Source organism: Actinokineospora bangkokensis (assembly GCF_001940455.1).
Taxonomy (GTDB): domain Bacteria; phylum Actinomycetota; class Actinomycetes; order Mycobacteriales; family Pseudonocardiaceae; genus Actinokineospora; species Actinokineospora bangkokensis.
In genome coordinates this window covers 599,635-655,817 of record NZ_MKQR01000026.1, presented here as the reverse complement: position 1 = coordinate 655,817, position 56,183 = coordinate 599,635, and the positions used below count along the sequence as shown (strand labels likewise).

The window sequence follows — 56,183 nt, the reverse complement described above, 5'->3', positions numbered from 1 at the left end:
TCGGTGGTCGGTGCGCGGGTCATACTCGGGGTGTGGCCGAGGACCTCGTCGTGACGCGCGCGCTGGTGATCCCGGCGGGCGAGCTGCACGAGCGCTTCTCCCGCTCGTCGGGGCCCGGCGGGCAGGGCGTCAACACCGCCGACAGCCGCGTCGAGCTGTCGTTCGACGTGGCCGCGTCGCCGTCGATCCCCGAGCACCTGCGCGACCGGGTGCTGGCCAGGCTGCGGACGCGGCTGGTCGACGGCGTGCTCGTGGTGGCCGCCAGCGAGCACCGGGCGCAGCTGGCCAACCGCGCCGCCGCCCGCGACCGGCTGGCCAGGCTGCTGCGCGACGCCGCCGCCCCGCCGCCCAAGGCGCGGCGGGCGACCAAGCCGACGCGCGGGTCGCAGGAGCGCCGCATCTCGGCCAAGAAGCGCCGCGCGTCCACCAAGGCCAACCGGCGGGGCCCCTTCCCGGACTGAAGCCGCGCACGCGCGGTGGGTGTTCGACCACACCCGGGAACAGAACGGCGCCCGGTGTCGCTCCAGCAGGGTGGAACGGACACAACCTGTTCAGGAGGAGCGCGCGTGAGCCAGCTGTTCAGCCCCTACCGGATCCGGTCGGTCACCTTGCCGAACCGCGTCGTGGTCAGCCCCATGTGCCAGTACTCGGCGGTGGACGGCCTGCCCGACGACTGGCACCTCGTGCACCTCGGGTCGCGGGCGGTCGGCGGCGCCGGGTTGGTGATCGCGGAGGCCAGCGCGGTCGTCCCCGAGGGCCGGATCTCCCCGCAGGACGTGGGCATCTGGTCGCAGGCCCACGTCGAGGCGTGGCAGCCGATCACCCGGTTCATCAAGGCGCGGGGGTCGGTGCCCGGCATCCAGCTGGCGCACGCGGGCCGCAAGGCCTCCACCTACCGCCCGTGGGGCGAGGGCCGCGGCGGTGTGGCGGACGCGGACGGCGGGTGGACCCCCGTCGGCCCGACCGAGGACGCCTTCGTCGACTCCTACCGCACCCCCACCGCGCTCACCGAGGCCGAGATCGCGGACCTGGTGGCCAAGTTCGCCGAGGGCGCGCGGTTGGCGCTGGCCGCGGGCTTCGAGGTGGTCGAGGTGCACGCCGCCCACGGCTACCTGCTGCACGAGTTCCTGTCCCCGCTGTCCAACACCCGCACCGACGGCTACGGCGGGTCGTTCGAGGGGCGCGCCCGGTTCGCCGTCGAGGTCGTCCGGGCGGTGCGGGAGGCCGTGGGCGAGGAGGTGCCGGTGCTCGTCCGCGTCTCCGCGTCCGACTGGACCGAGGGCGGGCTCACCGTGGACGACAGCGTGGAGGTCGCCAGGGTGCTGCGGGACGCGGGCGCCGACCTCGTGGACGCCTCCAGCGGCGGCAACACCCCGAACGCGAAGATCGAGGTGGGCCCCGGCTACCAGGTGCCGTTCGCCGCGGCGATCCGCGCCAAGGCCGACGTCCCCACCGGCGCGGTCGGCATGATCACCGACCCGCACCAGGCCGAGGCGGTCCTCACCGACGGCAGCGCCGACCTGGTGCTGCTCGCCAGGGAGCTGCTGCGCGACCCGTACTGGCCGCTGCGCGCCGCCGCCGCGCTGGGCGACCCGGCGCCGGTGCCGCCGCAGTACGAGCGCGCCTTCTGACCCGGGACCTGACCCGGGACAGCGCGAGGGCCCGCACCCCGGTCGGGTGCGGGCCCTCGCCGCGTCCGGTCAGCGGGCGTCGACCTGGAAGCCCGGCAGGTCGGCGGTCGGGTCCAGCTGCTCGACCTCGCGGCGCGCGGCGCCGGACTTGGGCGGCTGGACGAACTTGTAGCCGACGTTGCGCACGGTGCCGATCATCTGCTCGTGCTCGGGGCCGAGCTTGGCGCGCAGCCGCCGCACGTGCACGTCCACCGTGCGGGTGCCGCCGAAGAAGTCGTAGCCCCAGACCTCCTGCAGCAGCTGCGCCCGGGTGAACACCCGGCCCGCGTGCTGGGCCAGGTACTTCAGCAGCTCGAACTCCTTGTACGTGAGGTCGAGCGGGCGCCCGCGCAGCCGGGCCATGTAGGTGGCCTCGTCGATGACCAGCTCGCCCAGGCGCAGCGCGCCATCGGCGGCGGCACCGGCCGGGCCGCGCGAGGTCAGCAGCCGCAGCCGGGCGTCGACCTCGGCCGGGCCCGCGGTGGGCAGCAGGATCTCGTCGATGCGCCAGTCGCTGTTGATCGCGACCAGGCCGCCCTCGTTGACCACCGCCAGCACCGGGCAGCTGTCGCCGCCGCTGGTGAGCAGGCGGCACAGGCTCTTGGCGGCGGCGAGGTCGGTGCGGGCGTCGACCACGACCGCGTCGCGCGAGCCCGCCTCCAGCAGGGCGGTGACCTCGGGGGCCTGGGTGCGCACGGTGTGCGGCAGCAGCATCAGCGACGGGAGGACCGAACCCGGCTCCGGGTCCGCGGTCAGCAGCAGCAGGTCGAGGCTCATGTGCGAGTCCGCCTCTCTTGCGGTGGTTCCGCGCCCGTCGGCGTCGAGGAGCGGGAGGTCGTTTTCGGGCTCCGGTGAGAATAGCCGCCGACCTGCTCAGATGTCGTGGTCGTGACACCCGCGTCACACGGGTGCACGCCCCGGACAGGCCGATTCGGCAGGTCAGGGGCATCGTGTTACGGCCGCGTTAATCGACCGGTTGACCTGGCTTTATCGACGCCGGGAACGATTCCGGGTCGCCTATTTGATCACTTTGTGAATCGTGTGTTACGCGTGTCCGGCGACCCCCGCGCGCCACCCCTGAACGAGCGGCCAGTGCTCCGCTCGGTGCAATGCGCGGTCCTCCGCCGGCAGGCGTCACCCGGAGTGGTCGTCCACGTACGGGTGAGCAGGTCACGCGGTGTGTCACCAGCCCGGTCAGGGGTGGCGGGAGGCGCCCGCGCCCCGCCCCGCCGCGTGACGGCGGTGGGGGACGGGGATCATGGGGGCGGGACTCGCACAACCCGACCGGGTGCTCGCGGGTCCTACAGGGGTACGTGCAAGAGGTACGTGCAGTGGTAGCAGCGGGTCGCCCGGGAGCCCGCGTCGACGACGAGGGTGGCGGGGATGACGAGCACGACGAACACCGGCAGGGCGCAGGCCGGCCCCCGGCGGGGCCGCTCCAAGGTGGTGCGCAGGCTGGTGATCAGCCTGGTCGTGCTGCTCGCGCTGCTGGTGGCCGCCGACTTCGGCGCCGCCGCGGTGTTCGAGCACGAGGTCTCGCAGCGGGCCAAGCAGCAGTTCGGCCTGGCCGACGACCCCTCGGTCAAGGTCGGCGGCTTCTCCTTCCTGGCCCAGGTCGCCGCGGGCGAGTACGACTCGGTGACCGTCGACGCCAAGGGCGTCCCGGTGCAGGACGTGCTGCGCGACGTCGACGTGCACGCCGACCTGCGCGGCATCACCGCCCCGCTGTCGGAGGTCGTCTCCGGCTCGCTCAAGCAGATCCCGGTGCGCGAGGTCGAGGGCCAGGTGCGGATCAAGGCCGCCGACGTCAACCGCGCCCTGCAGGCCAACCAGTCCAACAGCGCCATCGCCTCGATCACCAACCTGACCATCGAGCCCGCGGCCAAGTCCCTGGTGGCCACCGCGCCCGCCGACGGCTCGGAGACCGACCTCGACAGCGTGGAGACCGCCGACACCGAGGGCGCCACCGCGGGCGTGCGGCTCTGCGGCACCGTCGAGATCGCGGGCCAGAGCACCGAGCTGTGCGTGTTCTCGGTCATCTCCCTGGAGCAGGGGTCCATCGCCATCGACGCCAAGCGGCTGGAGCTGCGCAGCGCGGCGGGCACCACCCGGCTGCCCTCGGCCATCGAGGGCGTCATCCTGGAGGTGTTCTCGCGCAGCCTCCCGACTGGTGAACTCCCCTTCGACGTGACCCCGACCGCGGTTACCGTGCAGTCGGGGGTGCTGACGGTGAAGGGCAAGGCCAGCAACGTGGTGCTGGGCCAGGGCTGATCCCCGGGTCCGCCGCCCGGGTGCAGGGAGGTCGGACGTGGTCGGACTGCTCGTCGCGGTGGGCACGCTGCTGCTCGCCACCGCCATCGGGTTCGCGCTGCGCGCCCGCGACGGCAGGGTGAAGGAGAAGGCCGTGGACCAGGCCGTGCCCGAGGAGGTGCGCGCGCTGCTCGACCCCGACGCCGCGGTGACGCTCGTGCAGCTGTCCACCACCTTCTGCGCGCCCTGCCGCCAGGCGCGGGTGCTGCTCGCCGACCTCGCCGGGCGCACCGGCGGGCTCGCGCACACCGACCTCGACCTGACCTCGCAGCCGCGGCTGGCCGAGCGGTTGTCGGTGCTGCGCACCCCCACGACGCTCGCCGTCGATTCCCGCGGTGTGGAACTCCTGCGGGTCAGCGGCGTCCCCAAGCGGGCGGAGCTGCTCGCCGCCCTCGCCCCCCACCTGCCCGCCTGACACCCGCCACCAGCGGTTTCCCCGGCGGACCCGACCGCTCCACCCCTCCCAGCATGTGGACGGGTGCTCTCACCACGGGGGGTCGGCGCGTAAGCTCGCCCCCGTGACCAGCACCCTCACACGGCGCCGCGCGGTGGACTTCTGCCGCGTGGACAGCAGCCTGTGTCGGTGACCTGATCGGGCGGACGGCCGTGGGCGCGCGCCCACCGGCCCCGAGCTGCCGCCCGAGCACCGGACCCCACCCGTGCCCAGGTCAGGGAGGCCACGCCGCATGCCCGCACCCCCCGCTCGCCCCCAGGTGGACCCGCGCGGACCCCGGTTCGCCGCCTGGGTCACCACCGCCGTCCTCGTCGCCGTGCTCGCGACCGGCTGGTGGCCCCTGTTGGCCGCCCAGGCCGTCGTGTTCGCCCTCGGCGCCTTCGCCGGGCTGCGCTTCTCGCCGTACTCGGTGCTCTACCGGGTGCTCATCGCCCCGCGCCTGAAGCCCACCGACGAGCGCGAGGACACCGCCCCGCTGCGCTTCGCCCAGGGCGTCGGCTTCGGCTTCGCCGTCGTCGGCACCCTCGGCTACGCCTTCGCCGTCCCCGCCCTCGGCGTGGTCGCCACCGCGCTGGCGCTGGCCGCGGCCTTCCTCAACGCCGCGTTCGGGTTCTGCCTCGGCTGCGAGGCGTACCTGCTGCTCAACCGCCTGTCCATCACCAACAAGGAAGTGGGAACCGCCCGATGAGCCGCGAAGACGTGCTGGTCACTGCCGCCTGGGCCGAGGAGAACCTCCAGACCCCCGGCGTGGTGTTCGTCGAGGTCGACGAGGACGCCAGCGCCTACGACACCGGGCACATCCCCGGTGCGGTCAAGGTCGACTGGAAGCAGGACCTCCAGGACCCGGTCCGCCGCGACTTCATCGACCGCCAGGGCTTCGAGAAGCTGCTGTCGGCGCGCGGCATCGGCAACGACGACACCGTGATCCTCTACGGCGGCAACAACAACTGGTTCGCCGCCTACGCCTACTGGTACTTCAAGCTCTACGGCCACGACGCGGTGAAGCTGCTCGACGGCGGCCGCAAGAAGTGGGAGCTCGACGGCCGCCCGCTCGACGCCGAGGCCGTCTCCCGCCCGGAGACCTCCTACACGGCCAAGGAGCAGGACGCCTCGCTGCGCGCCTTCCGCCAGGAGGTCGTGGACGCGATCGGGAACAAGAACCTGGTCGACGTGCGCTCCCCCGACGAGTTCTCCGGCAAGCTGGCCGCCCCCGCGCACCTGCCGCAGGAGCAGGCGCAGGTCAAGGGCCACATCCCGGGCGCGCTGAACGTGCCGTGGTCCAAGGCGGCCAACGAGGACGGCACCTTCAAGTCCAACGAGGAGCTGCTGGAGCTGTACAAGGAGGCGGGCCTGGACGAGTCGAAGTCCACCATCGCCTACTGCCGCATCGGCGAGCGCTCCTCGCACACCTGGTTCGCCCTGCACGAGCTGCTGGGCCTGTCGGACGTGAAGAACTACGACGGCTCGTGGACCGAGTACGGCTCGCTGGTGGGCGTCCCGGTCGAGACCGGCGCCTGATCCCCCGCACCCCCGCCACCAACCCCTTGGAGAAGCCATGAGCAGCTGCGGCGCGCCCGAGCAGGGCAACGCCCTCCCCGCCGGGGTCGACCCGGGCAAGGAGGTCGTCCTCGACGGCAAGGTGACCAGCGGCGGCGCGCCCGTCGGCGGCGCCTTCGTCCGCCTGCTGGACGGCACCGGCGAGTTCACCGCCGAGGTCGTGTCCTCGGCCGAGGGCGACTTCCGCTTCTTCGCCGCCCCCGGTGAGTGGACGGTGCGCGCGCTGCACCGCTCCGGCAACGGCGAGGCGAAGGTCAGCGCGGCCGGACCGGGCCTGCACCAGGTGGCCGTCTCCGTCGGCTGACGGCGCGGACCGAGCACGAGGGCCCCGGGGTGGTGCACCCCGGGGCCCTCGCGCGCCCGCCAGTGAGGCGCGACACCGCCCACGACCCGCGCTCCCACCAGGGCTCGGGATAGACTCCCCCCGTGGAAATCTTCTTCACCGCACTGCTCGCCCTGATGGGCCTGCTGACCGTCTGGTTCGCGGTCTACGTCGTGTACCGCCTGTACGCCGACAACCGCTGACGGATGGCCGACGAGGACCAGGGCCCGGTCCCCGGCAGCGGGGACGCCGCGGTCGCGGCCGCCTTCGAGCGCGCCGAGCAGACCCGCCACCGCAACCTGCCGCAGTTCGACGACCTGCCGATCGCGGTCGACACGGCGAACCTGCGCGAGGGCCCCAACCTGCACGACGACCTGCTGTCGCTGCTGCCGCTGGTGGGGGTGTGGCGCGGTGAGGGCGAGGTCGTCTACCCCACGATCGACGGCCCGTTCAAGTTCGGCCAGCAGCTGAGCTTCGCCCACGACGGCAGGCCGTTCCTGGCCTACGAGTCGCGCACCTGGCTGCTCGACGACGACGGCGCGGTGATCCGCCCGGCCGCCCGCGAGGTGGGCTGGTGGCGCCCGGCGCCCGACGACACCGTCGAGGTGCTGCTCGCGCACTCCACCGGCATCACCGAGATCTTCCTCGGCGGCCCGCGCAACGCGACCTCCTGGGAGATCGACACCGACATCGTGACCCGCACCGCGACGGCCAAGGAGGTCAACGCGGCCAAGCGGCTCTACGGCCTGGTCAACGGCGGTGACCTGGCCTACGTGGAGGAGCGCGCGATGATGGGGCAGGAGATGCAGCCGCACACGTCGGCCTACCTGCGCCGCGTCGTCGGCTGAGGGGTGCGGCTGCTGCGCTGCGGCGCGGACGGCGTCCTGGTGGAGCTGGGCTCGCAGGCCGAGGTCGCCGCGGCAAGGGCCGCCCTGCTGACCCTGCCGGGCGTCGTGGACCTGGTTCCCGCCGCCCGAACCCTCCTGGTGGTGCTCACCCCTGGCGCGCCCGCCGCCACCCGCGTCCGTGAGGCGCTCGACGGCGTGGACCTCACCGCGGCGCCCGCGGTCGACGCCCGGTCGGTGGTGCTGCCGGTCGTCTACGACGGCCCGGACCTCGACCTGGTGGCCGACGCGGCGGGGATCTCCACCGACGAGGTGGTGCGCCTGCACTCCGGCGCCGCCTACACGGTGGCCTTCACCGGCTTCGCCCCCGGCTTCGGCTACCTCACCGGCCTGCCCGAGCCGCTGCGCCAACCCCGCCTGGACACCCCGAGGACGCGGGTGCCCGAGGGGTCGGTGGGCGTGGCGGGCGAGTTCACCGGCGTCTACCCGCGCCCGTCCCCCGGCGGGTGGCGGCTGCTTGGCAGGCTCGCCGACGGCGCCGACGCCCTGTTCGACCCCACCCGCACCCCCGCCGCGCTGCTCGCCCCCGGCGACGCCGTCCGCTTCGAGGTGGCCGGGTGACCCGGGCGCTGACGGTGCTGGCCACCGGCCCGCTGTCGCTGGTGCAGGACCTGGGCCGCCCCGGCAACGCCCACCTGGGCGTGCCGCCCTCGGGCGCGCTGGACGCGCCGTCGCTGGCGCTGGCCAACCGCCTCGCGGGCAACGACGAGTCCGCCGCGGGCATCGAGTCGGTGTTCGGCGGGCTGCGGCTGCGCGCCGGGTCGTCGTGCACGGTCGTCGTCACCGGCCCGAGCGCCCCGGTGCTGGTCAACGGCCGCGCCGCGGGGTCGCACACCCCCGTCCACCTGCGCGCGGGCGATGAGGTGGAGGTCGGCTCGCCGCTGGCGGGGCTGCGCACGTACCTGGCGGCGTCCGGGGGCATCGAGGTGCCCGCGCACCTGGGCTCCCGCTCCACCGACGTCCTCTCCGGCCTCGGCCCCGACCCCCTCGCCCCCGGTGACGTCCTGCCGCTGGGCACGCCGACCCGCCCGCCCCGGGGCGCGGACGCCGTGCCGCCGCCCAGCCCCCCGGACTCGCTGGCCGTCCCGGTGCTGCTGGGCCCGCGCGACGACTGGTTCGACGGCCCCGCCGCGCAGCTCGCGGCGGGGGCGTGGACGGTGTCGCCGGAGAGCAACCGCGTCGGCCTCCGCCTGGTGGGCACGCGGCTGACCAGGGCGGCGGCGTTCGCGGACCGGGAGCTGACGAGCGAGCCGGTGGTCACCGGCGCGGTCCAGGTCCCGGCGAGCGGCAGGCCCGTGGTGTTCCTGGCCGACCACCCCACCACCGGCGGCTACCCGGTGGTCGGGGTCGTCCCCGGGGACGCCCTGGCCGCCCTCGCCCAGGCCAGGCCGGGCACGCGCGTCCGCCTGCGCCCGGTCGGCTGACGCCGCTCGGGAGCCAAGCGCCTCGGGGATCGGGCACCTCGGGGGTCAGGCGCGCAGCGCGGACGGGATCAGGTCGTCGGGCAGCCGGACCTCGCCCACCGGCTCGCCGCCGCCGAGGATGGCGGTGTTGAGCGGGGGCGGGTCGATGCCCAGCGCCGCCAGGATGGCGGCCAGCAGCGGGGTGCGGGCGCGCGGGGCGCCGTCGTCGATCTTGAGCGCGAGCGTGGTGCCGGTGGGCAGGGCCATGATGTGCACGCCCTCCGCGCCGCCCTTGACCAGCAGGCCCGGGATGGCGGCCATCAGGTCGGTGTCGACCCGGCCGGTGCCCGCGACCAGGTGCGGGTGCGCGCGCATGGCGTCGGCCACCCGGCGCAGGTCGGTGCCGGGCGCGGCGGTGACCAGGCGCGAGATGGCCCCGGCCAGGTCGGTCAGGCTCAGCGCGAACAGCGGCGCCCCGCACCCGTCCACGCCCACCTCCGCGATGGGCGCCCCGGTCAGCTCCTCGACGACCTTGGCGATGACGACCTGGAGCGGGTGCGCGGGGTCGAGGTAGGAGGCGGTGTCCCAGCCCTGCTGCACGCAGGTGGCGAGCATGCCCGCGTGCTTGCCCGAGCAGTTCATGGTGACCCGCCGCTGCGCCTCGCCGCGGCTGTCCTCGTGCAGCGGCCAGTCCTGCGGGCAGCCCAGGTCGTCCTCGGTGAGGCCGTGCCGGGCCAGCAGGGCCAGCACCCGGTCGACGTGCACCGGCTCCCCGCTGTGCGAGGCGCACACCAGCGCCAGGTCGGCCTCGTCGTCGAGCTCCAGGCCCGCGCGCAGCATGCCCAGCGCCTGCATCGGCTTGTTGCTCGAGCGCGGGAACACCGGGGAGGTGACGTCGCCCAGCGCCAGCGCGGTGCGGCCCGCCGGGTCGAGCACGACCAGCGAACCGCGGTGCACCGACTCGGTGAAGCCGGAGCGCACCACCTCCACAAGCACCGGGTTGGGCTCGTCGACGGGCTCGCTCACCCCTGGCCCCGCTTCTGCCGCTCGGCCGCGAGCAGGTCGTCCACCGACGCGCTGCCCGCCCGGTAGCGGTTGCCGATCTGCTCGTTGAGCAGGTCCACCACCTGCTGCACCTCGCGGCGGCGCTGCGACACCGACGCCTCCTCCGCGCGGTAGGTGCGCAGCGCGAGGTCCAGCCGGTCGTCGGGCAGGGCGGAGACGTCGGAGAGGTCGGCGTCGGACACCAGCGCCTCGACGTGGCGGCGGTGCGCCTCGGCCCGCGAGGGCTCCAGCACCTGGTGGCGGCCCGACCCGGTGGCCGCGACCGCCTTGTCCGACAGGATGGTGGCCAGCTGCTCCACCACCGAGGCGCCCTCGCCGTCGTGCCTGCGCTTCTGCTCGGCCAGGACGATGTCGATCCGCCCGTGCAGCAGCCTGCGCAGGTAGGACAGGTCGGTCTCCTCCTGCGCGGCGTCGTCGCGGCGGGCGCGCACCTCGGCCAGGTCCAGCGCGTCGAGGTCGGCGACGTACCCCGGCGCCAGCACCCGGTCGATGCGCCTGCGCCCACCCGGGCGGACTTCGATCACGGGGGCTTCCTCCGGTCCGCGGTGCTGCACCGCCGCTGCCTCGACGGCAACATCATGGCGAGTGGGCGGCTCACACCGCCACCCCCAGTAGTACCCGTGCCTCGTCCGGCCCAATCGGGGGGCGCTGGGCGATCCTGGCCAGCCCGGCGGCGCGGGCCACCAGCTGCGCGTTGTCCTTGACCTTCTCGCCCCGGGCGTAGGAGGTCGTGTCCTCCATGCCCACCCGCACGTGCCCGCCCGCGGCCAGCGCCGAGAGCAGCACCGGCAGCGACGAGCGGCCGACGCCGGTGGCGGAGAAGGTGGCGCCCTCGGGCACCAGCCGCAGCGCCGCGGCCAGCGTCTCCAGGTCGCCGGGCATGCCGCCGGGCACGCCCATCACCAGGTCGAGGTGCACGTGCCCGCCCGCGGGCAGGCCGTGCTCGTCGAGCAGCCTGCGCAGCGCGGTGAGCTGGCCGAGGTCGAAGACCTCGTACTCGGGCACGATGCCGCGCTCCTGCATCCGCTTGTGCAGCTCGACGACGAACCCCCACCGGTTGAGGAAGACGTCGTCGCCGAAGTTGACCGTGCCCATGGTGCAGGAGGCGGAGTCGGGCAGGGCGTCGAGCACGCGCAGCCGGTCGGCCTCGGGGTCGGTGACCGCGCCGCCGGTGGACAGCTGCACCACCAGCCGGGTGTGCTCGCGCACGGCCGCCACGGCCTCGGTGAGCAGCCCCAGGTCCAGGGTGGGCCGGGCGTGCTCGTCGCGCACGTGGATGTGGATCATGGCGGCGCCGACCCGCTCGCAGTCCCGCGCGGTCCGCACGAGCTCCTCGGGGGTGACCGGCAGCGCCGGGACGGCGGACTTGCTCAGCTCTGCCCCGGTGGGCGCGACCGTGATCAACGTGCCGTGCGCGCCGGGGCGGGGGGTCGACGGTGACATGCGGGCGATCCTGGCACACCGCCGCCCGCCCGCCGCCCACCTCAGGCGTACTCGGACTCGTAGAGCGCCACCAGCTCCTCCGCCAACCCCGGGCGGTCCGGCAGCGGGCTGCCGTCCAGCTCGCGCACCCTGGTGAGCTTGCGGACGCTGGAGGCGAGGAACACCCCGTCGGCGGTGCGCAGGTCGGCGGCGGGAATGGGCTCCACCTTCGTCGCCCACCCGGCCCGCTCGGCCGCCCGGAACAGCGCGCCCTGGGTGGTGCCGGGCAGCACCCCGCTCGACGGCGGCGTGGTGCGCAGCGTCGTGCCGTCGACCACCACCACGCTCGCGGTGGGACCCTCCAGCACGGTGCCGTCGGTGGCGGTGAAGATGACCTCGTCGGCGCCGCGGGCCCTGGCGTGCCGGAACGCGGCCATGTTCACCGCGTAGGACAGGGTCTTGGCGCCCAGCAGCAGCCACGGCGCCGCGGCCACCACGGCCGGGTCGAACCCGCGCTCCAGGGTGATGGCGGTGACGCCGGTGCCGCGCACCCGCAGCTGGGCCTCGCTGATCGCCATGCCGAGCGCGTAGGCGGTGGGCGTGCCGTCGCCGAACTCCGGGCCGCGGGTGCAGACGAGCTTGAGCGCCATCTCGCCCGCGGCGGGCCACTCGTCCACCACGACCCGCACCACCCGCTCCCACGCCGCGCGGTCGGGCTCGGGCAGGTCGAGCATCGCCGCCGAGCGCGCGAACCGGTCCAGGTGGGCGTCGAGCTCGCGGGGCACCCCGTCGACGACGAGCACCGTCTCGAACACGCCGTCGCCGCGGGTGATGCCGAGGTCGTCCACCCGCACGTGCGGGGCGTCCGGGTCCAGCAGGGTCCCGTCGAGCAGGGCGAGCACGCGCATGCCGATCACCCTACTGGGCCGCGCCCCCCGCGGGCCCCGGCCGCCGGGCCCCCGTGGACCGGCCCGGCGGCTTAGGATGGGGGAGGTGGAGACCGCGCACCCGATCGCCCGTCGCCGCGCCGAGCTGCGCGAGGTCCTGCACGGCCGGGGGATGCGGATGACCCCGCAGCGCCAGCTCGTCCTCGACGCGCTGCTGGAGCTGGGGCACGCCACCCCCGAGCAGGTCTGCGCGCACGTGCAGCGCACCACGCCGACGGTCAACATCACCACCGTCTACCGCACGCTGGAGCTGCTGGAGAGCCTGTCGGTCGTCCGGCACACCCACCTGGGCCACGGCGCGCCGAAGTACTCCGTGCACGAGCACGAGCACGTCCACCTGGTCTGCCACCGGTGCGGCCGGGTCGACGAGGCCGACCTGGGGCTGATGTCCGACCTGTGCGGAACACTGCGCGAGCAGCACGGGTTCGCACTGGATGCCAGCCACCTCGCGCTGTCGGGGACGTGCGCGGACTGCCTCCGCGGCGCCCGGCGGCGCGGCGCCGACGAGGAGACCCCGTGAGCCGCTCGCCCGTCCTGGACACCCCCGGTGCCGTCCCCGCCCCGGAGGGCTCACCCGACGCGGCCGTGCCGTGGCACTTCGGCGACCCGTTCGCCGAGCAGCGCGCCGCCGCCCGCACTGTGGCGGTGGTCGACCGCTCGCACCGTGAGCTGATCGCCGTCCCCGGCGACGACCGGCTGAGCTGGCTGCACCTGGTGGTGTCCCAGCACGTCACCGGCCTGGCCGAGGGCTCCGGCACCGAGGCGCTGGTGCTCGACAGCCAGGGCCGGGTGGACGCGCACCTGCTGCTGGCCCACGTCGACGGCGTGGTGTGGCTGGACACCGAGGCGGGCGCGGAGACCGCGGGCGCCCGCCCGGGCCGGGTGCCGCTGCTGACCTACTTCGAGCAGATGGTGTTCTGGTCGAAGGTCGAGCCGCGCGACGCCACCGCCGAGCGGGCGGTGCTGTCGCTGGTCGGCCCGCGCACGCCGGAGCTGCTCGCGGAGCTGGGCCTGCCGGTGCCCGCGGGCCCGTACGCGGTGGCCGCGGGCAGCGACGTCATCGTGCGCCGGATGCCGTGGCCCGGCCACGACGCCGCGGACCTGCTGGTGCCGCGCGGTGCCCTGCTCGACTGGTGGCGGCGGATCACCGACGCGGGCGCCCGGCCGATGGGGTCGCTGGCCTTCGAGGCGCTGCGCGTGGAGTCCCGGCGCCCCCGCCTGGGCCTGGACACCGACGAGCGGGCCATCCCGCACGAGGTCGGCTGGGTGCACGTCGCCGCGCACGTGGCCAAGGGCTGCTACCGCGGCCAGGAGACGGTGTCGAAGGTCGAGAACGTGGGCCGCCCGCCGCGCAGGCTGCTCCTGCTGCACCTCGACGGGTCGGACACCACCCCCGAGCCCGGTGACGAGGTGCGCGCGGGCGAGCGGGTGGTGGGCAAGGTGGGTTCGGTGGTGCAGCACCACGAGCTCGGCCCGATCGCCCTCGCCCTGCTGAAGCGGTCCGTCGAGCCCGGCACCCCGCTGGTGGTGGGCGAGAGCACCGGCGCCTCCATCGACCCGGACTCCATCCCCGCCGAGACCCCGGCCCTTGGTCGGGCCGCAGCTCAAGGCCTGCGCGGCTAGGGGGCACCGCGGGGTGAGCTGACCGCTGGGGTGAGCTGACCGCTGCTCAGTTGAGCTGTTCGCGGCCTGCGAGGTCGCCCCAGAACTCGCGCAGCCGCTCGAAGCGGGGGCCGATCTCGCCGACGTCCTCGGACTCGATGGCGTCGAGGATGGCGTGCACGTCCTGGGCCGAGGAGTCCGACTCCAGCTCCTCGTCGGTGAGCAGCTGCACCAGCCCGCCGTAGTCCAGCTCCACGGCCGAGCCGTCGTCGAAGTTCTCCAGCCAGCGCAGCGTGTCGGCCAGGACCCTGGTGGGCCCGGTGTCGCCGAAGGCCTGCTCGGACAGCTCCCTGGCCCGCTCGGCGCGCTCCCGGGCGTCGGTGATCGCCACCCACCAGCGCACCTGGCGCCGCGGGTCGGTGCGCGGCGCGTGCACCACGTGCCGCCGGGCCGGGTCCACCAGGGCGAACCAGGGCAGCGGCACCGTCCAGGTCGTCGACACCACGTGCACCGCCCCGCGCGGCAGGTCCGCGAGCACGGCCGCGGCCTTGGCGCGCGCGGACTCCACCGAGCCGACCGCCGAGGCCGCGCGCAGCATCGGGTCGGCGGAGGTCAGGAAGCCCACGACCGCCGCGGCCGAGCGGGCGCGCAGGTCCAGCGGGCACACCAGCGGGCCGGGGCCGACCGGCGCCCCGGGCACCTCGGCGGGGTCGACGACCAGCACGTCGCGCACGGCGCTGGTGGAGGGCCTGCCGTCGGGCAGCTCCCCGGGGAGGGTGTCGGCGGGGGCGTACAGGTGTGACTTGAGCCACACTTCGCGCTCGCGCCTGCCGACGTCGGCGCGGTCCAGGCCGCCCGCGTCCGCGGTGGCGCGCAACCGCCCGGCCAGGGGTTCCGCGAAGGCCGACAGCGGTTCGTACACCCTGAGGTAGGCGACGAACGGTCTGGACACCCGGCCATGGTTCCACGCGCGGGGCCCGCCGCCCCGCCCGGGACCGGGGCGCGCGCGGTGTGTCGGGTCCGGCACACCGTGCCGCGTCGCACGGAACCCCTGCGACGCGGTACGGTACTTAGCAGGAATCAACTGTCGACATCTACGGGGCCGCCGTTCCCCCGGCCGCCCCGTCACCTGTGCGAGGGGGTCGAGCCATGGGGCGCGGCCGAGCTAAGGCCAAGCAGACGAAGGTGGCCCGGGAGCTCAAGTACAGCTCACACCACACGGACTTCGACGCCCTGCAGCGCGAGCTGGCGGGCCACAAGTCCGACGAGGGTCACGACAGTGACCCGTTCGACGACTCGTCCGAGGACGAGTACGACGACTACCGGCGATGAAGCGCGGGTCCGGTGCCCACCCGGTGCCGGATCCGACCCCGCATCCCCTCTCGTAGCCCTCCCGGTCCACCCCGCCGCGCCACCGCGGGGTAGGAACTCGGGCGGGCGCAGGTGCGCGAGCTCCTGACGTGCTGGGGCCACGCCACTGGAGGCAGCTGCCGCCCGTCCCCGCACCCGGGTGCCGTGCGGCAGCTCCCCCGCCGGTGCTCGACCCCAGGAGCGGACCGCCCGTCGGCCCGCCCCCAGCGCTACCCCGCCCCGCGCGCCCGCGTCCTCTCCGGACGGTCGCCGCGCCGGTACCCTCGCGGGCGTGACGACCCTGACCTGGGCAGCCGAGGCACCCGAGACCACCCTCCCGCTGCTGCGCGCCGTCGCGGCCGCCGACGGCAGGCCCGAGCTGGGCGACGACCTGCCGGGTGGGTTCCGCGGCGGCGAGCACCTCACCGCCGACCTCGACGGCACCCCGGTCGCCTACGCGCACCTCGACACCGCGGGCGACGCGTTCGGGCGCCAGGTCGTCGAGCTGTTCGTCCACCCCGACCACCGCCGCCGCGGCATCGGCACCGCCATCGCCAGGGCCGTCCTCGACCGCGCCGCCCCGGGGGCGCGCTTCTGGTCGCACGGCGACCACCCCGGCGCCGCCGCCATCGCCGCCGGGCTCGGGCTGGCGAAGGTGCGCGAGCTGCTGGTCATGCGGCGGGCGCTCGGCGCGGGCGACCTCCCCGAGCCCGCCTGGCCCGAGGGCGTCACCGCGCGGACCTTCGAGCCCGGCCGCGACGAGGACGCCGTCATCGCCGTCAACAAGGCCGCCTTCGACTGGCACCCCGAGCAGGGTGCACTCACCGTGACCGACCTCGTGGCCACGGAGGGTGAGCCCTGGTTCGACCCGGCGGGCTTCTTCCTCGCCGTCGACGCCCGCGACCGGGTGCTCGGGTTCCACTGGACGAAGGTGCACCCCGACGGCGAGGGCGAGGTGTACGTGGTGGGGGTCGACCCGGCGGCGCAGGGCGGGGGTCTCGGCAAGGCGCTCACCCTGGTCGGGCTGCACCACCTGGAGGCCGCGGGGCGGCCGTCGGTGCTGCTGTACGTCGAGTCCGACAACCACCCGGCGGTGGCCGTCTACACCCGGTTGGGGTTCGCCCGTTCGGCCGCAGACGTGCAGTGGGCCTAGCGCTTAACGACGGGCGGCCGAGTCGTCACCGAACGCGCACGCGCGGGTCACGGGACGGCCTCGATCGCGCACCGGAGGCGGTATCCGCGGCCTTGTTCACTCTGCGTTCACCTCCTCTGAGGAACCCGTCCACCGACACTGCTTAGCGTCGCGGCGAGACGGCGGGCAGGGAGTCGCGCCGCGGGATGTGAACACCTCTGTCTGGAGGAAATGTGAAGACCAAGCGGACCGCGTCGGTCCTCGGGTTCGTGGCCGCCGGTGCCCTCGTGCTCACCGCGTGCGGCAGCGACAACAACACGGCCACCGGTTCTGGCAACACCGGTGCCCCGGCGCCCACCGCTACCGCCGCTGTCGAGTGCGGCGGCAAGAAGGCCCTGACCGCGGAGGGCTCCAGCGCGCAGAAGGGCGCAATGGAGACCTTCATCGCCGCGTACGGGCAGAAGTGCTCCGGGCAGCAGCTCTCCTACAACCCCACCGGCTCCGGTGCGGGCGTGAAGCAGTTCAACGCGGGCATCGTCGACTTCGGCGGCTCGGACTCGGCGCTGAACAAGGACAAGGGCGAGGTCGACGCGGCGGCCAAGCGCTGCCAGGGCAACCCGGCCTGGAACCTGCCGCTGGTGTTCGGCCCGGTCGCCATCGCCTACAAGCTCGACGGCGCCCCGGCGCTGACCCTGACCCCGGAGCTGACCGCCAAGATCTTCTCCGGCCAGGTCACCAAGTGGAACGACGCCGCGATCGCCTCGGCCAACTCCGGCGCCACCCTGCCGGACAAGGCCATCACCGTGGTCTACCGCGGCGACGAGTCGGGCACCACCGACAACTTCCAGAAGTACCTCAAGGCCTCCTCGAAGGGCGCCTGGACCAAGGACGCGGGCAAGAAGTTCAACGGCGGCGTCGGCCAGGGCGCCCAGGGCTCGGCGGGCGTCGCCGACGCCATCTCCGCCGGTGACGGCGCGATCGGCTACGTCGAGTGGTCCTACGCCCAGGACAAGAAGCTGTCCACCGCCAAGATCGACTCGGGCTCCGGCGCGGTCGAGCTGAGCGCCGAGTCGGCCGCCAAGGCCATCGCCTCGGCCAAGGTCAAGGGCCAGGGCAACGACCTCGTCCTCGACCTCGACGCCCTCTACGCGTCCAACACCGCGGGCGCCTACCCGCTGGTGCTGGCCACCTACGAGATCGTCTGCTCGAAGGGCTACGACGCCGACACCGCCAAGGCCGTCAAGGCGTTCCTGACGGTCGCGGCCACCGACGGCCAGGCCTCGCTGGCGGACGCGGGCTACGTCCCGCTGCCCAACGAGTTCCAGTCGAAGCTGCTGACCGCCATCGGCGCGATCGCCTGACGCGAGCACCAGGCAGACACTGAGCGCAGCACGCGAATGAGCGACTACGCCAAGGTCGGACGCCCCGCGACCCGGGAGACCGGGTCGCGGGGCTCGGCTGACACCGCACCGGAGACCACCATGCCCCCTGCACCACCGGACCAGGGCGCGCCCCCGGCCCAGCGGAAGGTCGTCACCCGCCCGGGTGACCGGATCTTCAAGGCGCTGACCGTCGGCTCCGGCGCCCTGATCGTCGTGATGATCGCCCTGATCGGCGTCTTCCTGCTGATCCAGGCGATCCCCTCGCTGGTGGACAACCAGGCCAACTTCCTGTTCAGCCGGGAGTGGAACGCCGACCCGGCCGCGCTGGCCTTCGGCGTGCTCGACCTGCTGCTGGTGACGGTGTTCAGCTCGATCTTCGCGCTGATCATCGCGATGCCGATCTCGCTGGGCATCGCGCTGTTCCTCACCCAGTACGCCCCCCGCCCGCTGGCCAGGCCGTTCGCCTACCTGGTGGACCTGCTGGCCGCGGTGCCCTCGATCATCTTCGGCCTCTGGGGCCTCTACGAGCTCGCCCCGGCCCTGGCGCCGGTCAGCGAGTTCCTCAACAGCGCCCTGGGCTGGCTGCCGATCTTCGCCACCGGGTCGTCGAACCTGGCCATCGGCCAGACCATCTTCACCGCGGGCATCGTCCTGGCGGTGATGCTGCTGCCGATCATCACCGCGATCTCCCGCGAGGTCTTCGAGCGCACCCCGCGCATGCAGGTCGAGGGCGCGCTGGCGCTCGGGGCCACCAAGTGGGAGGTCGTGCGCACCACGGTGCTGCCCTTCGGCCGCGCCGGGTACATCAGCGCCTCGATGCTGGGCCTGGGCCGCGCGCTCGGCGAGACCATCGCGGTCCTGATCATCCTGGCCTCGACCAACGACGCCTTCGGCTTCAGCCTCTTCGACGGCGGCGACACGATCGCCTCGAAGATCGCCCGCGCCGCCGCGGAGTTCAACGACCCGCGCGGGGCGGGCGCCTACATCGCCGCGGGCCTGGTGCTGTTCGTGCTGACCTTCCTGGTCAACGCCGCCGCCCGGTCCATCGTCGCAGGCCGCAAGGAGTACGAGTGAGCACCGCAGTCGACCTGGACCGCCCGGCCATGGGGCCGACGTTCCAGCAGATCTCCGGCGGCCGCCGGTTCCGCGACCGGCTGGCCTCCACCCTGGTGTGGGTGGCCTTCGCGGTCGCGGTCATCCCGCTGGTCTGGGTGCTGATCACGGTCCTGGCCCGCGGCGCCGAGCACGTGTTCAGCTCGACCTGGTGGACCAACTCCCTGGCCGGGCTGACCTCGCGCCAGTTCGGCGGCGGGGTCTACCACGCGATCATCGGCACCCTGCTGCAGGGCCTGGTGTGCGCGGTGATCGCCGTGCCGATCGCGATCCTGGTGGCCATCTACCTGGTCGAGTACGGCAAGGGCAAGCGGCTGGCCTCGGCGGTGACCTTCACCGTCGACATCCTCTCCGGCGTGCCCTCGATCGTGGCCGCGCTGTTCATCTACGCCCTGTGGGTGACCACCCTGGGCCTGCCGCGCAGCGCCTTCGCGGTGTCGCTGGCCCTGGTGCTGCTGATGATCCCGGTCGTGGTGCGCACCACCGAGGAGCTGCTCAAGATCGTCCCGGACGAGCTGCGCGAGGCCGCCTACGCCCTGGGCATCCCCAAGTGGAAGACGATCGTCAAGATCGTCGTGCCGACCGCGCTGTCGGGCATCATCACCGGCATCTCGCTGGCCATCGCCCGCGTCATGGGCGAGACCGCCCCGGTGCTGATCCTGGTGGGCTACACCACCTACATCAACTTCGACCCGTTCGACGGCAACATGGCCTCGCTGCCGCTGCTGATGTCCTCCGAGCGGCTCACCCCCACCGCCGCGGGCGAGGCCAGGGTCTGGGGTGCGGCGGTCACCCTGATCCTCATCATCACCCTGTTCAACCTGCTCGGATCGCTGATCTCCAAGCTGACCTCCCTGAAGGCGAAGTAGAGGACCATGGCCAAGCGCATCGACGTCGAGAACCTGAACCTCTACTACGGCAAGTTCCACGCCGTCGACGAGGTCTCGCTGGCCGTGCCGCCGCACAGCGTCACCGCCTTCATCGGCCCGTCCGGCTGCGGCAAGTCCACCGTGCTGCGCTCCCTCAACCGCATGCACGAGGTCATCCCCGGCGCCCGCGCCGAGGGCCAGGTCCTGCTCGACGGCGAGGACATCTACGCCGGCACCGTCGACCCGGTCTCGGTCCGCCGCACCATCGGCATGGTCTTCCAGCGCCCCAACCCCTTCCCCACCATGTCCATCCGCGACAACGTGGTGGCGGGCCTCAAGCTCGCGGGCGAGAAGCGCCGCGCCGTCCTCGACGAGGTCGCCGAGCAGGCCCTGCGCGGCGCCAACCTCTGGGCCGAGGTCAAGGACCGCCTCACCCGCCCCGGCGGCGGCCTCTCCGGCGGCCAGCAGCAGCGCCTCTGCATCGCCCGCGCCATCGCCGTGCGCCCCGACGTCCTGCTCATGGACGAGCCCTGCTCGGCCCTCGACCCCATCTCCACCCTGGCCATCGAGGACCTCATCGGCGAGCTCAAGAAGGACTACACGATCGTCATCGTCACCCACAACATGCAGCAGGCCGCCCGCGTCAGCGACCAGACCGCCTTCTTCAACCTCGCGGGCGTCGGCCAACCCGGCAAGCTCATCGAGATCGACGAGACCGAGAAGATCTTCTCCAACCCCGGCCAGAAGGCCACCGAGGACTACATCTCCGGCCGCTTCGGCTGATCCCACCCCCGCACCACCCCTCGGGCCCCCGCCCCCCAGCGGGGGCCCGAGGCCGTCTCGCCATCCTGGTACGTTCCCCCACGTGAACCGGGGGAGATTCACGCGCTCGAAGCCCAGCGGCTCAACGCGCGCACTGCTGCTGTCCGCCACCACCGCCCTGGCCGCGTGCTCCACCGGCATCCCCGGTGAGCCCCTGGCTCGGCCCACCCAGGTCTCCACCTCGACCTCCGCCCCAGCCACCCCGCTGGCCACCGTCCAACCCTGCGACCTCCTGCCAGACACCGCCCGTGCTGGCGAGCAACGCCAACCGGCTCGCCTGATGAAAGCAGCTTGAACACCGTGAACCGCGTTGCCGTGCTGTCGCCGTTCCTCGGCGCGCTCCTGTTGGGGTCCGTGGCTTGCTCCTCCGGCACGGACGGCCGTGCTTTTCCCAGCGAGGACACCGCCACTGCTACGACGCGTACCCCAGCATTCGAGCTGGACGAGACCACCGTGCCCTCGTCGAGAGGCTCCCTGGCCTCGATCGACCCGTGCGAGTTGGTGCCGGAGTCCGGCAAGGGTGAGCTCGGGTTGACCGGGTTCGGTGAGGCCGAGAAGGCGCCGAGCTCTTGGGGCTGCAGCTGGCAGGTCAAAGGGAGCACCATCGCCTCGAGCTACACCATCGCTGTCATCGTGTACCCGAAGGTTGGGTTGGACGACGTCGTCGGACAGGACAAGCAGGAGACGACGGTGGGTTCGCACAAGGCGGTCCGCTCCCTCCGCTCCGGCGGTGGTGGGTGCTCCTACGCCATGGAGGTGGCGGAGAAGTCGCGGGTCGAGGTGCTGGCGGTCGGAGGGGACGGGGGCCAGCTGTGCGGACCTGCTCTCCAGTTGGCCATGGCCATCGAGCCGCAGGTGCCCTGAGCGGGTGGCTCAACCGGTCGTCCGGAACAGGAGCATCCGCCGCATAGCCGACCAGACCAAAGCGACCCAGCTCGCCTGACCGAAAGCGGTAGACCAGACCGTGAAGCGCTTGATCGTGCTCGTCTCGGCCTTCTGCGCCCTCTTGGTGGGTGCCGCGGCTTGCTCATCGGAGACGCAGGGCAGCGCGCTGCCGGGGCGTTCGACCGCCATCGCGGAACCGACGTCGGTTGGGCAGACCACCGGGGCGCCGTCCACCAGTGACGGGTCGGGTGGGGGGACCAGCGACCTGCAGGCATGTGACCTGCTCCCGGCCAGCGCTCGCTCTGAGCTGGGCATCAGCGACGGTGGCGACGACCGGCAGATCGGCCAGGCCCGTGCCTGCTACTACCGGGTGCGCACGGACAGCCTCGCAACCAGCTATGCCCTCGTCGTCGCGATCCTCGACAAGCAGGGGCTCGCTGACATCGTCGCCCGCGGCGAGAAGGTCGAGAGCAAGATCGGCTCGCACGACGCGGTCCAGGCCGTGCGCGGCCCCGGCGGCTGCGCCGTCTCCCTCGGCATCACTGCCGACTCCCGCGTCGACGCCCAGGTCACCGGCGACGCCGAGCAGGACCTCTGCGCGCCCGCCATGGCCGCGGCGAAGCTCATCGAGCCGCAGCTTCCGCAGTCCTGACCAGTGGAAAGTATCGTGAACCGCGTTCTCGTCTGCCGCTCTTCGCCGTCGTCCTGCCAGGGGGTTGCCGCCTGTTCCTCCGCCACCACTTGAGGGCGTTCCACCAATCCCTCGACAAGGCTGACGAGCGGAACCCCTGGCCCCCGCAACCCGTCAGAACCCCGACACCGACTACCGCGGGTTGGTACCGTCGAGCAGAGCCAACACCCAGGACAAGGGGGCCGCCATGTACATCGATGAGGGCGCGGGCGCACCCCTCGGCCCGATCGGCAAGTCCATGGCCGATTTCGCCAGCAGCGCCGCCGCGGGCCAGTTCGCCGTCAGCCAATCCGGCGGTGACGCCTTGCTGAGCGCAATCCGCACCATGATGACGTGGGTGGACAAGAACATCGGCAGGCTCGACATCCTCTCCCAGGTGCCTCAGCTGGGGTCGAGCAACGGTGCCCAGGTGATGGGTCCCTACGTGCAGTCGGTCGCGTCCGACGGCGAAGGCTTCCTCACCCAGCTCACCGCCTTCCGCGAGTCGTTGGTCAAGGCGGAGGAGGGCATCACCCAGGCCATGGCCAACTACCAGCAGGTCGACAACCTCAACGCGAGCAAGCTCGTCTGACCGGAAAGCTGGAATGATCACTGTGAAGCGCTTCGCGCTGCTCGTCGGCACGTCCACTGCTCTGGCGCTGGGTGCCGTCGGCTGCTCCGGGAGCACACCGGGAACGCCTGTGCCGAGTCCAGGGGGGGAGTCGACGACCTCGTCAAGCCAGGACTCCACCTCGTCAGAGGAGACCACCTCCCCCGGGGGCAGCGGTTCGGTGGATGACCTCGATCCGTGCGAGCTGCTCTCCAGTTCCGAGTTGAGCAGGCTGGGGGCGCCCGCCCAGGGGGAGGCCGAGGAGTTGGCGGGGGTCCGCCACTGCGACTGGCGGGTCGAGAAGAGCAGCGCGGCGGCGAGCTACACGCTCTCTGTGCAGGTCCTGGGCAAGGTGGGGCTCGCGGACGTCAACGGCACGGGCAAGCAGGACATCGAGGTCGGGTCGCACAAGGGGGTGCGGTCGACTCGGCCGAGTGGGGTGGCTTGCGTGGTGTCGATCGAGGTAGCTGAGAAGGCGCGGGTGGATGTCGTGGTCACCGGGGGTGAGGCGGCGAGCCGGTGTGGGCCTGCCGAGGAAGCCGCCGGGTTCGTGGAGCCACGGCTTCCCTAGGGCGACTGCTCGGGAACCGGTGGGTGGGTAGCTCCGTCAGAGCAAGACGGACGCCGGTTCGGGTTGGTACCGTCGAGACCCGGTGTGAGCAGCTGGTGCTGGTGCGCGTAGTGGGAGGGTCGGGAGCATGGCTGGGCCTGGGAGTGTGCAGACCGCGTACCACCCGCCGTCGGGGGAGGGGCGGGGGGGTTCGGACCCGAACAGCCCTGGGTACGACGCCACGAAGGACCCGAACTCGCCGCTCTACATCGATCCGGCGGGGACGTCGGACACCTCGCAGGAGGTGCGGGATGACGCTGAGCAGCAGGTGGACCAGCGCAGCGAGGACGGGAACTTCATCGAGCGGTTGATCGCGAAGTTCACGCGCAACGGTGACATCAACGAGCAGTACAACCAGGAGATGTCGGCGCAGGCTCGGGCGTTGGCGGCTGGGGTGGACACGCGGCAGGGGCCCGGGCTGGCGTGCACGAACTACATGTCCTACGACCACAAGGCGCTCAAGCCGATGGTGACCGAGGACGTGGACCCCGACCAGGTCGGGGAGATGGGGCAGATGTACGTCGAGGCCGGGAACCAGATGGTGGCGTTCCAGTCGGACGTGGCGTCGGCGATCAACAGCAGCCAGGCGGACTGGCAGGGCAAGGCGGGGGACCAGGCCAGGCAGTTCATGGCCGACGTGGCGAACTGGGTGGGCAAGGCGGGGCAGAGCGCGCAGCTGGCGGGGACGCAGGCGGGGATCCAGTCCAGCGCGCTGGCCGAGGCGAAGAACTCGATGCCCGACCCGGTGGAGTTCGACCTGGGGGCGGCCAACCGCGACCTGCAGACGACCACCGACCCGTTCCAGCTGGTCACCAAGGCCGCGATGTACCAGGAGCAGTACCAGCGCTCGCAGGCCGCGCACGAGGAGGCCGCGCGGGTCGTGGGCACCTACGACGGCGCGCTGGGCAGCAGTTCGACCATGCCCGCGTTCTCCACGCCGCCGCAGATGTCGGGGGCGGGCGGCGACGACGGCACCGGGGGTGACGACGGGCGGTCGGTGCAGAAGCCCGGCACCGGCGGGCCCGAGATCACCGGTGGCGGCGGCCCCAACCCCGGCGGTGGCTACCAGCAGAACCCCGGCGGCGGGGGTGGCACCACCGCGCCCACCTTCGGCGGTGGCGGCAACACCGGCGGGGGCGGCAACGGCGGCAACAACGGCGGCGGTGGGGGCACCACCACGCCGGGCATCCCGACCATCCCGGGCGGCGGCCAGACCACGCCGGGCCAGTACAACCCGGGCGGCTCCGGCTCGAACTACCCCGGTTACAACAACCCGGGCTACAACGGCGGCGGCGGCAACGCGGGCCACGGCGGCGGGCAGGGCTTCGGCGGCATGGCCCCGATCGCGGGTGGCCCCATGAGCGGCCTCGGTGAGGACTCCCTGCGCAGCGGCCGCGGCGGTGCCGGGTTCGGCGGCGGCCGCGGTGGCTTCGGCGGCGGCGCGGGCGGTTTCGGTTCAGGCTCAGGCGGCGGCGCTGGTGCCGGTTCAGGCGCGGGCGGCGGTGCTGGTGCGGGCGCCGGTGGGCTCGGCAAGGGCGGTGCGGCGGCGGGCGCGGGCGCGCTGGCGGCCGAGCAGGCCATGGGCGCGCGCGGTGGTGCCGCGGGCGCGGCGGCGGCCGGTGGTCGCGGGGGCGGCTTCGGCGGTGGCGTGGGCGGCGGTGCCCGCGGCCAGGGTTCGGAGGACGAGGAGCACGACCGCCCGTCGTACCTGGTCGAGGCCGATCCGGACGAGGTGTTCGGCACCGACGAGATGACCGCACCACCGGTCATCGGGGGGTAGTCGGCGGTAGGTTGTGCCCATGCCGCCCCGGTCGTTCTCGCTGTCGCTCGCCGCCGTGGACGTGCTGTCGCAGCTGCTGGGCGTCAACTGCAGGCTGTACCCGTTCGAGGTGCCCAGCTTCGGCCAGTTCGAGGAGGACCGCGCGCGCATCGCGCGGGCGGTGTTCACCGACCTGCACAACCGGGGTCTGCTCGTCGGCGACACCGTGGACGCCGACGTGGTGGCGGCGCTGACGGCCACCGGCGGCGACCACGACGTCGCGGTGGCGATGATGGGCACCCTGGAGCCGGGCCGCGAGGTGCAGGCCAGGGCCTCGGCCGCGGGCTCCACCGGCGTGCTGGCGGTGCAGAAGGGCCAGACGATCGAGTTCGAGCTGGTCAGCCCCTCGGGCCTGGGCCGCGCCCTGGTGGGCCTGCTGCCCGCGCTGGGCCCCGGTCCGGGCCAGTCGGTGCAGGTCGTGCGGCCCGCCCCGGTCCAGCAGGAGGGCTTCACCCAGGCGGTGCGCCCGGCCCGGTCGGGGTCGGACGCGCAGTTCCGACTCGCCACGGCCATGCTCGAACGACCGCGCACGGGCGGCGGGTTCTTCCTCGTCACGGCCAAGGGCAGGCACGGCCGCGAGCTGGACAAGGGCACGATCGGCTGGATCGACACCACCGCGGGCCGCTACCTCGTCGTGTCCCGCCCCAACACCGACGGTGAGCTGCGGGCCACCTACTCCCCCGCCGACGCCGCCCGGTTGGCCCACCACCTCGACGACGTCCTGGCGGAGTCAGTCGGCCGCTGACCCCCGCGGCCACTGGGCGGGCCAGCTCAGCTCCCCCGAGCGCAGGTCCGCGACCACCGACTCCAGCCACCCGACCTCGGCGCGCCGCAGCACCGCGGTGTACTCGTCCTCCAGCAGGAACAGCCGCGGCAGCGGGACCTCCACCTCCAGCTCCGCGAGTTCCGCGCGCAGCGCCCGCACCCGGGCCTCCAGGCAGGCGGCGACCTCCTCGGGGCTCAGCAGCGGGATCGACGACAGCGCCGCGGGCATGTCCGGGTACTCCGCGGACGGGGTGGACAGCATCTCCCGCAGCCAGGAGACGGCGGTCTCGGCGCCGAGGTCGGTGAGCGCGTAGACCGTGCGCTCCGGCCTGCCCGGCTCGCGGGTGACCTCGTGGACCTGGATGAGGCCGTCCCGGGTCAGCCGGTCGATCGCCTGGTAGACGCTGTTGCGCTGGGTGACGTTGACGATCTTGTCCTTGGCCCGCTCCTTGATCAGCTCGCGCATCCGGTACGGGTGCATCGGGGCTTCGGTGAGCAGCACGAGCAGGACGAGGGCGAGGGGGGAGCGGCGGACGGGCACGGGCACACCGTAACCCCCTCGACAGCTTGGTCATATTATGTATAGTCATACTATGACCAAGCATGCAGCCATCATCGGCGGTGGCATCGCGGGGCCGGTGGCGGCCATGGCGCTGCAACGGGCCGGGTTCACCCCGACCATCCACGAGGCCTACGACCGCACTGCCGAGGGTGTCGGGGCGTTCCTGACCCTCGCGCCGAACGGGGTGAGCGCGCTGGCCGCGCTCGGGGTGGACGCGGGGGAAGTGGGGTTCCCGACCCCCAAGATGCACCTCTACCTGGGGGAAGACCGCTTCCTCAAGGAGATGGCCATGCAGGGCGAGCACGGCCGGGCGATCACGCTCAACCGCGTCGACCTGTACGTCCTGCTGCGCGACGAGGCGCAGCGGCGGGGCATCGAGGTGCGCTACGGCCAGCGCCTCGTCGGCGCCGAGGGTGGTGCGGGCAGCGTGCGCGCCCGCTTCCAGGACGGGTCGACCACCACCGCCGACCTGCTCATCGGCGCGGACGGGCTGCGCTCGACGGTGAGGCGGGTGATCGACCCCGGCGCGCCGGAGGCCCGCTACGTGCCGCTGCTCAACACCGGCGGGTACGCCCGCGGCGTCGACCTCGGCACCGAGGTGGGTGTGGTCAAGATGGTGTTCGGCAGGCGCGCGTTCCTGGGCGCCGTCACCGCCCCGGACGGGACGGTGTGGTGGTTCGCGAACGTTCCGCAGAAGCGGGAGCTGTCGCGGGAGGAGTTGGCGGCGGTGTCGCCCGAGCAGTGGCGGGGCAGGCTCGTCGAGCTGTTCGCCGAGGACGGTGACCTCGCGCGCGGGCTCATCGAGGGCTCGCCGGAGCTGATGGCGCCGTGGAGCACCTACGACTTCCCGACCGTCCCCGTCTGGCACCGCGACCGGATGCTGATCATCGGCGACGCCGCGCACGCGACCTCACCGGCGGCCGGCCAGGGCGCGTCGATGGCCCTGGAGGACGCCGTCGAGCTGGGCCGGTGCCTGCGCGACCTGCCGGTGGACCGGGCCTTCGCCGCCTACGAGGCCGCGCGGCGCGGGCGGGTCGAGCGCGTGGTGAAGCAGGGCAAGCGCAACGGCGACGCCAAGGGCATCGGCGCCGTCGGGCGCGTGCTGCTGCCGCTGGTGTTCCGCTTCATGCCCGACCCGGACCTGCGCTGGCTCTACGACCGCCAGGCCGTCTGGGACGAGCCGGTGCGCGCCTGATCCGGGCGCCCGCGGCTCAGGGCGCGGGCCGGTCCAGGTCGACGGGGGCGACGCGGAAGAAGCCGCCGTCCGGGTCGTAGCCGTGCACGACCGCGCGGCTGCCCACCCGCAGCGGCTCCGCCCCGCTCTGGCGCACCTGCACCAGGGTGGTCGAGCCGTCGAGGGCGGTGACCTCGGCCTGGCCGAACGACCCGTCCACGCGGCCGGTGCGCACCACGCACACCAGGCCGACGTAGTTGGCCAGGGCGGGCGGGGCGGGGGCGGCGAACACCCGGCGCAACGCGACGACGACGAGCCGGGTGAGCAGCACGGCCACGAGCACGGCGGCCAGCAGCACCGCGAACGACTGCCCGATCACGGCCACCCTGGACAGCCCGTCCACCGGCAGCAGCAGCGTCCCGGCCAGGCAGCCGGACCAGGACAGCGCCACCACCAGGCTCAGCGCCACGCTGATCGGCACGCCGCCGAGCCCCAGGCCCGCCAGGGTGGCCCCGCCGGTGCCGTCCACCCCGTCCAGCGCTTCCACCCCGGACAGTCCGAGCGCGACCAGCACCCAGAAGACGACGGCGACGGCCAGCAGGAACGTGAACAGCGCGGCCGGGAAGCTCAACGCGGCGACGATGAGGTCCCGCACGGCGCCCTCCCCTGTCCGGCTTCGCGCGGCAACCTACAAGGTCGGCAGCGACCACGTGGTCGTTTTGTGCGAACACCCGGCCGGGTGAACCGGGGGCGGCATCACCCGGTCGTGTCCGGTGTGGCGCGCGCCGATCGGGCGCCGAGCGGGTTCGGTGGTGCGGCACCGACCCGGAGGTGGACCGCATGCTGCTCGTCGAAGGCCCGGCGGCGCTGTCCGGGGTGTCCGCCCTGGGCAGGCTGCTGCTCGACCAGCACCACGCCGACCGGGCCCGCGGGTGGCGCACCGCGGGCCTGGTCTCCGGCTACCGCGGCTCGCCGCTGGGCGGGCTCGACCTGCTGCTCCAGCGCGGCGCGGCGGTCTTCGGCAGGCACGACGTGCACTTCGTGCCGGGGGTGAACGAGGAGCTGGGCGCGACCGCGGTCTACGGCTCGCAGCTGGCCACCCAGCTGCCCGGCCCGCGCTTCGACGGCGTCTTCGGCCTCTGGTACGGCAAGGCGCCCGGCGTCGACCGCTCCGCCGACGCGATCAAGCACGGCACCTGGATGGGCACCACCCCGCGCGGCGGCGTGCTCGCGGTGGCGGGCGACGACCCGGCGTCGAAGTCGTCGTCGCTGCCCTCGGCCTCGGCGCAGGCCCTGGCCGAGTGCTACCTGCCGGTGCTGGCCCCCGCCGACGTCGCGGACGTGCTGCGGCTGGGCCGCATCGGCTTCGAGCTGTCCCGCTACTGCGGTTCGTGGACCGGCTTCACCGTGGTCACCGACGTCGCCGACGCCTACGAGTCGGTGCTGCTCGGCGAACCGGTCGAGGTCGTCACCCCGGAGTTCGAGTGGGACGGCAGGCCGTGGGCGCCCACCCGCCACCCCGGCGTCGACATCCCCCGGGCGCGCGCCATGGAGCGGGAGGTGCTGGAGGGCAGGCCCGCCGCCGCGGTGGCCTTCGCCGCGGCCAACGGCGTCGACCAGGTCGTCGGGGCCGCCGACGCCCGCCTGGGGCTGGTGGCCGCGGGCCACGACTACGCCTGCCTGCGCGACGCGCTCGACCGGCTCGGCCTCACCGGACCGGAGCTCGACCGCCGCGGCGTGCGGGTGCTGCGCCTGGGCCTGGTGCACCCGCTGGACGCCGCGGGCCTGCGCCGCTTCGCCGCCGGGCTGCCGGAGCTGGTGGTGGTCGAGGCCAAGCGCGGGTTCGTCGAGGCGCAGGTCAAGGAGGCCCTCTACGACCTGCCCGACCGGCCCCGGGTGTGGGGCAAGCGCGGCCCGGCGGGCGCCCTGGTGCCGGTGGACGGCGCGCTCGACGCCGACCGGCTGCGCGCCGCACTCGGCCCGTTCCTGGCCGAGCGGGTCGGCGCCGAGCACGTCGACCTGCCCAAGCCCGCGCGGATCTCGCTGCCGCTGGCCCGCACGCCGTTCTTCTGCTCCGGCTGCCCGCACAACCGCTCCACCGTCGTCCCGGAGGGGTCGCTGGCGGGCGCGGGCATCGGCTGCCACACCATGACCACCCTGGTCGGGCGCAGCGAGGGCTTCACGCAGATGGGCGGCGAGGGCGCGCAGTGGGTGGGCGCCGAGCGCTTCACCGACGTCGAGCACCTGTTCCAGAACATGGGCGACGGCACCTTCTTCCACTCCGGCGCCCTGGCCGTGCGGCAGGCGGTGGCGGCGGGCACCACCATCACCTTCAAGCTCCTGCACAACTCCGCGGTCGCGATGACCGGCGGCCAGCCCGCCGACGGCGCGGTGTCCCCGGCCGCGATCACGGCCATGCTGCACGCCGAGGGCGTGGTGCGCACCGTCGTCGTCACCGACGACCCCACCCGGTACCCGCGTTCGGCGCCCTGGGCCCCGGGCGTCACCGTCCGCCACCGCGACGACCTCGACGAGGTGCAGCGCGAGCTGCGCGAGGTCCCCGGCGTCACCGTGCTGCTCTACGACCAGGAGTGCGCCGCCGAGCTGCGCCGCAAGCGCAAGCGCTCGCCCGAGCGCCGCCCGGTGGTGCGCATCAACGAGCGGGTGTGCGAGGGCTGCGGCGACTGCGCCCGCAAGTCCAACTGCCTGAGCCTGGAGCCGGTGGAGACCGAGCTGGGCCGCAAGACCCGCATCGACGAGGGCTCCTGCAACGACGACCTGTCCTGCCTGTCCGGCGACTGCCCGTCCTTCGTGCTGGTGCCGCCCGCCGAGCGCGCCGAGGTCGAGCGGGTGGAGATCGGCGACCTGCCCGAGCCCGTCCGCCCCGCCCGCGCGAACGTCGTGCTGGTGGGCATCGGCGGCACGGGCGTGGTCACGGCCAACCAGGTGCTCGCCACCGCGGCGGTGCTCGACGGCCTGTCCGTGCGCGCGCTGGACCAGACCGGCCTGTCGCAGAAGGCCGGCGCCGTGGTCTCCCACCTGCGCATCGGCACCGGCCGCGCGGGCCAGGTCCCCGCGGGCGCCGCCGACGCCTACCTGGCCTTCGACCCCCTGGCCGCCGCGGCCGAGCCCACCCTGTCCACCTGCTCACCCCGCACCACCGCCGTGGTGTCCTCCGCCGCCGTCCCCACCGGCGCGATGATCACCGACAGCTCGCTGGCCTTCCCCGCCGACCTTCCCCAGGCCATCGCCGCCCGGGTCGCCCGCTCCCTCGTCCTCGACGCCCAAGCCCTGAGCAGGCGCCTGTTCGCCGACACCTCCTGCGCCAACTTCCTGCTCATCGGCGCCGCCTACCAGCTCGGCCTGCTGCCCCCCTCCGCCGCCGCCATCGAGGCCGCGATCGACCGCAACGGCGTCAACACCGCCACCACCACCCAGGCCTTCCGCGCAGGCAGGCGCCTCGCCCTCGACCCCGCCTGGCCCCCACCCCCGGCCCAGGCGGACACCCCCTTCGACCGCCGCGCCGACCTGGAGTCCTACCAGGACAAACGCCTCGCAGACCACTACGCGCACTTCGTCGCCACCGTCCGCGCCGCCGAACACGCCGCGGGCACCACCGGCGCCTTCACCCGCGCCGTCGAGGTCAACCTGCACAAGCTGATGACCTACAAGGACGAGTACGAGGTCGCCCGCCTCCACCTGTCAGCGGGCTACCCCGAGGGCACCCGCTACCGCCTCCACCCCCCGCTCCTGCGCGCCCTCGGCATGCGCCCCATCACCCTCCACCGCACCGCCCGCCCCGCCTTCACCACCCTCCACCGCCTCCGCTGGCTCCGCCGCCACCCCTGGCTCAACCCCTTCGGCGCCACCCACCTCCGCCGCACCGAACGCCGCCTCATCCGCGACTACCAGCGCCTCATCACCGACCTCCTCCCCGCCCTCGGCACCGCCCGCTACGACGCCCTCGTCGAACTCGCCGACCTCCCCCACCTCATCCGCGGCTACGAATCCCTCAAGCTCACCGCCATCGCCCACTACGAGTCCCGCCTCGCCGCCCTGCGCCCCACCCCCGCGGGTCAGCACCCCACCAGCCCCGACACCCCTGCCGCTACACTCGGCGGTCCGGGCCGTTAGCTCAATTGGTAGAGCTGCGGACTTTTAATCCGTAGGTTCTGGGTTCGAGCCCCAGGCGGCCCACTCTTCCCCCTGGTCAGGCCGGGTGTGCCGGTGTCGGCCAAGATCATGAACCATGGTCGGCCCGCGCTTTGCGCGGGCGTGCAGCGGCTAATGGGCGAGACGTGCGGGGCTGTGAAGTGCTTCACTTCCCTGATGGAAGAGGCCGCTGCGGACCCCTTGGCCATGCTCTCGATGGAAGAGCGCATGGCATGTCGCGTCGCGGAGCGAGTGACTGGTGGCAAGGCCCGGCCTTGGGACGTCCCGCCTCGTCAGGGCGTGGTTGATGCCTTCTTGGACTTCGACGACGGGCGCAAGGCCGCGTTCGAGATCACCAGGCCGGCGGCAGTGCCCACGGCTTTGCAGTTCGACCGAGTGCTGTTCGACGCGCGCAGGACCTGGAAGCTGCCGGGGAAGTGGTGTTGGACCATCAACGTCGGCGAGCTTACCGACATGCCGCGTCTGCGTTCGTGCTACGCGAAGGTAATTCTCCTATGTGAAGCGGAGGGAGTGACCCGGCCTGAAGACTTGCAGGCGAGTTACTCCGAGTCCGTAGACCCGGATTTGGAGTGGGTAGTTCGTGACTCGTCGGCAGCTTTCAACGGCTATCCCGGCGTCCCCGCGTGGGACGGCGAGAAGCTGCGACGGCTGACGGTCCTGGACAACGGCATCGGCGGCATGGTCGACGAGCAGCTCGCAGGGTTCGGGAAAGCTCTGGTGTCGATGTTCGAGTCCCCCAACCTCCGGAAGCACGTCACCAAGCTTGTGCGAGCCGAGGCGGACGAACACCACCTCTTCTTGATCATGCATGAGACCGACATGGACGAGTCGGTGATGATGGAGATCATGACCGGAAGCGCCCTTCCTCCCGGACCTGGCTGGCTTCCCCACGGAGTGAGCCATCTGTGGTTGGCGTCGAACTGGTCCAACAGGGTCCTCATCAGCTTTGACGGTGCTTGGCATCAGGAGTTTCCCTACGACAACTGATGGCCCGGCGCGACGTGGTACTGAGCGCCTTCGCATCCTCCCGGCTGTCGACCCAGCGCCATGGGGGCGTCCTGGGTGTTGTCCTTCGGGACCTTCAACCAGATAGACGTTGAGATCACCGCCTCGTCGGCATGTCCAGCACGCAAGACCCCGGACTGGGTGTCCGGGGTCTTGCGCTGTGTTCGGGCCCGTCAGGCAGACAGGTGGGTGAGCAGGGCGCGGACTGCCCGCTCAGGGAGCGGCAGCGTCGTGCTGGGGTGCTTGCTGTCGCGAACGGCTTTCAGGTCGTGGCGGAGTTCGACGCAGTTGCCCGCGTTGCCGGAGTGGGTGGACTTTCGCCAGTTCATCGGCTTCTCAGGAGGTGACGTGAGCGAGTAGGGCGCGGACTGCCCGCTTGGGGAGTGGCAGTGTCGTGCTGGGGTGCTTGCTGTCGCGGACGGCCTTGAGGTCGTGGCGGAGTTCGACACAGTCGCTTGCGTTGCCGGAGTGGGAGGACTTACGCCATTCCATGGTCACAACCCTTCCTGTAGTCGCTTCATGGTACTGCGACTTTCCTCCCGTGAAAGTGCGACGTCATCCAATTCGGCTAGTACTTCTCGGTAGACGTCGACCTCGGAGTCGTGCAGGTAAACGGCGCTTCGGTACAGCTCCACGTGCAGGACCGGCGGGGCTTCGGGGTAGTGCAGCATCATCCACGAGTGGAGCAGCGCCCGGTGTGGGAGGTGTTCGCGCACCACCCACACCGTCTGCCCGCGCGTCGACGCGGTGAGCAGGTGGTCGAGTTGCTCGTGGAGCGCTTCCGGGCCGCCGAAGGGCGTCCGCAGGGCGCTCTCGTGGATGTACGCCGTGTACTCCAGCTTGGGCAGCACTTGTTGACGGCGGAGGCGGGCCATCCAGCGGGTCTCCACGTCCGCCGGGTCGGCGCCGTCGGCCAGCATGAAGCCCGCCGCGTAGCGCTCGGTCTGGAGCAGGCCGGGGACGACCCCGATCGACCAGTTCACCAGGGCGTTCGCGGTGGATTCGTAGCTGGCCAGGGTGCCGACGTCGGGGAGGACGCCGGGGAGGGGGCGGGACCACCAGCCTGCTTGGGCGCCCGCCCTGGCGCTCTCGATCAGCTCGTCGCGCTGGGGGGTGGGGACGCGGTAGACGGCGAGGACGGCGGCGACGTCCTCGCTGCTGATGTGGCGCTTGCCGTTCTCGGTGCGGCTGAGGGTCGCGGCGGACCAGCCGATGGCGGTGGCGGCGGCCTCCAGGGTCAGCGTGGTCTGCTCGGTGCGCACGGCGCGCAGTTGGGCGCCGATCGTCCTGTCCCGCGCCTGCGGGGTCTTCCTCTGGCCTGGCACGCCATTCCTTTCCACCCTTGCAGGTTCGAGCAGGGTTTCTGCAAAGACAATATGGTGCGTGTGGTGCCGCGGGGAGGTGCGGATCACCCGCAGATCACGGTAGCGGTCCGGGGGGTCGGGTCCGCCATTTCCTGTTCGCGGCGGGACCTTGTTCACCCGATGGGGAAGACTTTCCAGTGATGAAAGAAGACGAGAGCGCCGGGGGGCGGGCGCGCAGCCTGCGCGGGTTGCTGCTGGCCCGGGAGCTCGACGGGGCGCGGCGGGCGCGGGGGTACACGACCCGGACGTTGGCCGAGGCGATGTCGATGAGCGCGGCGATGCTGAACCGGGTGATGACCGGCAGGCGCAGCCCGACGCCGCTGGAGGTCGGGGGGTTGTGCGCGCTGTTGGAGATCCCGGCGGGCAGGCGGCCGGGGCTCTACCGGTGGGCGGCGACGGCGGGGCAGGTGGACTGGATCGCGACCGACGAGTCGGCCGTGCCGTTGGCCGACGTCGAGGCGGTGACCGGGGGTGCCACCTGGTTCGCCGCTGCGAGCGTGCCCCCGCCGCTGCGGACACCCGACTACGCGGCGGCGCTCGGGGCCGCTCCGGGCGCCCCCGCCGACGCCCGCTACTACCTGCACCCCGCGGTGCTGGAGCACCCTCTGGTGCCGGAGGGTGTGCTGCGCGAGCAGGCGGCGCACCTGCTGGACCACCTCGACGCCGTGCGGCTGGTGCCGCCGACCGTCCCCGCCGAGCCGGGCTTCCGGGTGCTGACGGCGGAGCACTTCCCGCCGATCGTCCACTTCGAACACCACGGGGTCGACGTCGTCCTGGAGCGGCCCGAGCTGACAGCGCGGCACGTGGCGTTCCTGGCGGAGGCGGCCGTGGCGTCGCTGGACCGGGGGCAGACGCGGGACGCGCTGGAGGCGCGCGCCGATCGGCTGCCGCGGGGCTGAGCGGGGCCGGTGCGCGAGACTGGGCCGGTGCACGAGGACTGGGTCGAGGCGGCGGTGGCGGGCACGGACCACGAGGTGACCGGGCCGCCGGTGCTGCACCGCAGCCGCCCGTGGGCGGACGTCTATCGCGTCCCCACCCGTGGGGAACCGCTGTGGCTCAAGGTGATGCGGCCGCAGGTGGCGTTCGAGGCGGGCGTGTACGAGGTGTTCGCGCGCGTCCGCCCCGGCGGGGTCCTGCTGCCCGTGGCCGTCGACCGCGGGCGCGGGCTGCTGCTGCTCCCGCACGCGGAACCGCTGCGGCCGGTGGACCTCGCGGCGGTGCTGCCCGTCTACGCCGAGCTCCAGCGGGCCCTCGTCCCGCACGTGGGGGCGCTGCTGGCGACGGGGGTCGAGGACATGCGCGCGGAGGTGATGCCGCGCCGTTTCGCCGAGGCGCGCGAGCGCATCGGCACCACGCCGGAGCTCGACGCCCTCGAACCCGCCTACGCGCGCTGGTGCGAGGAGTTGGCCGACTCCCCGGTGCCCGCGTCGCTGGACCACAACGACCTGCACGACAACAACTTCATCAACGGCATCAACGGCATCAACGGCACCGCCGGGCCAGCCTTCTACGACTGGGGCGACAGCGTCGTCGCGCACCCGTTCGCCAGCCTGCTCTGGCCGCTGGTGTTCCTGGCGCCCGACCACCCGCGGCGGGCCCGTGCGGCGTACCTGGAGGCGTTCACCGACCTGGCGCCGCGCGCCCGGCTGGAGCGGGACGCGGACCTGGCGCTGAAGGTCTCCCGAGTCGCCCGCGCCCTGGTGTGGCTGCGCGCGGTCGGGGACTCTGGCCTGCACGGGGACGCCCCCGCGCGGACGCTGCGGTCAGTCCTTGACGAGCGCTGAGCGCAGCGCGTCGAGGATCTTGGCGGCCAGTTCCGGGCGGCAGATCACCAGGTCGGGCAGGTACGGGTGCGGCTGGTTGTACAGCAGCGGCGACCCGTCGACCCGGGAGGCGTGCAGGCCCGCCGCCTGCACCACCGCGACCGGGGCCGCGGAGTCCCACTCGTACTGCCCGCCCGCGTGCAGGTAGGCGTCGGCGTCGCCGCGCAGCACCGCCATGGCCTTGGCCCCGGCCGACCCCATGGTCAGCACCTCGGCGTCCACGGCGTCGGCCACGTGCTCGGTGAACGACGGCGGCCTGCTCGCGCTCACCAGCACCCGGATGCGGTCCGGGGAGGGCGCCAGCGGCGGCGGGGCGTCGGTGGCGTGCACCTCGCCGAGCGCGGGCTGGGCGACCGCGCCCGCGGTGAGGCCGAGGCCGCGCTGCCACAGCGCCACGTGCACGGCCCAGTCCCGGCGGCCGGGGATGCCGTACTCGCGGGTGCCGTCGAGCGGGTCGATGATCCACACCCGGTCGGCGCCGGTGCGCGACGGGTCGTCCACCGACTCCTCGGAGAGCACGTGGTCGTCCGGGCGCTCGGTGGCCAGCCTGCGCAGGATCAGCTCGTTGGACCCGAGGTCGCCGCGACGCCGCAGGTCCGGCCCCCCGTCGTCACGCAATCGCATCAGGTATTCACCGGCTGTAGTCGCCAGGTCGGCGGCGAGGCGGGCATCCGTGGCCATGGGTCCTCCCTGCGCTCGGAGCCTTCAAATCTAGCAACCGTTCCGGGAACGCGGGGTCACCTCACGGCGTCTGTTCGGGGGACGGCCCCCACGGTCGAGCGGCGCGCGAGAGGACCTCATGGCGGACATCGAGTACCGGTTCGGCACTGGTCAGGGCGCCCCGAACGTGCATCACGGGGCCGCGGACGCCGACGTCGACGGTGACGGCACGGCCGACGCCGTGGCCCTCGACTTCGACGGAGACGGCCGCTACGACGACGCCATGTGGGACTCCGACGGCGACGGGGTGGCCGACACCGCGCTGCTCGACCTCGACGACGACGGGGTGGCCGAGTCGGCCTACCACGACCCCACCGGGCAGGGCACCTGGAACGCCGAGGGCCGCGGCGGCCAGGCCACCGAGCCCACCCAGCAGGAGCAGCCACCCGAGCGCACCGACGAGGGCGGCTACGAGAACCAGCCTGCCGATGACGACCCCGCCGACGACGACGCGGACGACCCCGAGCCCACCGCCGACGAGCCCGCCGGCGCTGCCTGGGACGACTTCCTCGACTCCCTGCACGACCACCACGACCTGCACGACGAGCACGACGCGGGCGCCGACGACCCCGGTGCCGACGGCCTGCACGCCGACCCGGACTCCACCGGGTGGTGACGCCCCCAGGGGTTAACCTGGTCGGCGTGCCCCCCAGCCTGCAGATCGGCCAGTACGCCGTGGAGCCCGCGGTCGTGCTCGCGCCGATGGCCGGCATCACCGACGTGGCCTTCCGCCAGCTCTGCCGCGAGTACGGCAGCCCCACCTCGCTCTACGTCTGCGAGATGATCACCGCCAGGGCCCTGGTCGAGCGGGACGCCAAGACCATGGAGATGATCACCTTCGCGCCCACCGAGCACCCGCGCTCGCTCCAGCTCTACAGCGTGGACCCGCGCAACATGGGTGAGGCCGTCCGGATGGTCGCGTCGGAGGGTTTGGCCGACCACATCGACATGAACTTCGGCTGCCCGGTGCCCAAGGTCACCCGCAAGGGCGGGGGCGCGGCGCTGCCGTACAAGCGCAGGCTCTTCGGTGAGGTCGTGTCCGCCGCCGTCCGCGCCGCCGAGCCCGCGGGCATCCCGGTGACGGTGAAGTTCCGGGTCGGCATCGACGACGAGCACACCACCTACCTCGACGCGGGGCGCATCGCCGAGGGCGAGGGCGCCAAGGCCGTCGCCCTGCACGCGCGCACCGCCGCCCAGCGCTACTCGGGCCGGGCCGACTGGACCCGCATCGCCCGGCTCAAGGAGGCCGTCACCACCATCCCGGTGCTGGGCAACGGCGACATCTTCAGCGCCGCCGACGCCCTGCGGATGGTCTCCGAGACCGGTTGCGACGGCGTGGTGGTCGGCCGCGGCTGCCTGGGCCGCCCCTGGCTGTTCGCGGAGCTGCAGGCCGCGTTCACCGGCGCCCCGCTGCCCGCCGGACCTGACCTGGGCGAGGTCGGGCGCATCCTGCGCAGGCACGCCGAGCTGCTGGTGGACTTCATCGGTGAGGACAAGGGCGTGCGCGACCTGCGCAAGCACATGGCCTGGTACCTGCGCGGGTTCCCGGTGGGCTCGCAGCTGCGCCGCGGCTTCGCCATGGTGTCCACCCTCGCCGAGCTCGACGACCTCATCGGCAAGCTCGACCACGACGCGCCCTACCCGGCCGAGGAGGCCGAGGCGCCGCGCGGTCGGCAGGGCTCGCCCGGCCGGGTCGCGCTGCCCGAGGGCTGGCTGGACGACCCGGACGACCCCGCCGTGCCCGCGGGGGCCGAAGTCATGCACTCGGGGGGCTGATGCGCCGGGCAGCGGGGCTGGTGGCCGTCGCGCTCGCGGCCGCGGGCTGCTCCACCACCGTCGCGGGCACCGCGGTGCCGGTGGGCCCCGGCTCGGGCGGGGGTGACGAGGCGCTGGTCACCCGGTACTTCGCGGACCTCAACGCGGCCGCGGACGAGGGCTCCAGCGCCCAGCGGGAGTACCTGCGCCGCACCCAGCACCCGGACTTCACCGACCGCGCGTGCGACCTCGGGGACCTCACCCTGGCCATCGAGCCCGCGCTGAGCACGTTCCGGCCGGACGCGAGGTGGCGGCCGGAGCGCTCGGCCAAGCCCCCGCGCGGCACCGTCTACGTCCTCGGCGTCACCGTGCGGATCCGCCGGGACGGGGCGACGCTGGCCGAGCAGATCGGCAACCAGCGGGTCGTGGTGCTCTCCGGGAAGGCGTACGGGTTCACCCCCTGCCCGACGGAGTGAAACCGGCTGGGCGGGGTAGCACTTGCCCGGTCAGGTGGGACCGCTCGACCAGGTGAGGCGTTCACCTGGTGGACGGTGTTCACGGTAGGAAGCACCGGTTGCTCCAGAGCGGTGACGGCGGTCGCCGTCCGCTGATCGCGCAGCGCTGCCGCGTCACCGCTTCGGACCAGCATGCGGTCCACCAGTAGGGGGAATTACTGCCCCCAGGCGTCCCGGCCGCTCAAGCGCGGCCTCTTCACTGTCGACACACCACTTACGTAGGGAGGTGACCGCGGTGACCGTCTTGGGACGAGGTGTGGCGAACTCCGAGCCGGACCGGCACGGCAGCCCGTGGCCTGCCCACCGGGTCAACGAGCCGACGGTCCCGCTGCGCCACCCGGCGATCGCCGACCGGGCCGAGGACGCCGAACCCGCCGACGCCGCCAACCTCGTCAGCCTGCACGAGTCGATCGGCGCGCTGCTCGCCTCCCGCGGCCAGTACCGGCAGGCCTACCAGCACCTGCGCTCCGCCCTCGACCTCATCTCCGAGCTGGGCACCGGCCCGCAGATCCCCGAGCAGCTGCGCCGCGAGGTCGACCGGCTGCGCCGCGAGCACGCCGAGGCGCACGAGCAGAGCATCCGCGACAGCCTCACCGCCTGCTACAACCGCCGCTACCTCGACCAGCGCCTCGGGGAGCTGCTGGGCTCGCGGGACACCGGCCTGGCCGTCGCGCTGGTCGACCTGGACTGGTTCAAGCAGGTCAACGACACCTTCGGGCACCTGGTCGGGGACCGGGTGCTGCAACGGGTGGTCGAGCTGCTGGCCGAGGGCCTGCCCGAGCTGGGCTTCTGCGCCCGCTACGGCGGCGAGGAGTTCGCCCTGGTGCTGCCCGGGGTCGACCGGGCCACCGCGGTCGCCCTGGTCGAGGCCGCCCGCGCCCGCGTCGAGCACCACCCGTGGTCGAGCCTGGTGCTGGGGCTGCGGGTGACGGTCAGCATGGGCGTGGCGCACGAGTGCGCGCCGCGGGTGGCGGAGGACACACCGCGACCGGCCGAGCGCCTGCTCCGCGAGGCGGATGCCCTGCTGTACACGGCGAAGCAGTCCGGTCGCAACGCCGTCGCGCACCTGCTGGACGGGCGTGCCCACCTGGCCGGGGCCGCGGGCGGCAGGCGCGCGGTCGCCACACCCCGCGCGGGGGCGCGCTAACGGATCGATGCCGCCGAACGATAACCCGATCGGGCTATAGCCCTGGGCGTAATCGGGTACAGCCCCGGGGATGTACCCGGTCTGAGGTCGTCACGGGGAACTGTCAGTCGTACTATCGCGTCCGCACTGTGACACGATCGGGTAAGCAACCGAGTGCGACGGTGCAACGGCTTGATAACCAACCGGCAACGGTGAACGCGTGACCTGGGAAGGAGCTTGGGTGCCCGACGACCACGACCGCGACGGCGCCCCGGGTGCGGGTGAGCCCCCGGGAGGCAGGCGGCGTGCCCCCGAGCACCCGCAGGCCGAGCCCGCCGAGCGGACCGGCCGCAGGCGCCGCTCCCTGGAGAACTCCGGTGGCCTGAGCGTCTCGGACCTGGTGGAGCGCCACAGCGGCTCCCGGCCCGACCTGACCCCGGTGGCCCCCCCGGCCCCGGAGCCCCCGCGCCCCACCGGCAGGCGGGGCACCCGCAGGCACCGCACCACCACCGTTCCGGCCGACATCCTCGCCCAGGCGCAGGGCCAGCCGGTCGCCGAGCGCCCGGCCGCGCCCCGCCAGGACGACGGCATCCCGACCACGGTGGCCGACCTGCTCGGCCCCACCCGCGCCGTCCCGGACGCCCCCCGCCGCGCCCGCCCCGCGGGCACCGGCACCTTCCCGGTCGACCGGGAGGCCCACCCGCAGCCCGCCGCCGCCTACCCGCCCGCCCCCGGCGGGCGCAGGCGCGCCCCCGAGCCCGAGGACGCCCAGCCGACCGGCCGCCGGGCCCTGCCGGACGACGTCCGGCAGCGCCTGCTCGCCGAGCCCACCCCGGACACCCCCGCCGCCCGCGTCGGGGAGTCCACCAGCCGCCGCCCGCGCGGCGGCTTCCCCACGGCGGAGGAGCTCGAAGCCGCCCGCCGCGCCCTCACCGGCCGCCGGGCCCGCCCCGACGACGCCCCCGACCCCGCGGCCCCCCACCCGGGCGAGGCCCCCAGCGGTCGCCGCGCCCTGGCCGACGACGACCCCGCCGACGCGGGCCACCGCGCTGCGCCGGGCGATGCCCCCGGTGGTCGCCGCGCCTTGGTGGGCGAAGGCGACGACGCCGCAGCGGGTGGGCGCCGCGCCCTGCCGGACGGCGACGCCACCGGGGCCGCGCCGAGCGGTCGCCGTGTGCTGCCCGACGGGGACGCCGAGCCTGCGCGCCGCGGTCGGCGCGCGCTGCCGGAGCAGGCGCCCGACGCCGGGCACCGCGCCGCCGAGCCCGAGGCGGGCCGCCGCGGCCGCCGGGCGCTGCCCGAGGTCGAGGAGACCCTGGTCGCCGACGGTGGCCCGTTCCCCGCCGACCCGAACCGCACCACCCTCCCCGCGCCCGGGCACCACACCCCGGGCCAGGGCGAACCGCTGCCGCTGAACCGCTCCCGCGGCGGCCGCCGTGCGTTGCCCGAGCCCGTCGCGGACGCCGAGCAGTTCCCGCGCGACCCGAACCTGGCCCAGGGGCCCCAGGAGCCGGGCGGCACCGGCACCCACCGCAGGCCCAACCTGGCCAACGCCTTCCGCCGGGTGCGCCCGGACGGCACTAGCTACCCCCGCCCCGGCGCCGAGGGCCTGCCCACCGCGGGCCCCGCCGCCGAGGTCGCGCCCCCCAACGGCACGGGCGCCTTCCGCAGGCCCCCCAACGGCACCGGCGCCCTGCGCCGCCCCGGGCACGACGACCCCCACCCGCCCGGCGCCCGGCGCCCGGGTGACTCGTACCCGCGCCCGGACGCCGAAGGCCTGCCCGCGGGCGGCACCGGCGCGCTGCGCAGGCCCGGACCCGACGACCTCGACGCGGACGGCGGCCGACGCCCGGCACCAGGTGCCGAGGGCGTGCCCGGTGGCCTGCGGCGCCCCGGCACCGGCGCGCACCCGCGACCCGACCTGCCGCCGAACGGGACCGGCGCGTTCCGGCGCCCGGCACCTGGCGATTCCTACCCGCGCCCGGACGCCGAGGGCATCCCGGCGAACGGCACCGGCGCGTTCCGGCGTCCCGCGCCCGGCGACTCCTACCCGCGTCCCGGCGCGGAGGGCATGCCCAACGGCCGCCGCCCCGCGCCCGGCGATTCGTATCCGCGTCCGGACGCTGAGGGCATCCCGACCAACGGAACCGGTGCGTTCCGGCGCCCCGCGCCCGGCGATTCGTACCCGCGTCCGGACGCTGAGGGCATTCCGACCAACGGAACCGGTGCGTTCCGGCGTCCGGCGCCTGGCGATTCGTACCCGCGTCCGGACGCTGAGGGCATCCCGACCAACGGCACCGGCGCTTACCCGCGCCCGGACGCCGGTCCCCGGCCCGGCACGGGTCCGCGGCCCCGCCCCGGTGGCCCCCGCCGCCCGGACGCCGACGCCCCGCCCGCCGGTGGCACGGGCGCCTTCCGCAGGCCCACCCCCGGCGACTCGCACCCGCGGCCCGGTTCTGCCGGGTTGCCCACCGGTGACTCCTACCCGCGCCCGGACGCCCCCGGGCTGCCGACCGGCGAGGGGCCGCGCATCCCGCGCCAGCAGCCGCCGGGGCAGTCGTCGATGCCGCCGCAGCCGCCCGAGGAGGACGGCGAGCGGGGGGTCGCGCTGACGCCGCCGCCGGGGGTCTCCCCGGCCGAGGCGATCGGCATGACCACCGAGATGGAGCCGATCGGCGAGGCGGTGCAGAAGCGGCGGCGGGTCGACCAGACCCTCGCCCGGTTCTCCGCCGTGCACGACGAGCTCGCCGCCGAGGAGCGCGCGCGCAAGGCGAAGAAGCTCAAGCTGAACCCGTTCGCCGCGGAAGACGACGAGATGGACGAGCGCCTCTCCGAGCTCGGGCGGGTGCCCGGCTCCGAGCCGGAGGAGGTGGTTGACTTTGATGTCGACTCCAAAAGTGGCCCGGAAGCGCAAGCGCGGACTGTTCGGACGGAAGCGGTAGCCGACCCGGCCGAGGTCACCGACGTCCTCGCCGCCACCCCCGCCGCCGCGGGAGCCGAACCCGAGCAGCCCGAGCCCGAGCAGCCCGCCCCCGACGAGGCCGTCACCGAGTTCATCCTGGGTGAGCCGGTGCTCGTCGAGCTGGACGCGGCGGCCCCCGCCGCCGAGCCGCGCCCGGCCGAGCCCGAGGCCGACGAGCCGGAACCCGCCGTCGAGGTGCCGGTGCAGCGCGACCGGCGGGTGGTCGCCGCCCGCGCCGCCGCCGCCGTGGTCGCCGTGCTGGTCTTCGCCGCGACCGGGGTGGGCTGGGGCTTCACCAAGTGGGCCAACGACAGCATCGCCGACGTGCGCGCGCTCGACCCGGACTCGGCGTCGATCACCGACGCCGCCGGGCAGCGCGGCGACGAGAACTTCCTGCTCGTCGGCTCCGACACCCGCGAGGGCGCCACCGAGGAGGAGGGCGTCGGCACCGCCGAGACCGTCCCCGGCGCCCGCTCGGACACGGTGATGGTCGCCCACGTCCCGGCTGACCGCTCCCGCGTCGTGGTGGTGTCCTTCCCCCGCGACCTGGAGATCAAGCGGCCCGACTGCGAGCGCTTCGACCCCGCCACCAACAGCTACACCGGCGAGGTCGTGCCGGGGCAGAAGTCGGCGAAGATGAACACCGCCTACCAGTTCGGCGGGCCGCTGTGCATGACCAAGGTGGTGCAGGAGCTCTCCGGCCTGCAGATCACCCGGTTCATCGGCATCAACTTCGAGGGCTTCAAGGGCATGGTCGACGCCGTGGACGGGGTCGACGTCTGCGTCGAGAAGCCCATGTTCGACACCCTGCTCAACACCTGGATCGTCAAGGACCCGGGCACCGACGTGCTGCTCAAGGGCGACCAGGCGCTCAACTTCGTCCGCGCCCGCCACGTCAAGGGCGACCCCACCTCCGACTACGGCCGCATCAAGCGCCAGCAGCGGTTCCTGTCCTCGCTGCTGCGCAAGGCCATGTCCGGCAACGTCCTGCTCGACCCGGGCAAGCTGACCTCGTTCACCGGCGCCTTCGCCCGCTCCACCTTCGGCGACGGCATCACCCTCGACTCGCTGCTCACCCTGGGCCGCTCGCTGCAGGGCCTGCAGGCGGGCAAGGTCACCTTCGTGACCGTGCCGACCACCGGCTACGCCAACGACCGGGGCAACGAGGTGCTGCGCGCCGACGACAACAAGGCCCTGTTCGCCGCGGTGCGCGGCAACCAGTCGCTGCCCGGCGAGCAGCAGGGCGGCGCCGCCACCCCGCAGCCCGCCCCGCTGCGCCAGCAGCAGGCCGAGCCGGTCGACCCGAAGACGCTCAAGATCCAGGTGCTCAACGGCGGCAGCACCATCGGCGGCATCGCCCGGCGCACCGCGGAGTCGCTGACCGGCTACGGCTTCACCGTCGTGGCCGCGGGCGCCTCCCCGGTGCCGGTGCAGAAGACGACCATCCGCTACGGCAAGGGCCACGAGGCCCAGGCGCAGGCGCTCGCCTCCGCCGTCCCGTCCGCCACCCTGGAGCTCGACCAGGGCGCGGGCTCGGCCCTGGTGCTCGTCCTCGGCCCCGAGTTCGACGGCAAGGTCGTCAAGCCCGGCGCCGCGGGCGGCACCGCGCCCCCCGCCCAGGAGGAGCTGCCCGGCGACCTGTCCACGGTCAACGCCGGGGACGTCACCTGCGCCTGACCGGACCTCCCGCCGAGCTGCATTGATGCGGTGGGTTCATCTCCGGTTCACCCTGCGCTGGGGTGGGCGGGCACGCGGCGGTTTACGCTGACCGGCATGCGCGAGGCTTACCAAGACCAGCTCGGCAAGCTTGCCGACGACCTGGCGGACATGTGCCGGATGGTCGCCGAGGCGATGGCGTCCGCCACCCAGGCCCTGCTCGACGCCGACCTGGGGCTGGCCGAGCAGGTGATCACCGGCGACGAGGCGATCGACGACGCCCGCTCGGCCTGCGAGGAGCACGCCTACGCGCTGCTGGCCCTGCAGGCCCCGGTCGCCACCGACCTGCGGACCGTGCTCGCCGCCATCCACGCCGCGGAGTCCCTGGAGCGCATGGGCGACCTCGCCCTGCACGTGGCCAAGGCCGCCCGCCGCCGCCACCCCAGCCCCGTGCTCCCCGAGCCGGTGAAGGGCTACTTCGCCGAGATGGGCCGGGTCGCCGTCCAGCTCGCCCGCGGCGCCGAGGAGGTCATCCGCTCCCAGGACGTCGAGGCCGCCCGCGCCCTGGAGGACGCCGACGACGAGATGGACGACCTGCACCGCCACCTGTTCACCGTGATCATGGACCGCGACTGGCCGCACGGCGTCGCGAGCGCGGTGGACGTGACGCTGCTGGGCCGGTTCTACGAGCGCTACGCCGACCACGCCGTGTCGGTGGCGAAGCGGGTCGTGTTCGTGGTGACCGGTCGGATGCCGGGCTCGGGGGACGAGGAACTCTGAGTTCTCCTCCACAGGGGACGGTCCATGTGGACCGTCCCCTGTGGTGGGTCCAGGGTCAGCGCGCGGGCGGCGGCGGTCGGAGCGGTTCGGCCACGGGCAGGTCGACGGTGAAGCACGCACCCCCTTCCGGCGCGGGGCCCGCGGTGGTGGTGCCCCCCATGCGGCTGACGAGGCCGTGCACGAGGGCCAGCCCGATGCCCGTGCCCACTGGGCGGGTGGCCGCGTACTTGGCGTTGAGGACCCCCCGGTCGAAGGCCAGCGGGTAGTCCTCGGGGGCGAGGCCGGGCCCGCCGTCGCGGAGTTCGAGGGTGGCGGTGGTGGCGGTGGTGCGCAGGGCGAGGACCACGGGCTGACCGCGCGGGGTGACGCGCAGGGCGTTCTCGGCCAACCCGTCGACGACTTGGCGCAGCCGCTGGTGGTCGCCGGTGACGACGGGGTGCTGCGGCGGTAGTTCGGTGTGGAACGCCACGCCCGCGGCCGCGCAACGGGCCGACCACACCTCGGCCGCCTCGACCACCAGCAGGTGCAGGTCGACCGGGCCGAGGTCGAGGCGGAACTCGTCGGTGCCGAGCCTGGCCAGGTCGATCAGGTCCGCGATCATCTGGTGCAGGCGCTGGGACTCGGTCTCGATGACCCGGCCCGCCTCCTCGGCCTCGTCGCCGGAGAGGACGCCGTCGGCCAGGCCCTCGGCGAACCCGCGCACGGCGGTGAGCGGGGTGCGCAGCTCGTGCGAGACCGCCAGCAGGAAGTCGCGCTGGCGGGCCTCGGTGCGCTGGAGGGCGTCGGCCAGCCCGTTGACCGACGACGCCACCTCCGCCACCTCCCGCGGCCCCTCCACCGGCACCCGCAGGTCGCGCCTGCCCGCGGTCATCGCCGTGGCCAGCCCCGCGGTGCGCCGCAGCGGTCGGGACAGCAGCGCCGCCAGCAGCGCACCGGCCGCCGTCGCCACCAGGACGCCGATGGCCAGCGCCACCACGATGTTGCGGACCAGCTGCTGCCGCGCCACCTGCGCCGCCTCGGCCTCCCGCACCAGGGCGAAGCTGCCGCCCGGGGTCTGGCGGACCTCCACGAGCAAGGCGTCCGCGCCCACCCCCTCGACCGCGTGCACCGGCCCGGCGGCCGACAGCAGCCCCGCCCGCCGGGCCGCCACCACCGCCGCGCCGTCGCCGCCGAGCACCCGCCCGCCCCGGGCCACCACCACCGAGATGCCCTGCCCGCGCAGGACGTCGACGACCCGGCGCAGCCCCACTGCGCTGTCGAGCGCCTGGTCCGCCAGCACGTCCGCCTGGTCGGACAGCGTGCGCTGGGTGGCCTCGCGGGCGGTGGTGGCCACCAGCCGCGCCGACACCAGCCCGCCGACCAGCGCGACCACGGCCGCGACCAGCAGGCACACCAGGGTGATCCGCACCGCCAAGCGCATCCGGGCTCCTCAGGGCTCGATCGAGTAGCCCACGCCCCGGACGGTCCGGATGGGCGTCCGCGGGGCGAGCTTCGCCCGCAGCTGGGCGATGTGGACGTCCACCGTGCGGGTGCCCGCCGCCGCGGCGTACCCCCACACCGCACCGAGCAGCTCCGCCCGCTCGAACACCTGCCCCGGCGAGCGCACCAGGTGGGCGAGCAGGTCGAACTCGGTGGGGGTCAGCCGCAGCTCCGCCTCGCCGCACCACGCCCGCCGCTGCCCCGGGTCGAGCCGCAGCTCACCCGCGCGCAGGACCTCCGGCCGGGCGGGGCCGCTCGCCGCCCGGCGCAGCACCGAGCGGACGCGGGCGACCAGCTCCCGCGGGCTGAACGGCTTGCTGACGTAGTCGTCGGCCCCCAGCTCCAGCCCGAGCACCCGGTCGACCTCGTCGTCGCGGGCGGTGACGAACAGGACCGGGGTCCAGTCGCCGCCCTCCCGCAGCGCCCGGCACACCTCGATGCCGTCCATCCCGGGCAGGCCGATGTCGAGCACGACCACGGCGGGCCTGGCCTCGCGCACCGCCGCCAGGGCGGCCGCCCCGTCGCGCTCCACCCGCACGCCGAAGCCGTCCCGGCGCAGGTAGAGGGTCACCAGCTCGGCGATGGCCGGGTCGTCCTCGACGACCAGCACCAGCCCGCGGGGTGTCTGCACGCGCGCACCCTAGTCGCCCGCCAGCTCGGACTCCATGGAATCCACAGTGGATTCGATGGAGCCGAGTTCCTGCTCCACGGACCCGGACCCCGATCCGGGGCCCACCCCGGGCGCCGGTGCCGGGCCGCCCGCGTCGCGGCACCCCACGCAGGCGAGCAGCACCGCGACCGCCATCACGCCGCGCTTCACCCCGCCTCCCCGCAGTACCGGTCGCGGAATGTCGCCACGCGCTGCTTCAGCTGGTCGAGCTGCGGCCCACGCTCGGCCCTGCGCTCCGCCCGCTGCTGCAGGGCGTCCGCGATGGCGGTGCGCCCGGCAGCGCGCTCCTTCTCCGCCCGCGCGGTCAACCACGCCGTCGAGCCGCGCACCGACGCGTCCCCGCTGATCCGCGTGGACAGCGCCTCGATCCGCTTCTCCAGGCGCGGCACCCGCTGCGTGCACAGGGCCGCCACCTGCTCCGGGCTGAGCGTGATGGTGACCGGCGTGCTCGGCGGCGCCTGCGCGGGCTCCGCCGCCGCCACGCCGGTGCCGAGCGCCGCGCCGAGCGCGCCCGTCACCACCACGCCGCTGATGACCTTCCACCCGGGGGTGCGCATGGTCCCGTCCTCCTTCGTCCTGGGTCGTTCTCCCTGCTGACCGGACCCACACTGCCGGGGCGAGGTGAATCGACTGATCGGGGAATGTTCGGGTTCTGTAAGGACCGACCGCGGGACACCGGCGAACGCGCCGAGGGGACGGGGTGCGTGGGAGGGCGGCAGGCAGTGGTGCCGGGGACGGGGTTGTGCGCGGACGCGGCCCGAGTCGAGACTGTGGCCCGTGTCCCGCTGGTCGGTCGTCCTCGCCTTCGCCGCCCTCGGCGTCGCGAGCCAGGTCTGCTGGCTCGCCTACGCGGCCATCACCACCGCGACGGCCGCGCACTTCGGCGTCACCGAGACCGCCGTCGGCTGGTTGGCCAACCTGTTCCCGCTGCTGTTCGTGCTGCTCAGCGTCCCGGCGGGCACGCTGCTCGACACCCGGCTGCGCCCGGCGCTCGCCCTCGCCGCGGTGCTGCTCGGCGCGGGTGCCCTGCTGCGCGCGGGCGTCGACGCGTACTGGGCGGCACTGGTCGGGCAGGTCCTCGCCGCCCTGGCCCAGCCGCTCACGGCCAACGCCATCACCCGGGTCGCCGCCGCCTACCTCGAACCACGCCACCGCCCGCTGGGGATCTCGGTGGGGGCCGGGGCCACCTACGTCGGCATGATCGTGGCCATCGGGGTGGGGACGGCGATCCCCGACGACGTGCGGGCGGTGGTGCTGGTCGGGGCCGGGTTCACCGTGCTGACCTGCGTGGTGGCGCTGTTCGCCCTGCGCGTGGCGGCGCCGTTCGCGATCGAGGTCGAGCACCCGCCCGCGTTGCGCGCGGTGTGGCGGGAGCCGGGGGTGCCGCTGCTGTCGGTGGTGGTCTTCGCGGGGATGGGGGTGTTCGTGTCCCTGGCCACCTGGTTGGAGCCGCTGCTCAAGCCCGCGGGGGTCAGCGCTGACACCTCGGGGGTGCTCATGCTGGTGATGTTGGTGGCGGGCATCGCGGGATGCGTTGTCGTGCCACCGCTGGCCGTTCGGCGTGGTGCCGAGCCCGCCGCGTTGGTGGTCACGGGGGTTGTCACCGCGGTGGCCTGCGTGGTGCTGGCCGCAGTGCCGGGCGTGGGCACGGGGATCGCCGCGGCCTTGCCGATCGGGTTCCTGCTGCTGGCCGCGCTGCCGGTGGCGCTGTCGCACGTGGAGCGCACCCGGGGCGCCTCGGCGGGCACGACGACGGCGCTGCTGTGGCTGGCGGGCAACGCGGGGGGCGTCGTGGTCTCCCTGGTCGTGGGGTACCTGCTCGGGGCGCCCTGGGCGGCGTTCGCCCTCTTCGCCGCGCTGGCCGCGGTGGCGGCGGGGTTGGCCGCGCGCGTGCCCGGTGCGGTGGGACGGCGCAGCGGTGTCACAGCCGGGTAACCGCGCGGGGGATGAGGTCGTCAGGGCCGGTCCGGTGCGGTTGACTGTGCCGCCATGGGTGTAGAGACGGTGGCCGCGCCGGACGCCGCCGCGCCCTCCGCGCTGCGGCGGGTCGCGCGCTCCGCCACGACCACCCCCGGCAGACTGTCCCTGGTCTGGGCGCTGCTGCTGGTGCTCACCGTCGTCACCGGGGTCGTCGGGGCCCTCGCCGCCCAGGACAAGCAGGACACCCTCGACGAGCTGGTGACCCAGCGCGAACCGCTCACCTCCGCCGCCCAGCAGGTGTTCCGCTCCCTCTCCGACGCCGACGCGACGGCCGCGAGCGCGTTCCTCTCGGGCGGTGTCGAGCCCCCCGACCTGCGCGCCCGCTACGAGGCCGACATCGCGCAGGCGGGCGACGCCCTCGCCGCCGCGTCCGCCGACGTGGGCGCCGACCCGGTGGCCGCCGCCCACGTGAGCACCCTGTCCCAGCAGCTGCCCGTCTACACCGGCCTGGTCGAGACCGCGCGCGCCAACAACCGGCAGGGCTTCCCGGCGGGCGCGGCCTACCTGCGCGAGGCCTCCGGGCTGATGCGCTCGAAGCTCCTCACCGCCGCCGAGCAGCTGTACGGCATCGACTACCAGCGGCTGCGCGCCGCCCAGGACGAGGCCACCGCGCCGCCCTGGGGGCCGCTCGCGCTCGCCGCGGCCCTGCTGCTGGCGCTGGGCGCCGCGCAGCGCTGGCTCACCCGGCGGACGAACCGGCTGCTCAACGTCGGGATGCTGGTGGCCACCGGCGCCGTCGTGGTCGCCGCGGCCTGGTCGGCGGTGGTGCTGCTGCTGGCCGCGGGGCACGTCGACGACGCCAGGCGCACCGGCTCCGGCCAGGCCGACGTGCTCGTGCACGCCCGCATCAACGCCCTCAAGGCGCGCGCCGACGAGACGCTGACCCTGGTCGCCCGCGGCGACGGGTCGGGCTACGAGCAGGAGTGGCGCCAGCTCGCGGGCACCCTGGTCGGCGGCGGTTCGCTGCTGGAGCAGGCGGGCGGTCTCGGCGGTGGCGACGAGCAGCTGCGGCGCGCCGAGCAGGCCGCGCGCGGGTGGGCCGACGCGCACACCAAGCTGCGCGGCCTCGACGACGGCGGCCAGTACGAGGAGGCGGTCGAGGTCGCCACCGGCGAGTCCGCGACCGCCTTCGCCGAGCTCGACGACGCCCTGCGCGAGGCCATCGACGCCGCCCGCGCCGACTTCGCCACCCAGACCGGGCGGGCCGCCCAGGCCACCACCCTGCTCGCGCCCGGCCTCGGCGCGCTCGCCGTCGTCGCCGCGGCCGGGATCTCGGCCGGGATCCGGCAACGGCTGCGCGAGTACCGGTAGGGCGGGTATTCATGGAGGGACGGAGGGGAGGGGTCGTGCGCGGGATCGCGGTGCTGGCGGTGGCGGTGGCGCTGACCGCCTCGGCGTGCTCGGCGGGCGCCGCCCCCGTGGACCGGGTGCGGGTGCGCTCGGCCGAGCGCCCCGTGCCGGTGGGCGTCGAGCTCAACCCGGCCACCACCTCGGCGGGGGGCGCGCCCGTCCCCCAGTGCGACCCCACCGCCAGCCTGCGCCCCACCGACCTGCCGCCGCCGGGGGCCATGCCCGCGGGGTCGACGATGCGCGCCATCCAGGACCGCGGCCGGTTGATCGCGGGCGTGGACCAGAACACCTACCTGTTCGGCTTCCGCGACCCCACCACCAACGCCCTGCAGGGCTTCGACATCGACCGGGTCCGCGAGATCGCCCAGGCCATCTTCGGCGACCCCGGCCGGGTCCAGTTCAAGGTCATCACCTCCGCCGAGCGCATCGACGCGATCACCAGCGGCGAGGTCGACGTGGTCGTGCGCACCATGACCGCCACCTGCGAGCGCTGGGCGAAGATCAACTTCTCCCAGGTCTACTACACCGCGGGCCAGCGGGTCCTGGTGGAGAAGTCCTCCGGCGTGCAGGGCGTCGACCAGCTCGGCGGGCAGCGGGTCTGCGCGGCCAAGGGCTCCACCTCGATCAACCGGCTCAGCGCCGCCCCCGCCCGCCCGCAGCTGGTGGCCGTCGACAACTGGTCCGACTGCCTGGTGCTGCTCCAGCAGGGCCAGGTCGCGGCCGTGTCCACCGACGACACCATCCTGGCGGGCATGGTCGCCCAGGACCCCAACGTCCGGATGGTCGGCCCGCGCTTCACCGAGGAGCCCTACGGCATCGGCATCGCCAAGCAGAGCGAGGACCTGGTCCGCTTCGTCAACGCGGTGCTGCGCGAGTCCATCGGGTCGGGTTCCTGGACCCGCAGCTACACCCAGTGGCTCACCAGCACCGGCCAACCCCCCACCCCGCCGACCGCCCGCTACCGGGACTGACCGTGGCCGACGACCTCGCACCCCAGCCGGACGACCGCCCGCGCCCCGACCTGCCCTTCCGCCCCCGCCCGGACGAGCGGACCGGCCCGCGGCAGGCCCCTGGCGAGCGCAGCGGCTCCCGGCCGCTGCCGCCGGGCGGGTGGCAGCAGCGGGGCGGCGGGTCGCCCGCCCCCGGTCAGCAGGGCGGCGGGCCCGCGCCGCGGGGCGGCCCCGGACCGCAGTGGGCGGGCCAGCCGTGGCCACCCCAGGGTCGCCCGGGTGGCCCCGGGCCGACCGACCAGCAACCACGCCCGCCCCAGGGCGACCAGCGCGGTGGCACGGGCACGCACCCCAGGCCCGCCCACCAGCCCCCGCCCGGCCCGCCCCAGCAGCCGGGCGCCCGCCCAGCCCCCACCGACCAGCACCGACGCCCCGACGGCCCTGCCCAGCAGCGGCCCGGCGGCCCGGGTGCGCCCACCGAGCAGCACCGACGCCCGGAGGGCACCGCTCAGCAGGGCCGCGGCGACGGTGGGCGCGGCCAGGTTGAGCAGCAGCGGCGCCTCGACGGTCCGGGCAGGCAGGCACCCGGCGGCGATGGGCGTGGGCGGCACGCAGGTCCGCCCGCGGAGCAGCACGCGCGGGCAGGGGGTCCGGCGGCGCCCACCGAGCAACACCGGCGGCCCGGCGCGCACGCGCCCACCCAGCAGCAGCCCAGGCCCGCCTCGGCCGCCCCCACCGACCAGCACACCCGCCCGCGCTCGGCGCCCACCGAGCAGCACCTGCGGCCGGTGGCCCCCCAACCCCACCCGCCCCACCCATCCCTTGATGACGCCCAGGACAACGCCCAAGACGACGACTTCCACGGGCACGACCACCCGACCAGCGTGCTGGAGATCCCCACCCTCACCCAGAGCATCGAGCCGCCGCGGGTGGAGGAGCCGGAGCCGACCCAGCACGGGGAGCCGGTCCGGCCGGAGCCGACGCAGCCGGGGGAGGCGGTGCCGGGCACCGGGTCGGGGGCGTTCCCGACGACCGGTCGGCGCACCGCGTCGCGCGCCAGCGCCCGGGGCCGGTTGGGGGCGGGGCTGGTGGAGGTGCCGCCGGTGCCGCCGAAGGACCCGGCGAGCGCGGTGCTCGACGACCCGGTGGTGGCGGAGAACAAGCGGTTCTGCACCAACTGCGGCGCCGAGGTGGGGCGCGGCGGGTCGCCGGAGGGGACGTGCCCGACGTGCGGGCAGGCGTTCAACTTCCGGCCGCGGCTGGTGCGCGGGGACCTCGTCGGCGGGCAGTACGAGGTGCTGGGCAGCATCGCCTACGGCGGGCTGGGGTGGATCTACCTGGCCAAGGACCACAACGTGTCCGGGCGCTGGGTGGTGCTCAAGGGCCTGATCGACACCGGCGACGCCACCTCGATGGCCAGCGTGGTGGCTGAGCGGCGGTTCCTGGCCGAGGTGGAGCACCCGAACGTCGTCAAGATCTACAACTTCGTGCAGCACCCGGACCCGCAGACCGGGTCGCTGGTGGGCTACATCGTCATGGAGTACGTCGGCGGCCAGTCGCTGCGCCAGCTCGCCCTGGAGCACCACCGGGTGACCGGGCGCGCCGAGCCGCTGCCGATCGGGCAGGTGATCGCCTACGGGCTGGAGATCCTGCCCGCCATCGGCTACCTGCACAGCATCGACATGCTCTACTGCGACCTCAAGCCGGACAACGTGATCCAGACCGGGGAGCAGCTCAAGCTGATCGACCTCGGCGCGGTGCGCAAGACCGACGACTACGAGAGCCCGCTGTTCTTCACCGCCGGGTACGCCGCCCCCGAGCTGGCGACCGAGGGCGCCACCGTCGCCTCCGACATCTACACCGTCGGGCGGACCCTGGCGGTGCTGTCGATCGAGTTCGCCGGGTACACCACCCGGTACAAGCACACCCTTCCCGGCCCCGACGCCGAGCCGCTGTTCGCCCTGTTCGGCAGCTACCACCGGGTGCTCAAGCGGGCCACGCACGCCGACCCGCTCAAGCGGTTCACCTCCGCGGGCGAGATGGCCGACCAGCTCACCGGGGTGCTGCGCGAGGTCATGGCGCTGGGCACCGGGCGGCCCCGGCCCGGGGTGTCGGCGGTGTTCGGGGTGGACACCCGCTCGTTCGGGGCGTCGGTGGGGCGCGGGGACGGGCCGGTGCTGCCGCTGCCGCCCGCCGCGGAGGTCGCCAGCGTGCTGCCGCTGCCCCTGGTCGACACCGACGACCACGCCGCGACCGTGCTGGCCAGCATCACCGCCACCGAGCCCGCGGAGCTGGTGGCGGCGCTGCACAGCGCCCCGCAGGACTCCATCGAGGTGCGGCTGCGGCTGGTGCGCGCGCGCATCGAGCAGGGCGACCTGCGGGCGGCGCGCTCGGAGCTGGAGGGTGCGCGCAGGCTCGCCACCGACCCGGCGGAGTGGCGGCCGGACTGGTTCCACGGGCTCGTCGCCCTGGTCTCGGGCGACCCGGCGGCCGCGCGCGAGGCGTTCGACCGGGTCTACGACGCCGTGCCCGGGGAGCTGGCGCCGAAGCTGGCGCTGGCGGCCAGCGCCGAGCAGGCGGGCGACCACTTCGCCGCCGCCCGGTTCTACGAGCTGGTGTGGCGCACCGACCGCTCGGTGGTCAGCGCCGCGTTCGGCCTGGCCAGGGTGTACCTGGCCCAGGGCGCGCGGGGCGGGGCGATCGAGGTGCTGGAGCAGGTGCCCGACACCTCCGCCCACCACCTCAACGCCCAGGTCGCCGCCATCCGCGTCAAGGTCCGCGCGGCCGAGCCGGACGGGCACGACCAGGTCGCCGAGGCCGACCTGCACGACGCCGCCGCCCGCCTGGAGCGGTTGCCGCTGGACGCCGAGCGGCGCACCCGGCTGGCCGCCGACGTGCTGGAGGCCGCCCACCGGTGGGTGCGCTCGGGGGCGCGGGCGGGCTCGCCGCGCACCGTGCTCGGGCACCGGCTCGACGAGCGGGAGCTGCGGTTCGGCCTGGAGGCCTGCTACCGGGGCCTGGCGCGGCTCGCGGGCACCGTCGAGGAGCGGCACGCGCTGGTGGACCGCGCCAACGCGATCCGCCCGCGCACGATCACCTAGGACGGGCCCTGGGACGGGCCGCCCAGCTCGACGACGGTGATGTCCGGCGGGGCGCCCACGCGCACCGGCGGGCCCCAGAACCCGGCGCCGTTGGACACGTACAGCCACGTGCCGTCCACTTGCGACAGACCGGACACGGCGGGTTGGGCGGCGCGCACGGCGTAGTGGAACGGCCACAGCTGCCCGCCGTGGGTGTGGCCGGAGAGCTGGAGGTCGACCCCGGCCGCCGCGGCGTCCGCCACCTGCACCGGCTGGTGGGCCAGCAGCACGGTCGGCAGCTCGGGGCGCCTGCCCCGCAACGCCTCGGGGATGTCCGGGGCGTCCGAAAAGGACTTCCCGGTGACGTCCGGGACGCCCGCGAGGGTCAGCCGGTCGCCCGCGACGAGGGTGTGCTCGTTGCGCAGGTAGTGCAGGCCCAGGCGCTCCAGCTCGGTGATCCACTGCTCGTGTCCGCTGTAGTACTCGTGGTTGCCAGTGACGAAGAACGTGCCCTCGCGCGAAACCAGGTCGCGCAGCGGGGCGGCGGCCTCGCCCAGTTCCGGCACCGAGCCGTCGGCCAGGTCGCCCACCATGGCGACCAGGTCCGGCTCGGTCTCGTTGATCGCCCGGACGATCCGCTCGGTGTGCGCGCGGCCGGAGATCGGCCCCAGGTGGATGTCGGAGACCACCGCGATCCGGTAGCCGCGCAGCGCGGACCCGCCCACCGGCACCGGCACCCGCTTGAGCTGCGGGCCGCCCAGCGCTGTGCCCATCCCCACGCCGACGGTCGTGGCCGACGCCACACCCGCCACCACCGCGGCGGACCTGGCGAGGAACACCCGGCGCCCCACGACGGGCTTTCGCGGCTCTGCCTCGGTTTCCGCGGTGGTGGGCTCCGCCTGCGCCGCGGCGGGGTCGGCGCGCACCCACGGGCGCAGTGCCAGCCGCACCAGTTCCAGCACCAGCAGCGCGAGCATGAGGTAGAGGAACAGCGCCAGCCAGATGTAGCCGGGCCAGGCGAACCAGGCCCCGACCTGCGGCGGGACGACCCTGGCCAGGGTCAGGGTGGCCAGCACGCAGACGACGAGCACCACCAGGACGACCGTCCCGACCAGACGCGCGCGCCCGCTCGTGAACACGTCCCGCACCAGCCTCTTCCAGAGGTAGTAGTGCAGGAGGACGACGAGCAGGCCGAGGACGGCGAAGAGCATGCCGCCAGGTTACGGATTCAGCTCCACGGCCCGCCGGTTGAGCAGCGAGGGGTCGGCGGCGATCTTGCGCAGGTCCTCCGGCCTGCCGTGCTCGAGGAAGTGGGTCAGCTTCACCTGCACGAACAGCGCCCGCGCGCGCACCGCCACGTCGCCGTCCTCGCCGC

Annotated in this window: 58 protein-coding genes and 1 tRNA gene (1 of these 59 running past the window's edge); 40 read left to right on the top strand and 19 right to left on the bottom strand. The window is 74.1% G+C overall.

The window, feature by feature from the left end:
* Positions 1–32: 32 nt before the first annotated feature.
* Both arfB and BJP25_RS25770 read left to right on the top strand, forming a co-directional pair.
* Complete coding sequence (gene arfB / locus BJP25_RS25775; RefSeq protein ID WP_075977537.1) at positions 33–461, top strand: alternative ribosome rescue aminoacyl-tRNA hydrolase ArfB; 429 nt, start codon at positions 33–35, stop codon at positions 459–461.
* Positions 462–566: 105 nt separating this feature from the next.
* Positions 567–1,631 (top strand): NADH:flavin oxidoreductase/NADH oxidase, encoded by a 1,065-nt coding sequence (locus tag BJP25_RS25770; protein ID WP_075977536.1) that lies wholly within the window; start codon positions 567–569, stop codon positions 1,629–1,631.
* 69 nt (positions 1,632–1,700) lie between these two features.
* Here BJP25_RS25770 and BJP25_RS25765 read toward each other — a convergent pair whose 3' ends face one another.
* Complete coding sequence (locus tag BJP25_RS25765) at positions 1,701–2,447, bottom strand: winged helix-turn-helix transcriptional regulator (protein ID WP_075977535.1); 747 nt, start codon at positions 2,445–2,447, stop codon at positions 1,701–1,703.
* Positions 2,448–3,053: 606 nt separating this feature from the next.
* Here BJP25_RS25765 and BJP25_RS25760 point away from each other — a divergent pair.
* The 8 genes from BJP25_RS25760 (at position 3,054) to BJP25_RS25725 (ending at position 8,642) form a co-directional block, all read left to right on the top strand.
* Entirely contained in the window at positions 3,054–3,941 is an 888-nt protein-coding gene (locus BJP25_RS25760) for an LmeA family phospholipid-binding protein (RefSeq protein WP_084794514.1), read from the top strand.
* 37 nt (positions 3,942–3,978) lie between these two features.
* Complete coding sequence (locus tag BJP25_RS25755) at positions 3,979–4,395, top strand: TlpA family protein disulfide reductase (protein WP_075977534.1); 417 nt, start codon at positions 3,979–3,981, stop codon at positions 4,393–4,395.
* 271 nt (positions 4,396–4,666) lie between these two features.
* Complete coding sequence (locus BJP25_RS25750) at positions 4,667–5,122, top strand: DUF4395 domain-containing protein (protein WP_075977533.1); 456 nt, start codon at positions 4,667–4,669, stop codon at positions 5,120–5,122.
* The gene (locus BJP25_RS25745; protein WP_075977532.1) at positions 5,119–5,952 is read left to right on the top strand and encodes a sulfurtransferase; all 834 of its coding nucleotides are present in this window, start codon (positions 5,119–5,121) and stop codon (positions 5,950–5,952) included. The genes BJP25_RS25750 and BJP25_RS25745 overlap by 4 nt, the downstream gene beginning before the upstream one ends.
* Before the next feature lie 37 nt (positions 5,953–5,989).
* Positions 5,990–6,295, top strand: a complete 306-nt coding sequence (locus tag BJP25_RS25740; RefSeq protein WP_075977531.1) for a DUF1416 domain-containing protein — start codon at positions 5,990–5,992, stop codon at positions 6,293–6,295.
* 224 nt (positions 6,296–6,519) lie between these two features.
* Positions 6,520–7,161 (top strand): FABP family protein, encoded by a 642-nt coding sequence (locus tag BJP25_RS25735; RefSeq protein WP_075977530.1) that lies wholly within the window; start codon positions 6,520–6,522, stop codon positions 7,159–7,161.
* A gap of 3 nt (positions 7,162–7,164) precedes the next feature.
* Positions 7,165–7,779 carry a 5-oxoprolinase subunit B family protein gene (locus tag BJP25_RS25730; protein WP_075977529.1) on the top strand — a complete coding sequence of 205 codons (615 nt, stop codon included), beginning with the start codon at positions 7,165–7,167 and terminating at the stop codon, positions 7,777–7,779.
* Entirely contained in the window at positions 7,776–8,642 is an 867-nt protein-coding gene (locus BJP25_RS25725) for a 5-oxoprolinase subunit C family protein (protein ID WP_143219298.1), read from the top strand. The genes BJP25_RS25730 and BJP25_RS25725 overlap by 4 nt, the downstream gene beginning before the upstream one ends.
* Before the next feature lie 45 nt (positions 8,643–8,687).
* On the opposite strand, the gene BJP25_RS25720 is transcribed toward BJP25_RS25725, so the two are convergent.
* The 4 genes from BJP25_RS25720 to BJP25_RS25705 form a co-directional block, all read right to left on the bottom strand.
* Positions 8,688–9,647 carry an asparaginase gene (locus BJP25_RS25720; protein WP_075977528.1) on the bottom strand — a complete coding sequence of 320 codons (960 nt, stop codon included), beginning with the start codon at positions 9,645–9,647 and terminating at the stop codon, positions 8,688–8,690.
* Complete coding sequence (locus BJP25_RS25715) at positions 9,644–10,210, bottom strand: RsiG family protein (protein ID WP_075977527.1); 567 nt, start codon at positions 10,208–10,210, stop codon at positions 9,644–9,646. The genes BJP25_RS25720 and BJP25_RS25715 overlap by 4 nt, the downstream gene beginning before the upstream one ends.
* A gap of 70 nt (positions 10,211–10,280) precedes the next feature.
* Entirely contained in the window at positions 10,281–11,129 is an 849-nt protein-coding gene (locus tag BJP25_RS25710) for a BKACE family enzyme (protein WP_075977526.1), read from the bottom strand.
* Between the two features lie 41 nt (positions 11,130–11,170).
* A complete protein-coding gene (locus tag BJP25_RS25705) occupies positions 11,171–12,016 on the bottom strand; it encodes an aminodeoxychorismate lyase (protein ID WP_075977525.1) in 846 nt (281 codons plus the stop codon).
* 151 nt (positions 12,017–12,167) lie between these two features.
* Between BJP25_RS25705 and BJP25_RS25700 the strand changes: the two genes are divergently transcribed.
* Positions 12,168–12,575, top strand: coding sequence for a Fur family transcriptional regulator (locus tag BJP25_RS25700; RefSeq protein WP_233158286.1), 408 nt, complete (start codon positions 12,168–12,170; stop codon positions 12,573–12,575).
* Positions 12,572–13,678, top strand: a complete 1,107-nt coding sequence (gene ygfZ / locus BJP25_RS25695; RefSeq protein WP_075977523.1) for a CAF17-like 4Fe-4S cluster assembly/insertion protein YgfZ — start codon at positions 12,572–12,574, stop codon at positions 13,676–13,678. Before BJP25_RS25700 ends, ygfZ begins: the two co-directional genes overlap by 4 nt.
* Positions 13,679–13,724: 46 nt before the next feature.
* Here ygfZ and BJP25_RS25690 read toward each other — a convergent pair whose 3' ends face one another.
* Positions 13,725–14,609 (bottom strand): hypothetical protein, encoded by an 885-nt coding sequence (locus BJP25_RS25690; protein WP_075977522.1) that lies wholly within the window; start codon positions 14,607–14,609, stop codon positions 13,725–13,727.
* A gap of 197 nt (positions 14,610–14,806) precedes the next feature.
* Between BJP25_RS25690 and BJP25_RS25685 the strand changes: the two genes are divergently transcribed.
* The 12 genes from BJP25_RS25685 (at position 14,807) to BJP25_RS25630 (ending at position 25,664) form a co-directional block, all read left to right on the top strand.
* Positions 14,807–14,989 carry a DUF3073 domain-containing protein gene (locus BJP25_RS25685; protein ID WP_075977521.1) on the top strand — a complete coding sequence of 61 codons (183 nt, stop codon included), beginning with the start codon at positions 14,807–14,809 and terminating at the stop codon, positions 14,987–14,989.
* Positions 14,990–15,299: 310 nt separating this feature from the next.
* A complete protein-coding gene (gene mshD, locus BJP25_RS25680; RefSeq protein ID WP_075977520.1) occupies positions 15,300–16,160 on the top strand; it encodes a mycothiol synthase in 861 nt (286 codons plus the stop codon).
* A gap of 212 nt (positions 16,161–16,372) precedes the next feature.
* Positions 16,373–17,500 (top strand): phosphate ABC transporter substrate-binding protein PstS, encoded by a 1,128-nt coding sequence (pstS, locus tag BJP25_RS25675; protein ID WP_075977519.1) that lies wholly within the window; start codon positions 16,373–16,375, stop codon positions 17,498–17,500.
* Between the two features lie 120 nt (positions 17,501–17,620).
* Positions 17,621–18,595, top strand: coding sequence for a phosphate ABC transporter permease subunit PstC (pstC, locus tag BJP25_RS25670; protein ID WP_233158251.1), 975 nt, complete (start codon positions 17,621–17,623; stop codon positions 18,593–18,595).
* A 29-nt stretch (positions 18,596–18,624) separates the two neighbouring features.
* Complete coding sequence (gene pstA / locus BJP25_RS25665) at positions 18,625–19,503, top strand: phosphate ABC transporter permease PstA (RefSeq protein ID WP_075977848.1); 879 nt, start codon at positions 18,625–18,627, stop codon at positions 19,501–19,503.
* A gap of 6 nt (positions 19,504–19,509) precedes the next feature.
* On the top strand, positions 19,510–20,286 hold the full coding sequence (gene pstB, locus BJP25_RS25660) for a phosphate ABC transporter ATP-binding protein PstB (RefSeq protein ID WP_075977517.1): 777 nt from the start codon (positions 19,510–19,512) through the stop codon (positions 20,284–20,286).
* Between the two features lie 339 nt (positions 20,287–20,625).
* Positions 20,626–21,189 (top strand): DUF3558 domain-containing protein, encoded by a 564-nt coding sequence (locus BJP25_RS25655; protein ID WP_332888645.1) that lies wholly within the window; start codon positions 20,626–20,628, stop codon positions 21,187–21,189.
* Positions 21,190–21,304: 115 nt separating this feature from the next.
* Complete coding sequence (locus BJP25_RS25650; protein ID WP_233158284.1) at positions 21,305–21,862, top strand: DUF3558 family protein; 558 nt, start codon at positions 21,305–21,307, stop codon at positions 21,860–21,862.
* Positions 21,863–22,088: 226 nt separating this feature from the next.
* Entirely contained in the window at positions 22,089–22,472 is a 384-nt protein-coding gene (locus BJP25_RS25645) for a hypothetical protein (protein ID WP_075977514.1), read from the top strand.
* A gap of 13 nt (positions 22,473–22,485) precedes the next feature.
* A complete protein-coding gene (locus BJP25_RS25640) occupies positions 22,486–23,061 on the top strand; it encodes a DUF3558 family protein (RefSeq protein ID WP_075977513.1) in 576 nt (191 codons plus the stop codon).
* A gap of 283 nt (positions 23,062–23,344) precedes the next feature.
* The gene (locus BJP25_RS34385) at positions 23,345–24,880 is read left to right on the top strand and encodes a PPE domain-containing protein (RefSeq protein ID WP_158075720.1); all 1,536 of its coding nucleotides are present in this window, start codon (positions 23,345–23,347) and stop codon (positions 24,878–24,880) included.
* A gap of 19 nt (positions 24,881–24,899) precedes the next feature.
* Entirely contained in the window at positions 24,900–25,664 is a 765-nt protein-coding gene (locus BJP25_RS25630) for an ESX secretion-associated protein EspG (RefSeq protein ID WP_075977511.1), read from the top strand.
* Here the strand turns inward: BJP25_RS25630 and BJP25_RS25625 are convergent.
* Positions 25,650–26,225: a helix-turn-helix transcriptional regulator gene (locus BJP25_RS25625; RefSeq protein ID WP_075977847.1), complete on the bottom strand. Its 576-nt coding sequence runs from the start codon at positions 26,223–26,225 to the stop codon at positions 25,650–25,652. The genes BJP25_RS25630 and BJP25_RS25625 overlap by 15 nt on opposite strands.
* 52 nt (positions 26,226–26,277) lie before the next feature.
* Here BJP25_RS25625 and BJP25_RS25620 point away from each other — a divergent pair, with 52 nt between their 5' ends.
* Positions 26,278–27,441 carry an FAD-dependent oxidoreductase gene (locus tag BJP25_RS25620; RefSeq protein ID WP_075977510.1) on the top strand — a complete coding sequence of 388 codons (1,164 nt, stop codon included), beginning with the start codon at positions 26,278–26,280 and terminating at the stop codon, positions 27,439–27,441.
* A 16-nt stretch (positions 27,442–27,457) separates the two neighbouring features.
* Here BJP25_RS25620 and BJP25_RS25615 read toward each other — a convergent pair whose 3' ends face one another.
* A complete protein-coding gene (locus BJP25_RS25615) occupies positions 27,458–28,075 on the bottom strand; it encodes a hypothetical protein (protein WP_075977509.1) in 618 nt (205 codons plus the stop codon).
* Between the two features lie 185 nt (positions 28,076–28,260).
* On the opposite strand from BJP25_RS25615, the gene BJP25_RS25610 reads away from it, so the two are divergent.
* The 3 genes from BJP25_RS25610 (at position 28,261) to BJP25_RS25600 (ending at position 32,580) form a co-directional block, all read left to right on the top strand.
* Entirely contained in the window at positions 28,261–31,554 is a 3,294-nt protein-coding gene (locus BJP25_RS25610) for an indolepyruvate ferredoxin oxidoreductase family protein (protein ID WP_075977508.1), read from the top strand.
* Positions 31,545–31,617, top strand: a tRNA-Lys gene (locus tag BJP25_RS25605). Before BJP25_RS25610 ends, BJP25_RS25605 begins: the two co-directional genes overlap by 10 nt.
* Before the next feature lie 30 nt (positions 31,618–31,647).
* Positions 31,648–32,580: a hypothetical protein gene (locus BJP25_RS25600; protein ID WP_075977507.1), complete on the top strand. Its 933-nt coding sequence runs from the start codon at positions 31,648–31,650 to the stop codon at positions 32,578–32,580.
* Between the two features lie 191 nt (positions 32,581–32,771).
* Here the strand turns inward: BJP25_RS25600 and BJP25_RS25595 are convergent, their stop codons facing one another.
* The 3 genes from BJP25_RS25595 to BJP25_RS34380 are packed head-to-tail and all read right to left on the bottom strand — an operon-like array spanning position 32,772 to position 33,923.
* On the bottom strand, positions 32,772–32,927 hold the full coding sequence (locus tag BJP25_RS25595; RefSeq protein ID WP_084794510.1) for a DUF397 domain-containing protein: 156 nt from the start codon (positions 32,925–32,927) through the stop codon (positions 32,772–32,774).
* A 7-nt stretch (positions 32,928–32,934) separates the two neighbouring features.
* On the bottom strand, positions 32,935–33,090 hold the full coding sequence (locus BJP25_RS25590) for a DUF397 domain-containing protein (protein ID WP_143219332.1): 156 nt from the start codon (positions 33,088–33,090) through the stop codon (positions 32,935–32,937).
* A 2-nt stretch (positions 33,091–33,092) separates the two neighbouring features.
* Complete coding sequence (locus tag BJP25_RS34380) at positions 33,093–33,923, bottom strand: helix-turn-helix domain-containing protein (RefSeq protein ID WP_075977506.1); 831 nt, start codon at positions 33,921–33,923, stop codon at positions 33,093–33,095.
* 179 nt (positions 33,924–34,102) lie between these two features.
* Here BJP25_RS34380 and BJP25_RS34375 point away from each other — a divergent pair, with 179 nt between their 5' ends.
* Complete coding sequence (locus BJP25_RS34375) at positions 34,103–34,861, top strand: helix-turn-helix domain-containing protein (RefSeq protein WP_075977505.1); 759 nt, start codon at positions 34,103–34,105, stop codon at positions 34,859–34,861.
* Between the two features lie 27 nt (positions 34,862–34,888).
* Positions 34,889–35,746, top strand: a complete 858-nt coding sequence (locus tag BJP25_RS25575; RefSeq protein WP_075977504.1) for a phosphotransferase — start codon at positions 34,889–34,891, stop codon at positions 35,744–35,746.
* Here the strand turns inward: BJP25_RS25575 and BJP25_RS25570 are convergent.
* Entirely contained in the window at positions 35,726–36,466 is a 741-nt protein-coding gene (locus tag BJP25_RS25570) for a 3'(2'),5'-bisphosphate nucleotidase CysQ (RefSeq protein ID WP_075977503.1), read from the bottom strand. The genes BJP25_RS25575 and BJP25_RS25570 overlap by 21 nt on opposite strands.
* A gap of 118 nt (positions 36,467–36,584) precedes the next feature.
* On the opposite strand from BJP25_RS25570, the gene BJP25_RS25565 reads away from it, so the two are divergent.
* The 6 genes from BJP25_RS25565 (at position 36,585) to phoU (ending at position 45,299) form a co-directional block, all read left to right on the top strand.
* Positions 36,585–37,121: a hypothetical protein gene (locus BJP25_RS25565; protein ID WP_075977502.1), complete on the top strand. Its 537-nt coding sequence runs from the start codon at positions 36,585–36,587 to the stop codon at positions 37,119–37,121.
* A gap of 26 nt (positions 37,122–37,147) precedes the next feature.
* Entirely contained in the window at positions 37,148–38,281 is a 1,134-nt protein-coding gene (dusB, locus tag BJP25_RS25560; protein ID WP_408607203.1) for a tRNA dihydrouridine synthase DusB, read from the top strand.
* Positions 38,281–38,736, top strand: a complete 456-nt coding sequence (locus tag BJP25_RS25555) for a hypothetical protein (protein ID WP_075977501.1) — start codon at positions 38,281–38,283, stop codon at positions 38,734–38,736. Before dusB ends, BJP25_RS25555 begins: the two co-directional genes overlap by 1 nt.
* A gap of 367 nt (positions 38,737–39,103) precedes the next feature.
* Positions 39,104–39,922, top strand: a complete 819-nt coding sequence (locus BJP25_RS25550) for a GGDEF domain-containing protein (RefSeq protein ID WP_408607217.1) — start codon at positions 39,104–39,106, stop codon at positions 39,920–39,922.
* Between the two features lie 220 nt (positions 39,923–40,142).
* Positions 40,143–44,540 (top strand): LCP family protein, encoded by a 4,398-nt coding sequence (locus BJP25_RS36355; RefSeq protein WP_084794501.1) that lies wholly within the window; start codon positions 40,143–40,145, stop codon positions 44,538–44,540.
* A 96-nt stretch (positions 44,541–44,636) separates the two neighbouring features.
* Positions 44,637–45,299 carry a phosphate signaling complex protein PhoU gene (gene phoU / locus BJP25_RS25540; RefSeq protein ID WP_075977499.1) on the top strand — a complete coding sequence of 221 codons (663 nt, stop codon included), beginning with the start codon at positions 44,637–44,639 and terminating at the stop codon, positions 45,297–45,299.
* Positions 45,300–45,354: 55 nt separating this feature from the next.
* Here the strand turns inward: phoU and BJP25_RS25535 are convergent, their stop codons facing one another.
* The 4 genes from BJP25_RS25535 to BJP25_RS25520 are packed head-to-tail and all read right to left on the bottom strand — an operon-like array spanning position 45,355 to position 48,005.
* Entirely contained in the window at positions 45,355–46,719 is a 1,365-nt protein-coding gene (locus BJP25_RS25535; RefSeq protein WP_075977498.1) for a HAMP domain-containing sensor histidine kinase, read from the bottom strand.
* Positions 46,720–46,728: 9 nt separating this feature from the next.
* A complete protein-coding gene (locus BJP25_RS25530; protein ID WP_075977497.1) occupies positions 46,729–47,409 on the bottom strand; it encodes a response regulator transcription factor in 681 nt (226 codons plus the stop codon).
* A 9-nt stretch (positions 47,410–47,418) separates the two neighbouring features.
* Positions 47,419–47,598 carry a hypothetical protein gene (locus BJP25_RS25525; protein WP_075977496.1) on the bottom strand — a complete coding sequence of 60 codons (180 nt, stop codon included), beginning with the start codon at positions 47,596–47,598 and terminating at the stop codon, positions 47,419–47,421.
* Positions 47,595–48,005 (bottom strand): hypothetical protein, encoded by a 411-nt coding sequence (locus BJP25_RS25520; protein ID WP_084794499.1) that lies wholly within the window; start codon positions 48,003–48,005, stop codon positions 47,595–47,597. The genes BJP25_RS25525 and BJP25_RS25520 overlap by 4 nt, the downstream gene beginning before the upstream one ends.
* 220 nt (positions 48,006–48,225) lie before the next feature.
* On the opposite strand from BJP25_RS25520, the gene BJP25_RS25515 reads away from it, so the two are divergent.
* The 3 genes from BJP25_RS25515 to BJP25_RS25505 are packed head-to-tail and all read left to right on the top strand — an operon-like array spanning position 48,226 to position 51,749.
* Positions 48,226–49,383, top strand: coding sequence for an MFS transporter (locus BJP25_RS25515; protein ID WP_158075719.1), 1,158 nt, complete (start codon positions 48,226–48,228; stop codon positions 49,381–49,383).
* A 54-nt stretch (positions 49,384–49,437) separates the two neighbouring features.
* Positions 49,438–50,739, top strand: a complete 1,302-nt coding sequence (locus BJP25_RS25510; protein ID WP_075977495.1) for a hypothetical protein — start codon at positions 49,438–49,440, stop codon at positions 50,737–50,739.
* Between the two features lie 35 nt (positions 50,740–50,774).
* Positions 50,775–51,749 (top strand): glutamate ABC transporter substrate-binding protein, encoded by a 975-nt coding sequence (locus tag BJP25_RS25505; protein WP_332888644.1) that lies wholly within the window; start codon positions 50,775–50,777, stop codon positions 51,747–51,749.
* Here BJP25_RS25505 and BJP25_RS34370 read toward each other — a convergent pair.
* Positions 51,737–52,339, bottom strand: coding sequence for a hypothetical protein (locus tag BJP25_RS34370; protein WP_158075718.1), 603 nt, complete (start codon positions 52,337–52,339; stop codon positions 51,737–51,739). The two genes, BJP25_RS25505 and BJP25_RS34370, sit on opposite strands and share 13 nt — an antisense overlap.
* Positions 52,340–52,516: 177 nt before the next feature.
* Between BJP25_RS34370 and BJP25_RS25495 the strand changes: the two genes are divergently transcribed.
* Positions 52,517–54,829 (top strand): serine/threonine-protein kinase, encoded by a 2,313-nt coding sequence (locus tag BJP25_RS25495; RefSeq protein WP_233158250.1) that lies wholly within the window; start codon positions 52,517–52,519, stop codon positions 54,827–54,829.
* Here BJP25_RS25495 and BJP25_RS25490 read toward each other — a convergent pair.
* Entirely contained in the window at positions 54,826–56,019 is a 1,194-nt protein-coding gene (locus tag BJP25_RS25490; RefSeq protein WP_075977492.1) for a metallophosphoesterase, read from the bottom strand. The genes BJP25_RS25495 and BJP25_RS25490 overlap by 4 nt on opposite strands.
* A gap of 9 nt (positions 56,020–56,028) precedes the next feature.
* Positions 56,029–56,183, bottom strand: the end of a protein-coding gene (locus tag BJP25_RS25485; protein WP_075977491.1) for a PaaI family thioesterase. 430 nt of this gene lie beyond the right edge of the window; only the last 155 of its 585 coding nucleotides appear in the window; its start codon lies beyond the right edge, outside the window; the stop codon is at positions 56,029–56,031.

Bases quoted from the DNA above. Each gene is read 5' to 3' on its own strand.
- BJP25_RS25765 (WP_075977535.1), bottom strand. From the start codon at position 2,447: ATGAGCCTCGACCTGCTGCTGCTGACCGCGGACCCGGAGCCGGGTTCG.
- BJP25_RS25760 (WP_084794514.1), top strand. From the start codon at position 3,054: ATGACGAGCACGACGAACACCGGCAGGGCGCAGGCCGGCCCCCGGCGG.
- BJP25_RS25750 (WP_075977533.1), top strand. From the start codon at position 4,667: ATGCCCGCACCCCCCGCTCGCCCCCAGGTGGACCCGCGCGGACCCCGG.
- BJP25_RS25745 (WP_075977532.1), top strand. From the start codon at position 5,119: ATGAGCCGCGAAGACGTGCTGGTCACTGCCGCCTGGGCCGAGGAGAAC.
- BJP25_RS25740 (WP_075977531.1), top strand. From the start codon at position 5,990: ATGAGCAGCTGCGGCGCGCCCGAGCAGGGCAACGCCCTCCCCGCCGGG.
- BJP25_RS25735 (WP_075977530.1), top strand. From the start codon at position 6,520: ATGGCCGACGAGGACCAGGGCCCGGTCCCCGGCAGCGGGGACGCCGCG.
- BJP25_RS25710 (WP_075977526.1), bottom strand. From the start codon at position 11,129: ATGTCACCGTCGACCCCCCGCCCCGGCGCGCACGGCACGTTGATCACG.
- BJP25_RS25705 (WP_075977525.1), bottom strand. From the start codon at position 12,016: ATGCGCGTGCTCGCCCTGCTCGACGGGACCCTGCTGGACCCGGACGCC.
- BJP25_RS25700 (WP_233158286.1), top strand. From the start codon at position 12,168: ATGCGGATGACCCCGCAGCGCCAGCTCGTCCTCGACGCGCTGCTGGAG.
- BJP25_RS25685 (WP_075977521.1), top strand. From the start codon at position 14,807: ATGGGGCGCGGCCGAGCTAAGGCCAAGCAGACGAAGGTGGCCCGGGAG.
- pstC (WP_233158251.1), top strand. From the start codon at position 17,621: ATGCCCCCTGCACCACCGGACCAGGGCGCGCCCCCGGCCCAGCGGAAG.
- pstA (WP_075977848.1), top strand. From the start codon at position 18,625: ATGGGGCCGACGTTCCAGCAGATCTCCGGCGGCCGCCGGTTCCGCGAC.
- pstB (WP_075977517.1), top strand. From the start codon at position 19,510: ATGGCCAAGCGCATCGACGTCGAGAACCTGAACCTCTACTACGGCAAG.
- BJP25_RS25645 (WP_075977514.1), top strand. From the start codon at position 22,089: ATGTACATCGATGAGGGCGCGGGCGCACCCCTCGGCCCGATCGGCAAG.
- BJP25_RS25640 (WP_075977513.1), top strand. From the start codon at position 22,486: ATGATCACTGTGAAGCGCTTCGCGCTGCTCGTCGGCACGTCCACTGCT.
- BJP25_RS25630 (WP_075977511.1), top strand. From the start codon at position 24,900: ATGCCGCCCCGGTCGTTCTCGCTGTCGCTCGCCGCCGTGGACGTGCTG.
- BJP25_RS25620 (WP_075977510.1), top strand. From the start codon at position 26,278: ATGACCAAGCATGCAGCCATCATCGGCGGTGGCATCGCGGGGCCGGTG.
- BJP25_RS25610 (WP_075977508.1), top strand. From the start codon at position 28,261: ATGCTGCTCGTCGAAGGCCCGGCGGCGCTGTCCGGGGTGTCCGCCCTG.
- BJP25_RS25595 (WP_084794510.1), bottom strand. From the start codon at position 32,927: ATGAACTGGCGAAAGTCCACCCACTCCGGCAACGCGGGCAACTGCGTC.
- BJP25_RS25590 (WP_143219332.1), bottom strand. From the start codon at position 33,090: ATGGAATGGCGTAAGTCCTCCCACTCCGGCAACGCAAGCGACTGTGTC.
- BJP25_RS34375 (WP_075977505.1), top strand. From the start codon at position 34,103: ATGAAAGAAGACGAGAGCGCCGGGGGGCGGGCGCGCAGCCTGCGCGGG.
- BJP25_RS25570 (WP_075977503.1), bottom strand. From the start codon at position 36,466: ATGGCCACGGATGCCCGCCTCGCCGCCGACCTGGCGACTACAGCCGGT.
- BJP25_RS25565 (WP_075977502.1), top strand. From the start codon at position 36,585: ATGGCGGACATCGAGTACCGGTTCGGCACTGGTCAGGGCGCCCCGAAC.
- BJP25_RS25555 (WP_075977501.1), top strand. From the start codon at position 38,281: ATGCGCCGGGCAGCGGGGCTGGTGGCCGTCGCGCTCGCGGCCGCGGGC.
- phoU (WP_075977499.1), top strand. From the start codon at position 44,637: ATGCGCGAGGCTTACCAAGACCAGCTCGGCAAGCTTGCCGACGACCTG.
- BJP25_RS25535 (WP_075977498.1), bottom strand. From the start codon at position 46,719: ATGCGCTTGGCGGTGCGGATCACCCTGGTGTGCCTGCTGGTCGCGGCC.
- BJP25_RS25520 (WP_084794499.1), bottom strand. From the start codon at position 48,005: ATGCGCACCCCCGGGTGGAAGGTCATCAGCGGCGTGGTGGTGACGGGC.
- BJP25_RS25510 (WP_075977495.1), top strand. From the start codon at position 49,438: ATGGGTGTAGAGACGGTGGCCGCGCCGGACGCCGCCGCGCCCTCCGCG.
- BJP25_RS25490 (WP_075977492.1), bottom strand. From the start codon at position 56,019: ATGCTCTTCGCCGTCCTCGGCCTGCTCGTCGTCCTCCTGCACTACTAC.